At 35.5% G+C, this 57,671-nt stretch carries 55 protein-coding genes (2 of these 55 cut by a window edge); 15 read left to right on the top strand and 40 right to left on the bottom strand.

All coding sequences use genetic code 11. The features are described from left to right. On the bottom strand, nucleotides 1–229 hold the beginning of the coding sequence (locus tag NST49_RS04820; RefSeq protein ID WP_341047334.1) for a PTS mannitol transporter subunit IICB. 1,238 nt of this gene lie to the left of the window's left edge; the window shows 229 of its 1,467 coding nt (coding positions 1–229); the start codon lies at nucleotides 227–229; the stop codon falls past the left edge of the window. 191 nt (nucleotides 230–420) lie between these two features. Further along, the gene (gene gnd / locus NST49_RS04815; RefSeq protein WP_023179149.1) at nucleotides 421–1,317 is read right to left on the bottom strand and encodes a phosphogluconate dehydrogenase (NAD(+)-dependent, decarboxylating); all 897 of its coding nucleotides are present in this window, start codon (nucleotides 1,315–1,317) and stop codon (nucleotides 421–423) included. 132 nt (nucleotides 1,318–1,449) lie between these two features. On the opposite strand from gnd, the gene NST49_RS04810 reads away from it, so the two are divergent. The 4 genes from NST49_RS04810 to NST49_RS04795 all read left to right on the top strand — a co-directional run bounded on the left by NST49_RS04810 (nucleotide 1,450) and on the right by NST49_RS04795 (nucleotide 5,482). Beyond that, nucleotides 1,450–2,298, top strand: coding sequence for a MurR/RpiR family transcriptional regulator (locus NST49_RS04810; protein WP_023179150.1), 849 nt, complete (start codon nucleotides 1,450–1,452; stop codon nucleotides 2,296–2,298). A gap of 99 nt (nucleotides 2,299–2,397) precedes the next feature. Next, nucleotides 2,398–3,318 carry a YsnF/AvaK domain-containing protein gene (locus tag NST49_RS04805; RefSeq protein ID WP_341047332.1) on the top strand — a complete coding sequence of 307 codons (921 nt, stop codon included), beginning with the start codon at nucleotides 2,398–2,400 and terminating at the stop codon, nucleotides 3,316–3,318. Nucleotides 3,319–3,428: 110 nt separating this feature from the next. Next, nucleotides 3,429–4,226 carry an SDR family NAD(P)-dependent oxidoreductase gene (locus tag NST49_RS04800; RefSeq protein WP_023179154.1) on the top strand — a complete coding sequence of 266 codons (798 nt, stop codon included), beginning with the start codon at nucleotides 3,429–3,431 and terminating at the stop codon, nucleotides 4,224–4,226. Nucleotides 4,227–4,249: 23 nt separating this feature from the next. After that, nucleotides 4,250–5,482, top strand: coding sequence for an NAD(P)/FAD-dependent oxidoreductase (locus NST49_RS04795; RefSeq protein ID WP_341047330.1), 1,233 nt, complete (start codon nucleotides 4,250–4,252; stop codon nucleotides 5,480–5,482). A 65-nt stretch (nucleotides 5,483–5,547) separates the two neighbouring features. Here NST49_RS04795 and NST49_RS04790 read toward each other — a convergent pair whose 3' ends face one another. Together NST49_RS04790 and NST49_RS04785 are read right to left on the bottom strand one after the other, a co-directional pair. Further along, a complete protein-coding gene (locus NST49_RS04790; RefSeq protein ID WP_187948521.1) occupies nucleotides 5,548–5,886 on the bottom strand; it encodes a thioredoxin family protein in 339 nt (112 codons plus the stop codon). Between the two features lie 86 nt (nucleotides 5,887–5,972). Continuing rightward, nucleotides 5,973–6,524: a GNAT family N-acetyltransferase gene (locus tag NST49_RS04785; RefSeq protein WP_341047328.1), complete on the bottom strand. Its 552-nt coding sequence runs from the start codon at nucleotides 6,522–6,524 to the stop codon at nucleotides 5,973–5,975. Between the two features lie 244 nt (nucleotides 6,525–6,768). On the opposite strand from NST49_RS04785, the gene NST49_RS04780 reads away from it, so the two are divergent. Further along, nucleotides 6,769–7,734, top strand: a complete 966-nt coding sequence (locus tag NST49_RS04780) for a glycosyltransferase (RefSeq protein ID WP_251165713.1) — start codon at nucleotides 6,769–6,771, stop codon at nucleotides 7,732–7,734. A gap of 235 nt (nucleotides 7,735–7,969) precedes the next feature. Further along, a complete protein-coding gene (locus NST49_RS04775; protein ID WP_341047326.1) occupies nucleotides 7,970–8,734 on the top strand; it encodes a 2-keto-4-pentenoate hydratase in 765 nt (254 codons plus the stop codon). Nucleotides 8,735–9,113: 379 nt separating this feature from the next. Here the strand turns inward: NST49_RS04775 and NST49_RS04770 are convergent, their stop codons facing one another. The 18 genes from NST49_RS04770 to NST49_RS04685 form a co-directional block, all read right to left on the bottom strand. Next, nucleotides 9,114–10,820, bottom strand: a complete 1,707-nt coding sequence (locus NST49_RS04770) for an IS1182 family transposase (protein WP_341047325.1) — start codon at nucleotides 10,818–10,820, stop codon at nucleotides 9,114–9,116. Nucleotides 10,821–10,985: 165 nt separating this feature from the next. After that, nucleotides 10,986–11,267 carry a YkvA family protein gene (locus tag NST49_RS04765; protein WP_301426680.1) on the bottom strand — a complete coding sequence of 94 codons (282 nt, stop codon included), beginning with the start codon at nucleotides 11,265–11,267 and terminating at the stop codon, nucleotides 10,986–10,988. A gap of 84 nt (nucleotides 11,268–11,351) precedes the next feature. After that, a complete protein-coding gene (locus tag NST49_RS04760; RefSeq protein WP_034537588.1) occupies nucleotides 11,352–12,671 on the bottom strand; it encodes an amidohydrolase in 1,320 nt (439 codons plus the stop codon). Beyond that, the gene (locus NST49_RS04755; protein ID WP_034537590.1) at nucleotides 12,668–14,374 is read right to left on the bottom strand and encodes an adenine deaminase C-terminal domain-containing protein; all 1,707 of its coding nucleotides are present in this window, start codon (nucleotides 14,372–14,374) and stop codon (nucleotides 12,668–12,670) included. Before NST49_RS04755 ends, NST49_RS04760 begins: the two co-directional genes overlap by 4 nt. 78 nt (nucleotides 14,375–14,452) lie before the next feature. Further along, nucleotides 14,453–15,499, bottom strand: coding sequence for an ABC transporter substrate-binding protein (locus NST49_RS04750; protein ID WP_034538691.1), 1,047 nt, complete (start codon nucleotides 15,497–15,499; stop codon nucleotides 14,453–14,455). Between the two features lie 29 nt (nucleotides 15,500–15,528). Further along, the gene (locus tag NST49_RS04745) at nucleotides 15,529–16,569 is read right to left on the bottom strand and encodes an ABC transporter ATP-binding protein (RefSeq protein WP_034537592.1); all 1,041 of its coding nucleotides are present in this window, start codon (nucleotides 16,567–16,569) and stop codon (nucleotides 15,529–15,531) included. 70 nt (nucleotides 16,570–16,639) lie between these two features. After that, nucleotides 16,640–17,419: an ABC transporter permease gene (locus tag NST49_RS04740; RefSeq protein ID WP_034537595.1), complete on the bottom strand. Its 780-nt coding sequence runs from the start codon at nucleotides 17,417–17,419 to the stop codon at nucleotides 16,640–16,642. Beyond that, nucleotides 17,412–18,245, bottom strand: a complete 834-nt coding sequence (locus tag NST49_RS04735; RefSeq protein WP_034537597.1) for an ABC transporter permease — start codon at nucleotides 18,243–18,245, stop codon at nucleotides 17,412–17,414. Before NST49_RS04735 ends, NST49_RS04740 begins: the two co-directional genes overlap by 8 nt. A gap of 535 nt (nucleotides 18,246–18,780) precedes the next feature. Further along, nucleotides 18,781–19,488, bottom strand: a complete 708-nt coding sequence (locus tag NST49_RS04730) for a VIT1/CCC1 transporter family protein (RefSeq protein ID WP_301426674.1) — start codon at nucleotides 19,486–19,488, stop codon at nucleotides 18,781–18,783. Nucleotides 19,489–19,568: 80 nt separating this feature from the next. Beyond that, nucleotides 19,569–19,853 carry a hypothetical protein gene (locus tag NST49_RS04725; RefSeq protein WP_301426673.1) on the bottom strand — a complete coding sequence of 95 codons (285 nt, stop codon included), beginning with the start codon at nucleotides 19,851–19,853 and terminating at the stop codon, nucleotides 19,569–19,571. 227 nt (nucleotides 19,854–20,080) lie between these two features. Beyond that, nucleotides 20,081–20,731 carry a uridine kinase family protein gene (locus tag NST49_RS04720; RefSeq protein WP_251165721.1) on the bottom strand — a complete coding sequence of 217 codons (651 nt, stop codon included), beginning with the start codon at nucleotides 20,729–20,731 and terminating at the stop codon, nucleotides 20,081–20,083. A 206-nt stretch (nucleotides 20,732–20,937) separates the two neighbouring features. Next, nucleotides 20,938–21,828 (bottom strand): SDR family oxidoreductase, encoded by an 891-nt coding sequence (locus NST49_RS04715; protein WP_341047321.1) that lies wholly within the window; start codon nucleotides 21,826–21,828, stop codon nucleotides 20,938–20,940. A gap of 185 nt (nucleotides 21,829–22,013) precedes the next feature. Then, on the bottom strand, nucleotides 22,014–22,436 hold the full coding sequence (locus NST49_RS04710) for a hypothetical protein (protein WP_023179173.1): 423 nt from the start codon (nucleotides 22,434–22,436) through the stop codon (nucleotides 22,014–22,016). A 151-nt stretch (nucleotides 22,437–22,587) separates the two neighbouring features. Then, on the bottom strand, nucleotides 22,588–23,091 hold the full coding sequence (locus tag NST49_RS04705; RefSeq protein WP_251165723.1) for a DUF3592 domain-containing protein: 504 nt from the start codon (nucleotides 23,089–23,091) through the stop codon (nucleotides 22,588–22,590). A gap of 109 nt (nucleotides 23,092–23,200) precedes the next feature. Beyond that, a complete protein-coding gene (locus NST49_RS04700) occupies nucleotides 23,201–23,383 on the bottom strand; it encodes a hypothetical protein (protein ID WP_238336916.1) in 183 nt (60 codons plus the stop codon). Nucleotides 23,384–23,569: 186 nt separating this feature from the next. Further along, nucleotides 23,570–24,538, bottom strand: coding sequence for an electron transfer flavoprotein subunit alpha/FixB family protein (locus NST49_RS04695; protein WP_251165724.1), 969 nt, complete (start codon nucleotides 24,536–24,538; stop codon nucleotides 23,570–23,572). Nucleotides 24,539–24,553: 15 nt separating this feature from the next. Next, nucleotides 24,554–25,348 (bottom strand): electron transfer flavoprotein subunit beta/FixA family protein, encoded by a 795-nt coding sequence (locus NST49_RS04690; RefSeq protein WP_187948528.1) that lies wholly within the window; start codon nucleotides 25,346–25,348, stop codon nucleotides 24,554–24,556. A 5-nt stretch (nucleotides 25,349–25,353) separates the two neighbouring features. After that, entirely contained in the window at nucleotides 25,354–26,484 is a 1,131-nt protein-coding gene (locus NST49_RS04685; protein ID WP_187948529.1) for an acyl-CoA dehydrogenase family protein, read from the bottom strand. A 201-nt stretch (nucleotides 26,485–26,685) separates the two neighbouring features. Between NST49_RS04685 and NST49_RS04680 the strand changes: the two genes are divergently transcribed. The 3 genes from NST49_RS04680 (at nucleotide 26,686) to NST49_RS04670 (ending at nucleotide 28,858) form a co-directional block, all read left to right on the top strand. Further along, nucleotides 26,686–27,390: a Crp/Fnr family transcriptional regulator gene (locus NST49_RS04680; protein ID WP_023179183.1), complete on the top strand. Its 705-nt coding sequence runs from the start codon at nucleotides 26,686–26,688 to the stop codon at nucleotides 27,388–27,390. 124 nt (nucleotides 27,391–27,514) lie between these two features. Continuing rightward, nucleotides 27,515–27,736: a heavy-metal-associated domain-containing protein gene (locus NST49_RS04675; protein ID WP_023179185.1), complete on the top strand. Its 222-nt coding sequence runs from the start codon at nucleotides 27,515–27,517 to the stop codon at nucleotides 27,734–27,736. Between the two features lie 417 nt (nucleotides 27,737–28,153). Next, nucleotides 28,154–28,858 (top strand): Crp/Fnr family transcriptional regulator, encoded by a 705-nt coding sequence (locus NST49_RS04670; protein ID WP_023179187.1) that lies wholly within the window; start codon nucleotides 28,154–28,156, stop codon nucleotides 28,856–28,858. Between the two features lie 176 nt (nucleotides 28,859–29,034). On the opposite strand, the gene NST49_RS04665 is transcribed toward NST49_RS04670, so the two are convergent. From NST49_RS04665 to NST49_RS04645, 5 genes are all read right to left on the bottom strand, one after another. Then, on the bottom strand, nucleotides 29,035–29,418 hold the full coding sequence (locus NST49_RS04665; RefSeq protein WP_023179189.1) for a VOC family protein: 384 nt from the start codon (nucleotides 29,416–29,418) through the stop codon (nucleotides 29,035–29,037). Continuing rightward, nucleotides 29,415–29,690, bottom strand: coding sequence for a hypothetical protein (locus tag NST49_RS04660; protein ID WP_023179191.1), 276 nt, complete (start codon nucleotides 29,688–29,690; stop codon nucleotides 29,415–29,417). The genes NST49_RS04665 and NST49_RS04660 overlap by 4 nt, the downstream gene beginning before the upstream one ends. A gap of 488 nt (nucleotides 29,691–30,178) precedes the next feature. Continuing rightward, entirely contained in the window at nucleotides 30,179–31,570 is a 1,392-nt protein-coding gene (locus NST49_RS04655; RefSeq protein WP_023179193.1) for an MFS transporter, read from the bottom strand. A gap of 6 nt (nucleotides 31,571–31,576) precedes the next feature. Further along, nucleotides 31,577–32,773, bottom strand: a complete 1,197-nt coding sequence (locus NST49_RS04650; RefSeq protein WP_034537615.1) for an amidohydrolase — start codon at nucleotides 32,771–32,773, stop codon at nucleotides 31,577–31,579. 254 nt (nucleotides 32,774–33,027) lie between these two features. Then, on the bottom strand, nucleotides 33,028–35,379 hold the full coding sequence (locus NST49_RS04645; RefSeq protein WP_034537617.1) for a helix-turn-helix domain-containing protein: 2,352 nt from the start codon (nucleotides 35,377–35,379) through the stop codon (nucleotides 33,028–33,030). A gap of 347 nt (nucleotides 35,380–35,726) precedes the next feature. Between NST49_RS04645 and NST49_RS04640 the strand changes: the two genes are divergently transcribed. Together NST49_RS04640 and NST49_RS04635 are read left to right on the top strand one after the other, a co-directional pair. Then, on the top strand, nucleotides 35,727–36,842 hold the full coding sequence (locus NST49_RS04640) for a YibE/F family protein (RefSeq protein ID WP_341047316.1): 1,116 nt from the start codon (nucleotides 35,727–35,729) through the stop codon (nucleotides 36,840–36,842). Then, the gene (locus NST49_RS04635; RefSeq protein ID WP_034537620.1) at nucleotides 36,839–37,624 is read left to right on the top strand and encodes a YibE/F family protein; all 786 of its coding nucleotides are present in this window, start codon (nucleotides 36,839–36,841) and stop codon (nucleotides 37,622–37,624) included. The genes NST49_RS04640 and NST49_RS04635 overlap by 4 nt, the downstream gene beginning before the upstream one ends. Nucleotides 37,625–37,843: 219 nt before the next feature. Here NST49_RS04635 and NST49_RS04630 read toward each other — a convergent pair whose 3' ends face one another. The 5 genes from NST49_RS04630 to NST49_RS04610 all read right to left on the bottom strand — a co-directional run bounded on the left by NST49_RS04630 (nucleotide 37,844) and on the right by NST49_RS04610 (nucleotide 44,318). After that, nucleotides 37,844–39,634 carry an ABC transporter ATP-binding protein gene (locus NST49_RS04630; protein ID WP_023179199.1) on the bottom strand — a complete coding sequence of 597 codons (1,791 nt, stop codon included), beginning with the start codon at nucleotides 39,632–39,634 and terminating at the stop codon, nucleotides 37,844–37,846. Then, nucleotides 39,635–41,389, bottom strand: a complete 1,755-nt coding sequence (locus tag NST49_RS04625) for an ABC transporter ATP-binding protein (protein ID WP_023179201.1) — start codon at nucleotides 41,387–41,389, stop codon at nucleotides 39,635–39,637. A gap of 77 nt (nucleotides 41,390–41,466) precedes the next feature. After that, the gene (locus tag NST49_RS04620) at nucleotides 41,467–43,131 is read right to left on the bottom strand and encodes an FAD-dependent oxidoreductase (RefSeq protein WP_341047315.1); all 1,665 of its coding nucleotides are present in this window, start codon (nucleotides 43,129–43,131) and stop codon (nucleotides 41,467–41,469) included. Nucleotide 43,132: 1 nt separating this feature from the next. After that, nucleotides 43,133–43,447, bottom strand: a complete 315-nt coding sequence (locus NST49_RS04615) for an ArsR/SmtB family transcription factor (protein WP_023179205.1) — start codon at nucleotides 43,445–43,447, stop codon at nucleotides 43,133–43,135. Between the two features lie 223 nt (nucleotides 43,448–43,670). Continuing rightward, nucleotides 43,671–44,318: an NADPH-dependent FMN reductase gene (locus NST49_RS04610; RefSeq protein ID WP_238336918.1), complete on the bottom strand. Its 648-nt coding sequence runs from the start codon at nucleotides 44,316–44,318 to the stop codon at nucleotides 43,671–43,673. Nucleotides 44,319–44,701: 383 nt separating this feature from the next. On the opposite strand from NST49_RS04610, the gene NST49_RS04605 reads away from it, so the two are divergent. From NST49_RS04605 to NST49_RS04595, 3 genes are read left to right on the top strand one after another with little or no spacing between them, the layout of a single operon-like run. After that, complete coding sequence (locus NST49_RS04605) at nucleotides 44,702–45,637, top strand: ring-cleaving dioxygenase (RefSeq protein WP_341047314.1); 936 nt, start codon at nucleotides 44,702–44,704, stop codon at nucleotides 45,635–45,637. Between the two features lie 29 nt (nucleotides 45,638–45,666). Next, on the top strand, nucleotides 45,667–46,659 hold the full coding sequence (locus NST49_RS04600) for a ring-cleaving dioxygenase (protein ID WP_023179210.1): 993 nt from the start codon (nucleotides 45,667–45,669) through the stop codon (nucleotides 46,657–46,659). 36 nt (nucleotides 46,660–46,695) lie between these two features. Then, nucleotides 46,696–47,301, top strand: a complete 606-nt coding sequence (locus tag NST49_RS04595) for an alpha/beta hydrolase (protein WP_023179212.1) — start codon at nucleotides 46,696–46,698, stop codon at nucleotides 47,299–47,301. 265 nt (nucleotides 47,302–47,566) lie between these two features. On the opposite strand, the gene NST49_RS04590 is transcribed toward NST49_RS04595, so the two are convergent. The 7 genes from NST49_RS04590 to NST49_RS04560 form a co-directional block, all read right to left on the bottom strand. Beyond that, on the bottom strand, nucleotides 47,567–49,699 hold the full coding sequence (locus NST49_RS04590; RefSeq protein ID WP_341047312.1) for a type IA DNA topoisomerase: 2,133 nt from the start codon (nucleotides 49,697–49,699) through the stop codon (nucleotides 47,567–47,569). A 193-nt stretch (nucleotides 49,700–49,892) separates the two neighbouring features. Further along, the gene (locus NST49_RS04585; RefSeq protein ID WP_251165731.1) at nucleotides 49,893–50,678 is read right to left on the bottom strand and encodes a hypothetical protein; all 786 of its coding nucleotides are present in this window, start codon (nucleotides 50,676–50,678) and stop codon (nucleotides 49,893–49,895) included. Between the two features lie 324 nt (nucleotides 50,679–51,002). After that, on the bottom strand, nucleotides 51,003–51,815 hold the full coding sequence (locus NST49_RS04580) for a glycerophosphodiester phosphodiesterase (protein WP_251165732.1): 813 nt from the start codon (nucleotides 51,813–51,815) through the stop codon (nucleotides 51,003–51,005). A gap of 29 nt (nucleotides 51,816–51,844) precedes the next feature. After that, on the bottom strand, nucleotides 51,845–52,954 hold the full coding sequence (locus NST49_RS04575) for an ABC transporter ATP-binding protein (protein ID WP_341047310.1): 1,110 nt from the start codon (nucleotides 52,952–52,954) through the stop codon (nucleotides 51,845–51,847). A 107-nt stretch (nucleotides 52,955–53,061) separates the two neighbouring features. Continuing rightward, the gene (locus tag NST49_RS04570; protein WP_341047308.1) at nucleotides 53,062–54,441 is read right to left on the bottom strand and encodes an ABC transporter substrate-binding protein; all 1,380 of its coding nucleotides are present in this window, start codon (nucleotides 54,439–54,441) and stop codon (nucleotides 53,062–53,064) included. A 44-nt stretch (nucleotides 54,442–54,485) separates the two neighbouring features. Then, nucleotides 54,486–55,382: a carbohydrate ABC transporter permease gene (locus NST49_RS04565; protein WP_341047306.1), complete on the bottom strand. Its 897-nt coding sequence runs from the start codon at nucleotides 55,380–55,382 to the stop codon at nucleotides 54,486–54,488. Further along, nucleotides 55,383–56,258, bottom strand: coding sequence for a carbohydrate ABC transporter permease (locus tag NST49_RS04560; protein ID WP_251165735.1), 876 nt, complete (start codon nucleotides 56,256–56,258; stop codon nucleotides 55,383–55,385). It lies immediately after the preceding gene. 334 nt (nucleotides 56,259–56,592) lie between these two features. Here NST49_RS04560 and NST49_RS04555 point away from each other — a divergent pair, with 334 nt between their 5' ends. Beyond that, the gene (locus NST49_RS04555; RefSeq protein ID WP_341047305.1) at nucleotides 56,593–57,462 is read left to right on the top strand and encodes a glycerophosphodiester phosphodiesterase; all 870 of its coding nucleotides are present in this window, start codon (nucleotides 56,593–56,595) and stop codon (nucleotides 57,460–57,462) included. Between the two features lie 57 nt (nucleotides 57,463–57,519). Here the strand turns inward: NST49_RS04555 and NST49_RS04550 are convergent, their stop codons facing one another. Beyond that, nucleotides 57,520–57,671, bottom strand: partial view of a MetQ/NlpA family ABC transporter substrate-binding protein gene (locus NST49_RS04550; protein ID WP_341047303.1) — the final stretch only. It continues 727 nt past the right edge of the window; only the last 152 of its 879 coding nucleotides appear in the window; its start codon lies off the right edge, out of view; its stop codon occupies nucleotides 57,520–57,522.

The raw sequence follows: 57,671 nt of genomic DNA, 5'->3' as shown, positions 1-57,671 counted from the left end.
ACCCGATTAACAATGGCAGTAAGTAAGTAATCATTGGTGTTACTAACTCAGCAAGTTTCTCATTTGGTAAATACCCGTTAGGAATAAATAATGCAGTAACTATTCCCCAAGCTATAAAGGCACCTATATTTGGGATAACCATATTACTTAAAAAAGTCCCTACTTTTTGTGCACCAACTTTAATAGACGTTTTCTCTTTTATTCTTTCTTTACTATTTACAGCTTCCATATTGGTTTCCTCCTTGAATTCCTTTATTTCTTTGATAGGATAATCTTACAATCGTTTGTTTCCGCTTACAACGACTATTGAATACAAACTTGTCAAAAGTAAATTGACAAGTTTTAAAAATAGGCTGTATGCTGTTAAATTAAAAAGAGACATTATTTCAAAATATGAAATAATGCCTCTTTTTTGCTATCTTATTTTTTTGTGACCTCATGGCCGCCAAATTCATTTCTAAGTGCTGCAACTACTTTTCCAGTAAAAGTATCTTCCTCTAAAGAACGGTACCGCATCATTAAAGAGAGTGCTATCACAGGCGTCGGAACTTTTGCATCCAAAGCTGCTTCTACCGTCCATTTCCCTTCACCCGAAGATTGCATAATTCCTTTTATTTCATCAAGGTGAGCGTCTTTTTGAAAGGCACTTTCTGCCAGTTCCATTAACCAGCTTCTAATGACTGAACCATTATTCCAAACTTTTGACACGTCGGCCAAATCATATTCAAATTCACTCTTTTCGACAACTTCAAAACCTTCAGCCATCGCTTGCATCATGCCATATTCTATCCCGTTGTGTACCATTTTCAAGTAATGGCCGCTACCAGATTTCCCAGTGTATAAATACCCGTCTTTTACACAGATCCCTTTCAAAATCGGTTCAATTATCGCAAATGCTTCTGAGTTGCCTCCAACCATTAAACAAGCACCTGCATTCGCGCCGCTCGTACCACCTGATGTTCCCATGTCTAAGAAATGGATACCTTTTGCTGCAGATACTTCGGCATGTCGAATAGAATCTTTGTAGTGTGAATTTCCTCCATCGATGATGATATCATTTGGTCCTAACAATTCATTGACTTCACTTAAAACATTTTCTAATGGATCTCCCGCTGGAACCATGATCCAAATAATTTTAGTTTGTTTAAGACTGGCAACCAGTTCTTTTAAATCATTTGCGGTTTTGATTCCATTTGCATCGGCATGTTTTCTTGCCGCTTCGAAACTATCATAACCTATCACATGATGACCATTCTTTTGTAAGTTTAAGGCTAAATTGTATCCCATTTTTCCTAAACCAATTAATCCAATTTCCAATTTCACCACTCCTTATGTATTTATGGTTTCAGTATATGAAATATTTTTTCTTTTTGCAACCATTAAAAAAAATATTTTTCTTTATCAAATGTATGATATACTGATTTAAACTCTTTTAAGTAGGTGAAAAATATGAAAACTCAAGATATTAACTTGAAAATCAAATCGATCTATCGCGATTTAAGCAGCAAAGAAAAAATGATTGCAGATTTTATTCTTTTACACCCCGAGGAAGTTATGCATGGAACCATCAGCAATATTTCAGATACCATCCAAGTTGCAGATGCTACTTTTTTCCGCTTTTGTAAGCGCTTAGGATACAATGGTTTTCAAGATTTCAAAATTGCTTTAGCTTCAGAAAAAGTAAATAGTTCTTTATCTATTCATGAAAACATTTCTAAAGAAGACAATGAACTACTGATGGCACAAAAAGTTTTTGACTCCAATGTCAAGTCGTTAAACGACACAAAAAAATTATTGGATGAACAAGAGCTGATCAAAGCTGTTCAGTTCTTAACTGCTGCTAAAATGGTCGGTTTCTTTGGCGTCGGCGGCTCTAGTATCATTGCAATGGATGCTTATCATAAATTTTTGCGTACCCCACTAAATTCTACGTATACACAAGATACTCATATACAAATGATGCAAGCTTCTCGATTAACTGAAAACGATTGCGCCATTATTATTTCCCATTCTGGTATCACCAAAGACACTATCCAATTAGCTGAAATCATCAAAGAAAAAAAAGCAAAAGTAATCGTCATTACGAGTTATTCACTTTCTCCTTTAGCAAAATTTGCAGATGCTTTATTGTTATCAACAGCTGAAGAAACGGACTATCGTTCTGAAGCTTTAACTTCTCGTATCACACAACTAAGTTTGATCGACGCTTTGTTTGTTAGCGTAATGTTCAAAACAGGTGATTTTGCCACACATTCACTTGATGAAGTCCGTAAAGTAATTTCTCAGACAAAATTATAATAATCGTTTTTCAAGCCCTTTCTTTTGCTTTCAGCTCATTTTCTTTTATATAATGACTACGAAACATACAATATAAATCTTAGGGAGGAATAGAATATTATGAGTAAATTTGTAAAAGGAAGTTACCTCACGTTAGAAGAAGCAAGAGTCGCTATTGATGAAGTTGTTGCAGATGGTTACGATAAGAACTTAATCACACTCGTCACAAACAGAGAAACTGCTGATACTTTACCTAATGATTTAGATGTAGGTGTCTCAACTGAACATGCAGATAAGAATAACGGAGACGACGAATCATTCATGGACAAAGTAAAAAATGTTTTTACAATGAGTGATGATGAGGCTGAGAACGCAAATGTTGATACAACAGATGAAGGCTATGAAGCAGACGAATCAGTCTTGAGCAGCTATAAAGATGATATCAAAAATGGCTCTATTGTAGTATTGGTAGATGATTTTGCTGAAGAAACTGGAGCTGAAGATTTTGATAACAGCACTCCATTAGGAACAATGGACTCCGCGGACGCTACTGTTCCTCCTGTTGATTCAATCGATACGACTGATACATTAGATACGATCGATACAACCGATTATTCAACAGTAGATCCCACACTAACAGATAATGAAGAAAAGCTTCAACTTAAAGAAGAACGATTAGATGTTGGCACTACTGAAGTTCAAACGGGCGAAGTGAATGTAAGCAAGACAGTCAATGAAGAAAATCAAACCATTGATGTACCCGTTAAACATGAAGAAGTGACCATTGAAAGACATCCTGTAACAGATGAAGCTCCTACTGACGGCTCACTTGATCTAGAAGCTGAAACAATCAATATACCTGTTACGGAAGAACAAATTGACGTGAATAAACGTGCAGTCGTTACAGATGAAGTAACGATTAATAAAGAAACAAAAGAAGAAGTTAAAGAAGTTTCAGATACTGTTCGTAAAGAAGACCTAGATGTTCAAACACATGGAGATGTTACTGTCGAAGGAGAAGACGACAACAAACCCCTTTAGACTAAGTTAATTTCTTATTCAGAGCGAATAACAGAAAGCATCAATATGGAAATTTCCTTATTGATGCTTTTTTTATTCAGTTAAATTAACATACATTAGGAGGAGCCATTATGGAATTAGGTATTACAGGAAAAATAGCCTTAGTTACCGGAGCTGACTCGGGTATCGGTTGGGAAACTGCTCGTGTTCTTTTAGAAGAAGGAGCTACGGTTATTCTTACCGATAAAGAACCAGATCAATTAACTCAAGCAGCAGAAAAACTTGGACAGCCGGACAAAGTCTTCCATTACCCAGCAGACATCACAAGTATAGATGACTTGAAAAAGCTTCATCAAAAAATTGCTCAAGAAGTCGGGAAAATCGATATTTTAGTTCAATCAGCTGGTATTACTGGAGCTCAAGGACTCTTTCATGAGTTAGATGATGAAGGATGGATAAATACGATGGAAGTAGACTTACTAGGACCTGTACGCTTAGTATCTGAATTTCTGCCTGACTTAAGAACTGGTGGCTGGGGCAGACTTATCTTTTTAGCCTCTGAAGATGCGGTCCAACCTTATGATGATGAAATCCCATACTGTTGTGCGAAAGCTGGAATTCTTGCGTTGTCAAAAGGTCTTTCTCGGACATACGCCAGAGAAGGATTGTTGGTTAATTCCGTTTCTCCTGCTTTTATCGAAACACCGATGACCGACACTATGATGGAAAAAAGATCTGAAGAATTATCTGTTTCAAAAGATGAAGCTATCCAATCATTTTTAGATAAAAAAAGACCTTACCTTGAATTGAAACGCCGCGGTCAAACTGAAGAAGTAGCCGCTGTTATTGCCTTTCTTTGCTCAGACAAAGCTTCTTTTATAAATGGTGCAAATTACCGCGTAGACGCTGGCTCAGTAGCGTCGATATAACCTTAAGAATGGAGGAATACAAAATGGTAGATTATACAAGTGAAAAACTGAATCCTCAAGATACAGCTAGAGCCTACGACTATCTGATCATAGGTGGCGGGATGGTGGCAGACACTGCTGCTCGAGGCATACGAGAAAGAGATTTATTTGGCAGCATCGGAATTCTTTCTGCCGATAGCGATGAGCCCTATACTCGACCTGCTTTGACAAAAAAATTATGGACGGACAGTACGTTTACTCAAGACCAAGTAGCCCTTAATACAACAAAAGAGCTAAAAGGAGTTACCCTTAAATTGAATACCACTGTAACTGCTATCGAACGAGAAAATCATCGTGTTCAATTAAAAGATGGTACTTCTATTCGGTATAAAAAATTGCTCCTTGCTACCGGTGGAGAACCTACAAAAATTGACGGTCCAGATGATGAACATGTGATTGTGTTTAGAGAATGGTCTGATTACAGACGTTTGCGTAATTTCTCAGGAAACAATCAGCATGTCATTGTCGTCGGCGGCGGTTATATTGGAGCAGAACTAGCGGCTGGTTTGATACAAAACAATACTAAAGTGACACTTATTTATCCGGATAAAGTTTTAGGAAGCAGCCAGTTTCCTGCTGAACTCGCTAAGGAATATGAAGATTCTTTCCGAGAAGCTGGCGTGAATCTTTTAAATAATAAACGCGCAGAGTCTTATACAAAAGAAGATGGCAAGTTAAGTCTTCAACTTGACGACGGATCTACAGTACAAGGTGATACTATCGTCATTGGGTTAGGAGTAACGCCTCGTGTTTCATTAGCCGAACAAAGCGGTCTTAAAGTCGATGATGGCGTTTATGTTGATGAACAGTTGCGAACAACCGATCCTGACATTTGGGCTGCTGGTGATATTGCTTTTTATCCCGATAAAATTCTAGGCAGAACGCGTATCGAACACGTTGATCATGCCCGAAAATCTGGTAAAGCAGCGGGTAAAGCAATGGCTGAATCAGGTGAAGCTTACACGTATACGCCTTATTTTTATTCTGTCATTTTTTCTATTTCTTGGAAAGCAATTGGTACGTTAGACCCTTCATTAAATACAATAATAGATGCAGTAGATGGCGGAAAAGTGGTTTACTACTTAGAAGATGATCTTCCTGTAGGTATTTTAACTTGGAATGTCGAACCAGATTTGGATAGTGTTCGTGCTATTCTTAGTGATCCGCCAACTAATCCTCAATCTTTAAAAGGAATGATCCGTTCTAAAGAAAAATAATCTTTTAAATTAAAATAGCATCATTTTTCAGCTGATTTATTAGAGCTGAAAAATGGTGCTATTTTTTATCTACTTGTAAAATTTCCAACAACTTGCTTGAACTTCCCATGCAGCTCATCCATAACAACAAATCGTGCTTCACGGATAACTTCTTTGCCTTCAGCAAATAACAATAAAGCTGGAACAGTAAATACTGTGAATTGGCTGGCAACTTCAGGAATATCATCTGCACTAACTTGTATAGGCTTAATGGATGGAAATTCTTTTAACATCTCTTGCACTTGCGGCTGAATAACATGGCAGATACCACAACTTTTTCTTGAAATATAAACAAAAGCAAGGTCATTTTGTTCTATAAAGCGTAAAATTTCATCCATAGAAACAGCTTGAGGAAATGTATTCATTTTGCATTCTTCTTTCTATTGATTAATCAACTATTTAGCCGATTATTTTTTTACCTAAACTTAGTTAGATAGTTAAAACCCTTTACTTAAGAAAAATAATCTTGTTTTAAGATGGAATAATAGACATCATCCACATCACGTTTTTTGTGGATTCTATTTTTTCTTAATGTCCCTTCATACGTCATACCGAGACGTTCCATTACTTTCCCTGAAGCTGGATTTTCTATATCATAACAAGCATAAATTCGTTCTAATCCCATTTTTTCAAAACCCAACGCAATTATTAATTTTCCTGCTTCCGTTATATACCCATTTTTCCAATAATTTTTATTTAATGTGTATCCAATCTCTGCACTATTGGTGCCACTTTTTAATCTTAAATCAATCGTGCCAATCATTTTTCCAGTTTCTTTCAATTCAATTGCATACTTTCCCAGTGGTTCTTTCATAAAATAATTCGCAATGTTTTTTTTCGTTTCTTCCAAATTAGTATGTTTTTCGAAAACAAATCGAACAGTTTCATCGTCAGAAGCATATTCGTACATATCTTCTGCATCTTTTAAGGTCATTGGCCGAAGCAGTATCCGCTCTCCTTCTACCTGATTGTAATAGCTTAATTGATAGATTTTTTCTTCCATATAGTCCCCCACTTTGTTTTAGAGTTGTGTTCTTAATTTAGCAGTATGACAGTATTTCGTCAACCCAAAAGAGTTTTGAGCTGCTTTAACTATATGTCAAAAGAATGGTATTCTGTTCTCCTCTTCTTCTAAATATTGACAAAGAAGGATAATACCATAAACTTAACATAAGAACATCGTTAAGTTTGTGATTTGAATGAATCTTTCTCAGGTTTTAAAATTATCGTGGTTGGGAGGGAATGTCATGATTTCAGTTATTGTAACAGTCCAAAATATTGAAAAATTGTTACCCAAATGCCTGCACAACATCAAAGGCCAGACTTATCGTAATTTACAAGTTATTTTAATCGATAATGGGTCTAGCGATAAAAGCGGCGAAATTTGCGATAAGTTTGCAAAACTTGATGCAAGATTCCATGTCATTCACATAGAAAGAAGCAACTTATCTGTCGCAAGAAATATTGGTCTTTCATATGCACAGGGAGAGTATGTCTGTTTTGTTAACTCTGTCGATTGGATTGATGCAGAAATGTTGGAATACCTTATCACTATTAATGCCAAATTTAATGCAGATACAATTACGTGTAGATATTATGAAGATACTATAGAAGAGCTACTCATTGTTTCAGATCCTATTGAAACACAATTCATGTCAAAAAACGAGGCTATCCAACTTTGTCTAGCTCAAACAAGAATACACGGCTTCTTATGCAACAAACTTTTCAAATTAAAAATCTTTAATTCCAATCCTGCTATACGTTTTGATGAGGAAGTTGATCATTATGAAGATCTGCTAGTCGCAATGCACTGCTTTTTTAAAAGTAAAAAAATCCTTTACAACCCGCCTCCTCATTATCATTATTATCTTAGTCAACATTTACCAGTAAATGTTCTTCAAAACAAAGAAAAATTAACGGGATTAAAAGCAATAGAAAAAGCCATTGATTTATTGTCGCAAGACTCTTCCATTGATACGCGTGTACTTAAGGATTATTATATTCGTTTGACTCTTTCTTCATTATTCCTTTTAGCTACACCAGAAAATATGAATGATCTATTAATTATTAATCTGAAACAAAATTTATACCACTATGATTTAACTGAGCATAAAGATAAAGACTTGAAGAAATGTTGTATGATCACACGCAGAAATATCGGCTTAGGCAAAATTTATTGGGATATGTTTTATAAGAAGCATCTAGTAGAATGACACAATTTTCGTCAGTTAACATAAGCCTATTAATAGAAGAACAAAGAACTTAGTTATGCATTGCTCTTTTTTCAATAATATAAATATGCCTTTGGTCATAGCCAAATAGACTTTTTAATTCCTACTATAATTAGTTTATTTATCAAAAACATCGTTTAAGTTAGTCTTTTTTTCTATAAATGATATAATGATAATCAGATTAAAAAAAGATAACAAAATGATGGGAGATTAAACTATGACACATTCAAAATTCATAAACCATAAACTCTATCCTTCATATAGAGATATTCAGCCTTTAGAGAAAGATACCTTTCCTAAGGATATCAGTTTAGAAGAAGCCTACACTATGCAGCATTCTTTTACTGCCGTAAAAGAAAAAAATGGTGAAAAACTTCAAGGATACAAAATCAGTATGACAAGTCCAGAAACCCAAGCTCTATTTGGCGCCTCGGAACCTTTATATGGTCAGTTAACGAATAAACGTGTCCGAGATAGACTTTCATTATCAAAAGATACTGCTAATGCCTTGATAGAGTTAGAATTAATTTTTATTATTAAGGAAGAATTAACTGCTGAAGACTCACTTGAAGATATTCTTCAAAAAACTAAAGTAGCACCAGGATTAGAAATACCAGATTCTCGCTTCTTAGACTGGTTTCCCAAAATGCCAAAAGAGCAGGTCTGTGCAGATGGAGCTGTAGGTGGATACGTTAGCTATGGTGAAGCAAAAGATGCTACATATGAAGATTTAGATAATATACAAGGAAAATTGGTATACAATGGCCAAATCTTAGCTCAAGACTCCTCAAAAACAGTTATGGGGCATCCAGTTAAAGCCATGGAATGGCTGCTAAAAAAATTAGGTGAGCATGGTTTGTCTCTTCAACCCGGTATGTTTGTGTCTTCTGGTACTTTTGTTATGCCTAAAGAATTAGCTGCAGGTACTTATAAAGGGGAATTCGACTATTTTGGAACAGTAATCCTAACGATTACCGAATAAACATTTGCAATTTGTCAATTATAGAAAAAGGATAAACTATTAAGGTATGATTCCGAATGTAATTTGGGTCATGCCTTTTAAATTAGCCTAAATTTTAATAATAATAGATTAATTAAATTGATTACAAAATTTTTTCTAGAGGAATAAGAGTTGCTTGTAGCCATATCTAAGGGTTCAATGTGAATCACAGTTTGTCAGCTCTTCAGCGGTTACGTCTTATTTAATGCTTCAAAGGAAGCACTGGAAACAGAATAATGCCAAGTGTACCTGCTGTTTGTAAACTGCTAAAGCAACAACAGTCCCAGCAACTAAGATTTAGACAGTCTCATGGCTCTTTGCAACTAGAAGAAATTTTATTTTGTTGTAGTAACACCAATTATCAAACATTATATATAAAAAATGAGTGGGGCTGGGAAAAAACTAGCCTCAAATAAAAAAATCGTAATGAAATAATCAAAATTCTGATTGTTTCATTGCGATTTTTATTTTTGACTGATTTTTTGTAAAAAGCATCCGCTTTTCTTCTAGCCTCAAGGGCTAGTTTTGTAAGATTCATGCTCATAAGCATGATCCCGATGTCATTGTGAACGGCTTGCTTGCCTCTGACATGGGTTCTGCGCATGCCAAATACACCTTTCATACGACCAAAAACAGTTTCTACGTCAACTTTTCGTTGTGCGTAGATGGCTTTGCCACGATCGCTTTCAAGGTTCTCTTTTGCATGCTGCTTGAAGTATTCCCAGTTATAGTTGACCGCTGTCTGGCGTTGGGCACCTTTGGGTGTCTTGGCTAGTTGCTTGCGTGTCTCGTCCAGTTGTTCCACATCAGCCTTGTATACTTTAAATTGTCTGCGGAAACCATTCTTATCATTTTGCGTACTATAATGTGAGAAACTAAAACGGACGTCGTCTAAATCCGTATAAGCATCTTCAATCTCGTCATAATCCCAGTTGGCGCGGTGTTTAGGATTCGAGCGATAGGCGTTACTGTTCTCTTTATGATACATGCCGTATGGGATGAGCGGTACTTTCTGAAAGGTATCCATAACCGCCTCGTAATTTTCTTCACTGCCATAACCGGCGTCTGCGACGATGTATTTAAATAAGTCTAACGTTTGAATGGATTCTAAAAAAGGGATAAACGTGCGTGTATCCGTCGGATTGGAAAAAATATCATAGGCAATGACAAACTGATTGCTCGATGCAACTTGAAGATTATAACCCGGTTTTAACTCACGGTTCTTCATCGGATCTTCTTTCATGCACATGAACGTTGCGTCTGTATCTGTTTTTGAGAAACTGTTGCGGCCTTCAAATGTGGCGTTTGCTTCTTCATAGCGTTGCTTACGCGGCAAGAAATCTTTTTCGCATTTATTCCGATGTTTCTTGAGGATGCGACGACGTCGCTTCTGTTCCGAACCACCTTTGGGAATCACTTTTTCTTCTGTAATCGCAGCTTCAACGACCACAAGTTCTTTGTCCAGGGAAACGATTATTTCTTCAATGCCTTCCGACGTTTTTAATGTCTCTTCCGATAAAGCGAGGTTTACTTTTGCCTGGATGAGTTCATCATACAATTCCGAAACGTTGGCATTGAGTTTTGCTTCATAGCGTTCGATTGCTTTCTTCCAAGTGAAACTATAAATATTTGCATCGGCTTGTATCTTTGTACCATCGATATAGAGCGCGTCTTCGTGAATCAAGCCGTTGTCACTTAAGAGTGTTGTGAAAAGAATGAATGCATACTTGATGAGTTTTGATGCGTGCTCGCTTGAACGGAAGTTATTGATTGTCTTGTAGCTAACAGAAGTATCACCCGTTAACCACTTCATAGGAATGGATTCTTCATTCATCCGTTCCATTTTGCGTCCAGAAAAGGTTGTGCGACTATAGGCAAACAAACACATCTTTAAAAGCATGGCGGGATGAAAGGCAGGGCGTCCCGTATGAGACGTCTCTTCAAGAAGAAATTCCGAAGGAATAGAATCGACAAAACGGCTAATGAGGCGGGCTTCATGATCATTCGGGATTGTAAAATCCAATTGTAGTGTTAAGGCCGTTTCCATTGTGTTATAATTTTGATACATGGTGAGTCACTCCTTTGGTTTTTGGTCGTACTTAAATTATAAGGTATTTGGCTCACTGTGTCTTTTAAAACGATAAAAATCCCCAACTCTTCCAAAATGAAAGAGTTGGGGATTTTCTTTATTCAGAGACTGAGTTTTTTCCCAGCCCCTCCTTTTTGGTTAATTTTAGGCTTTTTCAGCTTCTTTTCGTAATTGTCCAGACGATGCATCCGTATCGTCAGAAAGTAATTTATTAGCAACGAGTAATAGAATTGGAAGGATCACATCATCCGCATATCCAACTACAGGAATAAAATCGGGCACAAAATCGATAGGACTAATAATATAAAGAATGATCCCTGCTACCATTAGCTTCTTTTTCCCGCTTGTTTTTGTGTTAAATAGAGAAAGGATCAGTGATTTCACTTGCGACATTGGGGTCTTAGTTTGCTTTGTTTTCATTTTCATCTTTGTATGACCTCCATTTAATTTGACTACTGTTAGTATAGTCCCTTTGCTGTTAAAATGTATCGGTCTAAAGCATGATTTTTCTTAAGCCAACTCTTTCGCTTTTTTTGAAAAATGAGCCATTTCAATTGTTAGATTCGAACGTAAATCCATTAAATCATAGTTAACTAATTGCTTATCTCGAACAATTGTTGTTCCATTAATAAAGACATCTTGGACATTCGAAGCATTAGCAGAATAAACCAAAGCTGCATACGGATCAAAAATTGGAAACATATTTACAGATTTCGTTTCAACCAGCACGATATCAGCTTTTTTCCCAACTTCTAAAGAACCAATTTCATTCGCCATATTCAATACTTTCGCTCCTTCAATAGTCGCCATTGCCAAAATCTCTTTAGCAGGAAAAGCAGTTCTATCATGTAAAGCTGTCTTATGAAAGTTGGCAACGAGTTTCATTTGCGTGAATAAGTCCAGTGTATTGCCACTACTTGGCCCATCTGTTCCTAAACTTACAGGGATAGCTAAGTTGAGCATATCTTTTATTGGAGCGACTCCTTTAGCAGATTTAGTATTCGCACCAATACAATGAGCAACCCCTACTCCTTCTTGTTTTAAAATCTGTAGATCATGGTCAGATACATGAATACAGTGAGCGGCAATAAATCGAGTACTTAACACTCCAATTGATTGTAAGAATTCAATTGGGGTAGCATTGTATTTTTCACTAAAATAGTTCATTTCATAATCCATTTCTGCTACATGCATGGTCATTGGAATATTATATTTTTCCGATAATGCAGCTGCCTTTTTTAGTGCTTGCGAATGATTCGTATTTGGTGCATGAGGCGCAATAGCTGGTGTAATTAACTCATGATCAAGCCATTTGGGAATAAATTCCTCTGCATATCCAATCCCGCCATGGCTTTTTGGTGCATCACAAGTTGGAAAATCGACAACTGTTTCCCCTAGAATAGCGCGTGACTTCATTTCATCCGTAGCTTGTGCTAGAGCATCTTCAAAATAATACATATCGGCAAATGTTGTTATACCAGCCATTTGCATTTCAGCAATAGCGTATTTTCCACTATGATACGCCAATTCTTTCGTCATACAAGCCTTTTCAAGAGGAAATAAAAAGCGTCGCAATCGATCTGGATAATCATCTCCTAGTGATCGAAAAGGGACCATTCCTATGTGAGTATGAGTATTGACCATTCCAGGAATGGCAATCGTTTGGTGAGCATCAATAACCTCATCAAAATCAGTCTCTTGCTTTGAGAAATGGACATACGATCCAATTTCCAAAATTTCATCATCTTCTATTATAATGTATCCATCAGAGTACTCTGTTCGTTTGGCATCCATTGTTAAAATATGACTATTTTTAATTAGTGTTCTCATTTTACTATCTCCATTAATGGAATAGACTGTTGACTTCGGACATCAAACATTCCTTTATCCGTAATTTTAATAGCAGGAGAAACAGGTAGAGACAGTGTTGAAAAAGACATGATCTCATTTGAATTTCGGTAACCTAAATCAATCATTCCTTGCCGTACTTCACTTAACTGTTTTCCAACGACTTGGATCGGTGCATCACTGATGATTCCTCCAATCAAAAGCGGACAGCAGCTTACTACTTGTTCATTCTGAACCGTTAAATAACCCCCTTGGATTGCCACTAATTGATTTTGGGCCACTATTAAGTCTGCAACTGTGGTTCCCATCACCATTAAATTATGATGATCATGTGCCCATGTTGTCCCTACTGCACCTTTTTCAGTTAATGCATTTTCAACAAGACCAAATGCTTTATTGCCAGATTTTCCGTAGCGCTCCATTACTACGATTAAAGCTAATCCACTGGACTCCCAATCCAAGTACCCATTTTTTATCGGGAGTTCTCGCTGGACACATTTCGTAAATGTCCCCACTTCAGTTATCCGAATGACATTACAAATGGCAGTTTTCCCCTCAGCTCGAATGTTAAAATCAGTCTGTTCAGCTTTCTTACATTGAACAGACGTATAAAAGGAAGCAGGAAATAGTGGTTTTTTATCTGGATACGCTATCTCATTTCCCTTTACATAAACCTTTTTCCCAGATTTATAAACAGCTGATGTTTCCATTTTTGCTGGATCTTCCAATAGAATGAAATCAGCTTTAAATCCCGATACGATTGCCCCTCTATCTTGAAAACCCATTCTTCTAGCAGGAGTGTAAGTACTCATATAAATGGCTTGTTCAATAGGAATACCTGCTTTAATAGCCAGTTGGACATTCGCATTCAAGTGTCCCTTTAATAAATCGTCTGCCATAATATCGTCTGTTACAATGGCACAATAGTCATAAAATTGATTTTGAGCGATGACCGCCATATTCTCTTTGGTTAGCGATTTTCGTTGCAGTTCAATAAACATTCCATTGCTGATTTTCTCATAGATTGATTCTGGACTTTGGTGAGTATGATCAGCAGTAATGCCTTGATACATGAATTTAGCTAGGTCTAAGCCTGATACTAGTGGAACATGTCCCTCAATCGGCATAAATGGTCTCTTTTGCTGAACAATTTGTAAAATTTGACGTATCAAAGAATCTGAATCATTTACGATACCATCAAAATTCATTGCTTCTCCAAGAGCAATTACTTTAGGGTGATTCAGTAGTTGTTGAACTTCTTCTACTCCTACGAATCCGCCAGTCGTTTCTAGCGCTGGAATGGTGGAAGGAACAGAAGACGGTATCGCATAAAAAATATCCATTTCGGTTTCTTGGTCCATAAAAGCATGCATACCATCTAACCCAAATACGTTAACCATTTCATGAGCATCTGCAACTACTGTTGTAACTCCGTGAGATAAACCTGCCTTTGAAAATATAGCAGGAGGAATCATAGAACTTTCAATATGCATATGGATATCAATCAATCCTGGGATCATGTAATTTCCTTTAGCATCAATAGTAATATCAGATTTCAAATCTGTTGATGCTTCTATTCCTATCGAAAAGAACTTTCCATTAAGAATGGCCACATCTTTCCATTCAAATTTTTTTAAAAAGCTATTAAACACTTGCACGTTCGTAACAATCGTATCTACTTTCATGTACATTCACCTTTCTACTATAAAAAATAACCTCTTAATAGAGAAGAGGTTATTTTTTCAACTATTTTATTTTATTCTCTATTGATTCAGGGTTCTATTCCAAGTGTTGATCCAGTCATCCATTTGTGTATTTACAAATTCAAAATCAACTGGTTTTGTTAACTCAGCAATCTCTCCATATGTTTTATTTTCAGCTACTTCTCCACTTAATTCAACCTTTTTATTTGTTGGAGCTTCATTTAATGAAGCAGCAGTAATGGTTTGCAATTCTTCACTCAGTCTCCAGTTCACAAAATTATACGCCATTTCTTTATCTTCTGACTTAGCATTAATGTTTACAGTGTTAAAGTTTGCATAGGTTCCAGAAGCCGGAACAACATATTGAACAACTGGATGAGCCTCCGAAATCATCGGAATCGCAAAATCTCCCACAACTGCAGCAACGATTTCACCTGATTGGAACATATTCGCTAAGTCTGACGATTTAGCATAGGTTTTAACGATGTTAGGAGAAAGTTCCTCTAACCCCTCAAAAGCAGCTTTTCCATTATCAGTTGTAATGTTTACACCTTTATACTCACTCGCTACATACATCATAGAAGGTCCAAAAGTTGTCGCAATATCTGGAATAGAAATTTTTCCTTTCAATGAAGGGTCCCATAAATCAGAAAATTCATCGATCTTCATACCAGCAGCTTCTTCATCATAAATAATACCAATACTGTTAACTGTATAAGCTGCTCCAGAGCCACTTTCGCTTAAAGCTTTTGCACTATCGATCAAATCAGCAAGATTTGGAATTTTTTCTGTATCGATTTCTTCAAACAGTCCTTCAGTTGCTCCTTGAGAAGAATTTGATTGAGGCAAATCAATAATATCAACAGTTGAATTAGGGTTATTTTCAAACTTCGTATACCGTTCAGAACTCGTTCCTGTTTCCACTACAATGTCTACTCCATACTCTTCTTCAAATGGTGCAAATATATCTTCTTGCATAACATCTTCACTCAACCCAAACGTAGAAATAACTAATTCCTTATTTTCTCCGCTTGCTTCTTGCCCACATGCCATTAACACTGTTGCACTCATTACTGTCAAACTTGCTAAAATTGCTTTCTTTTTTATCACTTAAAAATCCCCCTTTTTAACATTGGTTAAACTAAAATCAATTTTTCTTTTGGAATAACAACAAGAACTTTATCTCCAACTTGGTACCCTTGTACCTGCACATCATTAACTAACAATTTTCCAATAGCCGTTTCTACCTCATATTGATAACTCTTACCTAAAAATGTACGAACTTTTATTGTACCTGTTAAACTGTTGGGCAATACTTCTTCACTATATGCAGAAAGTAAAATATCGTCAGGTCGAATCGTACCTGTTACCTGTTGTTTATCTGTCGGATGCATTGTTTCAATCAACGTTCCATTCAATGTGGTGTAAGAATGAGTATCTTTTCTGGTTAACACAAAGAAATTTTCGAATCCAATGAAGCGTGCAACAAACTCGGTTTTAGGATTCTTATAGATTTCTTCTGGAGAATCATATTGTTCAATGACTCCATTGTTCATAACGGCTACTTTATCTGAAATCGAAAAACATTCTTCTTGATCATGAGTGACAAATACCGTTGTGATCCCTAATCTGCGTTGGATACGTTTAATTTCAATACGCATACTGATGCGTAATTTAGCATCTAAATTACTTAACGGCTCATCTAGCAACAACAATTGAGGTTCAATCACTAACGCTCGAGCAAGCGCTACACGTTGGCGCTGTCCCCCAGAGAGTTGTTTTGGATAACGCTCAGCATAGTCAGATAAATCGGTAGCTGCTAAAATAGCCTGCACTTTTTTTTCAATAACTTCTTTTTTTTCTTTTCTTAACTTCAATCCAAATCCGACATTTTCTTTAACGGTCAAGTGCGGAAATAAAGCATAACTTTGAAAAACCATTCCAAAATTCCGTTTATGTACAGGAACTTTTGTTAAATTGGCATCACCTACAGTAAAGGTACCATCATTTGGTTCAATCAGACCTGCGATAACCCGTAAAGTAGTCGTTTTACCACAACCAGATGGCCCTAATAATGAGATTAATTCTCCTTTTTCCATAGAAAGATTAAGGTCTTTCAATATATTATTTTTTCCGTCATAACTAACACGGATATTTTCTAAATCAACAAACGACATAATGGTAGATGATCCTCCTTAGTGGTGTGTAACGAGATAGTTGTAAAGTGTCTGGATGATAATTAAGATGTTAGACTACTTTTGCTAATCCAAGCGTTTTTTCAATTAAAAACATTAAGATGATTGTTCCAATCATTAAAAGGACTGATAAAGCAGAAACGACTGGATCATAATTGTATTCAATATAATTCATCAACGTGGTAGGTAAAGTTGAAATTCCCGGACCAGATAAAAATTGTGAGACGGGTATATTATTAAATGAGTTAATAAAGGCCAGCATAAACGCTGCAAATATACTAGAAGAAATATTTGGCAAAACAATACTGGCAAATGCTTTCACCTTAGTACTGCCTAAAGTCCATGCCACTTCTTCTATCGAAAAGTCTAATTGTTCCAGACTAGAACCTACTACACGAATAATGTAAGGTAAACTAATTAAAAAATGTCCCAGTAACAATCCTTGGAATAAAGGTACTTGCAGACGGATAACAATAAATTGAAACAGCGAATACCCTACTACAACACCTGGGATGATGGTTGGTGATAAGAAAAAACTTTTGATCCAACTTTTACCTTTTACCCCATGTCTAGTTAACGCATAAGCAGCTGGAATCCCAACAACTAATGCTAGTAAAGTTGCCAGTAATGAGACTTCAAGACTTAATAAAAAGCTGTCCATAAAGGATTGGTTTTCAAAAACCTTAGTAAACCAACCAAATGTAAATCCAGTGATAGGGAATTGAATAGTCGATTTTTCTCCAAAAGCAGTTATGGTTATGATAATTAGAGGAATAAATAAGAATGCAAACACAACTCCCGCAAAAATGGATAACCCTCTTTGTTTACGCATCTTGTTCACCTCGCTTGTCAATTCTATGGGCAATCAAGTTAAAACCTTTCATTACAATCAAGGTCGTCACGATCATAATCAATGCAATGACACTAGCCTCTTTCCAATTGCCTAAATTCATTGCGTTTTGATAAAGAAACGTTGACAACATCATATTTCGATTTCCCCCAAGCAATTGAGGAGTCGTATACGCAGTCAGTGTACCCGTAAAGACTAAAATACTGCCTACGATAATTCCAGGGATGCTCAAAGGTAAAATGACTTTAGTAAACGCATTTACCCGACTAGCTCCAAGTGTTTCTGCTGCTTCCATAATTTCTGGATTAATATTTTCCATTACTCCTACCAAGGTGATAATTAAGATCGGTAAAAATAAATAGGTCGAACCAATGATAATTGAAAATTCAGTATACAATAAGATTAATGGCTCAGAAATGACGCCTATGCTAGTCAGAACTTTATTGATCACACCATTTTGTCCTAGTAAATTGATCCAAGCAAAACTTCGAATAACAGAATTCGTTAACATCGGAAATAATGTGAGTGCCATTAATAATCCTCGCCATTTTGGAGATGTTCCGGCTATATAGTAAGCTGTAGGAACACCTAAAATAATACAAATGACAGTTACAATCAGTGAAATGCGAATGGTACGGCTAAAAATTCCTACGTTATATGGATCTTTAAAAAATGAAATATAGGAATCAAATGAGAGCGTCCCATTAAAAAAAGTTGGCCAAATGACTGACACTAGTGGTATTAATAAAAAGAAAATCAATAAGATGAATCCCGGTGCTAGTATTAGATACGGGATTTTTTTCGACATAAGATAAATCCTCCTTAAAAAATAAAAGATACAAGAATTAGTAAAAAGAAATCTCACACTTTTTCATTATTTCTTAACATTAATGTTTCTACACAAATCAGTATAACTGTTAAAAAAAGAATGAACAATATATTTAGCGAATAAGAATACATTTAAAATAATTAATGTTCGTCTTTTTACGTACGATTTTTGTATTACTAGGATTTATCTCATTATTTCCTTCTTATTTAAATTAAAATAAAATGAGATAAATCAAAAAAAATAAGAGAGTGAGACAAAAAGCGTTTAGACCCGAATCTTCTACCTCGCATACCGTATCCCTAAGCAGCTAAAGCTGCAAGGGCTAAGGCAACTGGAACGAATAAGCGCAGTATGGTCATCGACCATCGAGCATTGTTCGCGAAGTGGACGTCGGGTCTGTTTTGGAGCACGTTTTAGAATGAATATTCGTATAAAAATAGGAGGCCAGGACTTTTGTCCCGGCCTCCTATTAACATCTATACTATTTTTTTGTAAAATTTAATGCTCTTCTTAATCAAATTCCTCCTAAAACAACACCTACGATATAAGCAACAAAAGCCGCCAAACCACCAACTACTAACATTTCAAAACCAGATTTCAGCCAATTTGATTGAGTAACTCTGGACTTTACGGCTCCAAGAATGAAGAGTGTTACTCCGGTAAGCAAAGAAGCAATTAAAAAAGTATTTTGCAACAATCCAGGTATATATATGGATAACACATAAATTAACAGTGGAACTACACCAAAAATACTAAAAGATAAAAATGTTGCTACTGCATTTTTTATTGGAGAATCTTCTGTAAGGTCAGTTCCATAGTTCTCTTTCATTATTTGATTTACAAAAGGTTCTTCATATTTTGCAAGAGTATTTACTAGTACTTCAGCATCTGGTTGAGTAATCCCTTGATTTATAAATGAACGAATCATTTTGTTCACTTCATTTTCCTGATGATTCCTGATATCAGATTGTTTTTTTAAATGTAGCGTTTTTTCATATTCGTTTTGTGATTTTGTAGAAAGGTAATCTCCTACTGCCATTGAGAAACCATCTGCCAACAAATTTGAAAAACCTAAAATTAAAACTACTTTAAAGGATAACTCGCCACCAACACTTCCTGCTACTACAGCAAAGGTTGTTATGATTCCATCTAATCCTCCATAAACGATACTTTTTATATATTTCCCTTTACCATTATGAACTATTTTTTCCGGTTTATTCATTTTCATTCCTCCTTATGTTCAGTCAGCAAAAAAAAATTTGAAGGAATACACTAATTTTTTCATTTTTAAGTCCCTTTTATTTAATTCCCCATGCTAAAAGTGATAAGTTCTATTACCCACGTCGTTAAAATTAGAAGTAGTAAACTAACCGAGAAAAGAAAGATTCCAAATAATAGATAATTATTTTTCTTTTGGATCACACTATCTTTAATAGAAAAAGCTACTATAAACAGACCTATACAACTTATTCCTATAGATCCAATCCTCTCTAAATCAGTAATGGTTGAGAAAAATAAATCATGCACCAGTAAGAAAAATTGTATGCACAAGAAAACTATTTTAGATTTTTCCAATCTTTTACTCATATCATTCCTCCTTCAACCGAATTACACCACACTCCATGTGAATATAATAACAATATATAATGCTCATTACAATACTTATTTAATAATACAATCATACTCTATTTCCCCATTTTTGAAGCAATTTCGTTCATTAAGTTCAATATGCAACAACATTATTATCACATAGATAGGGGGAAACAAGTAATTTCAACTGTTTACCTCTTTACTTCTTAATAAGCTTCATTCTGTCATTCTGGACTAGCTAACAAATTCTTTTCTACCCATATCTCTTCATCGGAATTTTTTATAATCATATCAAATGTTTTTCTGTATGGATGCATAAATAGTTCATATTGGATCCGACGTTGCTTATGAGACTGACGTAAAGCATTTATATCCGTACCTCTTTCCAAAACATCTCTTCCAACTCTTCTCATTAACTCTGTTTCATCATCTGTATAAAAGTAAATTTTCAAATCAATTAATTCAGGATCAACAAACGCCACACTCATTCCTTCTATAATGGTAACTTTTTTAGGAGAAATTAGTTCACTCTTGCTATAAAAAGTGTCTATCGTGTAAAAATCTAGCCCAGATTTGACCATGCGAATGTCTCTTTCTAAGGACACTATATGATGAGCATCTGGATGGCAAGCAGTCATTTTTGAATGATAATCTTTATTTCTATAACGATATTGAATCATAGTGTATTGTCGTAACTGTGACGTGATCATATAGGGATCTGTGTTAATATACGCTACTTCATTTAATCCTATCAAATGTGCAAGCTTAGTAGAAAAAGTAGTTTTCCCTGCAGCACCATGTCCTGAAATTCCAATAATCACCGGTTTATCTGACTTATTTATCCAATTTATGACTTCTTCAAGTAGCTTATTCATTTTCCACCCTTTTCTATCTATCTCTTCTTAGCGTTAATCGTTTATTTATAAGTTATACACAGCAACTTTATTTTACCATTATTGAAAACGGTTTTCCCCAGATTTTTTAATTCATTCTAAAGAAATACCTACAACTACACAAAAATAAAAAAAGCAGTACGGTCATTTAAATGAACTCATACTGCTTTAAAGTTAATTGAATATAGTTAAGCTAATTCAGTACCACCAGTTACACCATAAATTTGTGCAGTCACATAGCTTGATTTTGTAGAAGCTAAGAAAACATAGATATCAGAAAGTTCTACTGGTTGACCTGCTCGTTGTAACGGAGTATCTTGCCCAAAGGTTGGAATAGCTTCACTTGGCTGTCCGCCAGAAATTTGTAACGGCGTCCATATTGGTCCCGGAGCTACAACATTTACACGGATGCCTTTTGGTGCTAATTGTTTTGCTAGACCACGGCTAAATCCATTAATGGCAAACTTAGTTGATGCATAGTCTAAAAGATTTGCGCTTGGGTTGTACCCTTGAACAGAAGATGTCGTAATAATCGAAGAACCCTCTGGAAGATAAGGTAAAGCAGCTTTTATTACCCAAAAAAGCGAAAATACATTTATTTCAAAGGTTTGTTTTAATTGTTCTGTCGTAAGATCTAGAATATCTTCCACAGCTTGCTGTTTTCCAGCAATTAAGGCTAGTATATCTAATCCACCAAGTTCTTTATGTGCTTGATCAACGAGTTGTTTACAAAAGGCTTCATCACTTAGATCACCAGGAATAAGAACAACTTTTTGGCCTGCTGCTTCAATCAGCTGTTTAACTTCTTGAGCATCTGTTTCTTCTTCCGGAAGATAATTCAATGCTATATCGGCACCTTCACGTGCATAAGCAATAGCTGCAGCTCGTCCTATACCAGAATCTCCGCCTGTCACCAAAGCTTTTTTTCCAACTAGTTGTTCATTTCCTTTATAAGATTCTTCACCACAGTCTGGACGTGGATCCATTTTATTTTGTAAGGCAGGAGGTTCTTGATACTGCTTTGGAAAGTTTCCTGTAAAAAATTGATTTAATGGATTTTCTGAATTTGCATGTGTCATTTATCTCTCTCCTCATAAATTTAATAATGAATATGTTCATCTTAAAGTTTCCCTAGACCAAGTTCAAATCATATGCCTCTAATTTCTACTCTGGCTTGAACTAATGAATATACAAAACAGCCATGCAAAAGAACTGCATAGCTGTGTCTATAATGTTTTTTCTGAAAATTAATTTTTAGTGTAATTTATAGTGGCTTACTGTTATACCAGTCAGTTGAATCAAGAAAAGCTAAGTTATTTTTTTGCCATTTTATACCTGCTATCACTTTATTTGACTTGAACGTCAATTTCTTTTCACCCTTAACCTTCACGACTATTTTGTATTGTATCAGTCCTTTTTTCACTTTAAGGTATTCTATATCTTCATAAGGAATCTGAATATGTTTGCCTGAAAACTGACCCATCATTGTCAGCCCAACTAAACTAATTTCTTCTGAAGAAAAAAATAGTAAGTAGTATTGCATATCTATAAAAGATGCTAACGCTCCATAAGTAAAACTAGACATGATTCCTGGTTCTGTATACCCATAAACAAAATTTTGAGACACTGGAATATCTAGTGGTTCCATATAAGTTTCGATATTCTCTATTTTCATTGCTTCATTCACTATCACCAACTCCTTTTTATTATCTTATCTAAATCAGCTAGAAAAGGAAAAGAATATCCTCTTTCCTAATAGTACTAAATTACAAGAAACCATATTTTAGTTGCTATGTAACTAGATCAGTATAAGCATCTTATTCATTGGAACTAAAAATTTATAGAACAAGATATAAAAAAACCCCCATAATAATAAAATAAATAGCACCATAAAAGAATATTTGGGACACGATACTTTTCACAAAACGCTGCACATAATTCTCTTCTGGATTTTCCGGATTATAGTACACATCAAGAACAGACCCACGGGGAATCTCTTTTTCTAAAGGATTAAAAGAAATACGTGGATTGCGTTTCACACGCAATGTTGGTGCAAACTTATCTCCAATAACTTCTGCTTCTCCATAAAACGTAGCGGCCTTAACCATAATTCCTCGATAAACTAATTTTCCTTTATAACTTGTTCCATCAACCTCAAATTCAACTAAGGGATAAAACAAACCATTCCCACGTGCTTCATAACCATAAACCGTACCTGACGTTTTACTCGTACAGTTAACAAGCTTCTTATTATTGCGTTTCTTTAATAAGAACGCTACCAACATAAAAATTAGGACAAAGACAAACAAACCTAAAGAAAGCCAAAATTTCAATACTACCATCCTATCACCTCCTTACTACCAGTATAACAAAAGAAATAGCACTAAAGAGAAAGTGATCGCTAAAAAAACCTATACCGAAATACACTTCATCGGTATAGGTCTACTATTATTATTTTCCTAAACCACCAAGGCCACCAGCAGTTTTTTTAGCTTCACTCATTAATTCTTTTTTCTCATTTTCATCAATATCGCCATCGTCGTGAGCTTGTTTAACATCCTTCACCAATTGGCCTGCTTTTTCTTTGTCCACGTTTTTGAGTTTTTGTTTCAGTTCATCAAATTTCTGACTCATCTTAACATCTCCTCTTTCATCCATTTGTAGTACAAGTTAAGGATAAGAAAAACAGACATAAACTTCAAGAAATGTGATTTATACTTGAACGTAAAAGAAAGCAGCATCTTGAAAATCAGATGCTACTCTTCTTCCTCTTATAAAGTTATTTCTTATTGTTTGAATTTTCTTATCTAGAGTAAAGACCTATTGAATAACCTTTAAAAATCCTTCTAAGAAATCAGCTGAATTTCCAACATAACTAAAATCTGAATATTTAAAGATAGGTGCTTCTGGATCTTTGTTAACAGAAATCACTAGTTCTGCGTTTTCTATCCCAGTTGTATATTGTACAGCTCCATGAATACCCAAATTAATCAATATTTTAGGCGCAATCGTATTCCCAGATTGTCCAATTTGATCATCTCCACTAAATTTAGGGTGATCTGTCAAAGGACGAGTTACTCCGATTTTTGCACCTAGTTTACGGGCAAGTTCTTCTGCTAAAGAAAGTTCTTTAGCATCTATAGAACCTCGTCCTAGTGCAATGACTCGATCAGCATTAGCGATACTGTCACTTTTAGAAATTAAAGGGGTTTCTTCTATAATTTTCACGCGTTTTGCTTCTTTAAAGATCAAATCACTTACTTCTGTTACAGTAACTGTTTTGCTGCTGTTTTTCTTAGCTTCAAAGGTATTTGGTCGGACAGAAGCCATTTGAGGTCGGTGGTTAGGACTGATAATTTCACACATGATATTATCTCCATATGATGGTTTTGTTTGAACCAACAAGTCACTGTCAAATGATAAGTTTAAACAGTCTGAAGTCAAACCAGTATTTAACTTCGCTTGCAATCGAGGTGCGATCGAACGACCTACAACTGTTGCACCAAAAAGAATGCTATTCGGTTGGCGACGTTCTGCTAATTCTGCCATTAAGCTGGCAACTTCAGAATCCATCGCATTTTCCAAACGATTATCCCTTACAACAACGATTTCATCAGGACCATATTCTTTGATAGCTTCTTCCAGTTTTTGGTCTGCTGATTCAAATAAAATCACAACAACCTTTTTATCGCCTGCAATTTCATTTGCTTTAGTTATTAATTGATAGGTAACCGGCTGGATGATTCCTACATGTTTTTCTGCATATACCCAAATTTCTTGGCTAGTCATTTTTCTCAACCTCTCTTAAAGTAAATTAGTGGCTCTCATTTGTATTAACAATTCACGAACGGCCTCATCAGCTGTTCCTGTAAGGAACGTTGTTGCTTTCGCTTCTTTTTCCGGTGCCCATACACTACGTACAACTGTAGGAGAGCCTTTTAATCCAATTCTATCAGCATCAACAGGCAAGCTGTTTTCATCCCAAATGCGAATCGTTTTTTTATAACTTTGTTGAATGTTACGAGGCGTTGGATAACGTGGTTCATTCATTTCGCTACGAACGGTTACCACTGCTGGCAATTGGAATTCAATTTTTTGCTGCATATTTTCTAATAAGCGAGTTGCAGTCATAGTGTTATTAGTATGACTATGTAACTCACTGACAAATGTGATTTGTGGCCAGTCTAAAAATTCAGATACGATTGGACCAACTTGACTAGTGTCCGCATCTACAGATTGACGACCAAATAAGACTAAGTCTACATTTCCTAATTCCTTGATGGCTTGTGCTAAAACATAGCCTGTTGCTAAAGTATCTGCTCCACCAAATTGGCGAGAACTTAAAAGTACCGCATCATCACATCCCATGGCTAAGCCTTGACGCAAAGTCATTTCAAAATCTGGGGGTCCCATAGATAGAAGCGTAATTTCGCCTCCCCATTCTTCTTTTAAGCGAAGAGCTGCCTCTATGGCATTCTTATCATAAGGATTCATAACCCCAGCTTCTCCAGAACGAACAAGGTTTTTAGTAACCGGGTCAATTTTTAAATTATTAGAAACAGGTACTTGTTTAATACATACTACAATTTTTAAGCTCATTAGACTTACTCCTCTCTCTCATTCACAACTTCTTTAGCTATTTCAATCATCATTTTTTCTAGTGATCCTTCGGCAAGTTGCAATGCCCGAGCATCACGAATTAAATGTTCCACAGGATACTCACGACTATATCCATACCCGCCTAACACTTGTAGAGCATGATCAGCTGCAATAACTGAAGCACGACTCCCATACGATTTCGCCATGGTAGATACTTTAGCGTAAGATTTACCTTCTGTTTTCAACTTAGCTGCCTCTTGATAAAGTAGCTGTGTGTTCTCTTTTGCGATAGCAATTTCAGTGATTTTCGTTTGGATAGAATGTAATTGAACAATAGGTGTATCAATTGCATCACGTTTTTTAGCATAATCAACAGCAATAGTCAACGCATGTTCTGTGATACCAGCTGCGATCGCTCCCATCGAAATACGAGCATCGTAGTGGGCATTATCTCCTATTTCTACACCTTGTCCTATTTTTCCTAACAGGTGATCTTCAGTAACCATTACGTTCTCTAAGAAAATTTCTCCTACAGGCGTACCAGTCATACCAATGAATTCTTCTCTCTTACCATGTTTAAATCCAGGCATATCTTCATCAACAAGGAAACAAGACAATTCGTTTGGCGCTGTTTTTAAGAGTACACAGTACACTTCTGCTAAACCGCCATTGGTAATCATTGTTTTATTTCCATTTAAAACCCATTTATCTCCTTCTTTAACAGCACTAGCTGTAAATCCCATTACATTAGATCCGCCTTGTGGTTCTGTTGAGGAGAATCCAAAGACACGGTGGTTTGCTTGCGGCAAATACTTTTCTTTTAATTCAGGTGTTGCATATTTCATTACTTGATCAACGGTTTTATAATGCCCTTCTAAAGTAAAAGCCACACTCGCATTCCGAACAGCAAAATCATATACCGTTTGAGAACTAGCGATAGCATCGAATCCGGCTCCGCCATATTCTTCCGGTATGGTCAACCCTAAAAAGCCTGTGTTCACCATATTGCTCCATAATTCTGAAGGGTACTCTCTGTGTTTGTCAATCCACATATCAAACGGTTTTACTTCTTTATCAGCAAAATCTGTAACCATTTGATGTAGCATTACTTGAGGTTGGGTCAATTTTATACTCATTATTTTCATTCTCCTTTTGTTCAATTATGCACAAGAATTTAAACACTTTTTTAACACGTTAATTATAACGTAATATTTTTTTGATAGACTTGATTTAAATCAAGTACAATCACCCTAAAAAAATTAATGAAGTCTTTTATATTTAGTAGAAAACTGGTAAACTAAAAACGAATTGTGAGAAATTATTGAGGAGATTACAAGATGAATAAAAGATATTTTAAATCTGATCATCATACTTATGAATGTCAAAAAACAGAACATACATGCATAGATTCTATCCCATTATTTCAATCATTATCAGCTGAGCAAAAAGAAAAAATCCATTCATTAATACAACACAAACACTACTCTCGCGGAGAAACGATCTATCGGCCTGGAGAAACTGCAGATTCCCTTTACGTATTAAAGAGTGGAAAAATACGCGTATACCGATTATCAGATTCTGGAAAAGAACAATTGATTCGAATCGTGACTCAAGGAGAGTTTACTGGAGAATTAGCTTTGTTTAAAAAGGGTATTTACGAAGCGTTTACAGAAGCGCTAACAGACTGTTCAATTTGTGCCATTAAACATGCAGATTTTCGTGAATTACTTTTACAATACCCCATGATGGCTGTTGAAATGTTAGCTACCATTTCTAATAGATTGGGAATTTCTGAGCAACAGACAGCTTGGGCTACTACTGAGACCGTAAGAGACAGATTATTACACTTTTTGATCAGTTTAGTTGATTCAAAGGAAATTGAACCAATTATTGAATTAAAGATGGCTAAAAAAGATTTAGCATCTTATTTAGGAACAACATCTGAATCCTTAAGTCGAGAATTCGCTCGATTAGAAAAAGAAGGGCTCATTGAAGAAATTGCTTATGGAAAGATCAAATTACTACATTTTTCCTCCTACTAATTAACCCTTATTTAAAAAACAGAAAATCATTCCTTCAGTTACTTCTAAAAAAGTTGATAAAGATCAATTATTTGATCGTTGATTCTATTTATACTATAGATATTAACTGATAGGAGGAAAAATCATGAAAAAAGCCGTATATCAATTAGAACCATTAACTTGTCCATCTTGTATTAAGAAAATTGAAACCACTTTAACTAAGACAGAAGGAATTGACTCCGTAAAGGTACTATTCAATTCCAGTAAAGTAAGAACACAATTCGATGAATCTAAAATCGAAGCCAGTACTATTCAAGACACAATCCAAAAATTAGGTTACCCAGTATTATCTTCTAAATTCGCTTAGTAAGTTAAATCATATAGCATACTAAAAACATAAAAAAAGATCGCGATTTTTAAGTCGGGATCTTTTTTATATATAGGGTATTCTTATTTAAAGCAATTTATTTATTCTTAATTTCAATTATTTTTTTATCGACTTCTCAAATGCAAGATATCCTTATAAAGAACCGTAAAAAAACAGTTAATAGCTAATCGCCTATATTATATAATGAGGAAATTGCTACGGTTTTGTAAATGTTTAATTAGAATAAAAACAAAAATCTATCTACAAAAGCCTATTACAGCAATAGAATGGCAACGCTGAAGCGAAATAACCATAATCTTCTGCAACTTAACTCGAACAATACATCTGAAGTTGTTATACTTAACTCAACAAACATAAACGTTACAACTAAGAAAATTCTTTAATGGAGGGAAGAAAATGTCTAAAGACGCTATATATCCTAAAAATGTTGTTCCATCACATACATCCTGTGTTTCTTTAGTTCCTATTTTTAATCACTTAGAAAAGGAGCAGCTAGACGAAATAAAGGTAACCACTCAATCTGTTTCATACAAAAAACAGGAACTTATTTATCATGCTGGAGATGAATCGACTTCTCTTTATATTATTCACAAAGGAAAAGTTCGTATATATAGATTATCGGAATCTGGAAAAGAGCAATTAGTTAGAATTTTAAATCCTGGTGATTTTACAGGTGAAATGGCCTTGTTTTCTGAATCTACACATGAGACTTATGCAGAAGCCATGATAGATACAAAAATTTGTCGGATCGATCGTTCAGATTTACAAGACTTTCTATTGAAATATCCCTCTATTTCTCTAAAAATTTTGGCTGAATTTTCTAATCGCCTTGAAGCATCTGAAAAACAATCTTCACGCTTTGCAACAGAAAAAGTTGAAGCACGTATCGCCTTATTTTTAGTCGACATACTCAATGAAGAATTACCTAAAACAACTGAGGTCACTTTACCCATGAGTAAAAAAGACTTGGCTTCTTATTTAGGAACGACTCCTGAGACCATCAGCCGTAAATTCAATGAATTAGAAGATAAAGGTTTAATCAAACAACTGACACACAAACAAATTAAAATCATCGATTTAGATGGATTATTATTAGTTTAAGATAAAACCGTTTTATGAAATAGCCTAATTTTCAGTATTTCTTATATCGGTATAAATTTCTGTTTATATATGGATATCAAAAAGAGGCCAGATTATTATCTGACCTCTTTTTTCATGTTTGATTACTTAAGCTAATCTGTTACTCAAAAAAGTACAGTCTAGTTTCCTTATATGTTTTAAATCGTAATTTCTATCCAATTTCCTTCAGGATCGGCTACAACACTTTCATAGTACCCGTCTCCTGTCCAACGAGGTTGACCAATAACCGTATGCCCATCATCTGAAATAGCCTTGGTTAAAGCATTGACTGCTGGTTCGTTGCCCACGCTAATAGCTAGATGTGCCCAACCTAATGGTGTTTCTTCTGGTCGATAAGTAATAGTAGGTTGTTGCATCAATTCTAATCGTACTTCTGATTCAGAAAAAGTTAAAAAGTAACTGGCAAAACCTCGATTAGTGTTTTCATAACGTTCTCCAGATTGAGCTTTAAAATAAGTTTCATAAAATTGGCGCATTCGTTCAATATCTTTGGTCCATAATGCTACATGTGCTATTTTCATTTAGAGGCCTCTTCCTTGATTGTAGTATTTTGTTCATTTGCGATTTCTGTCCAGTAAGCAGCGTATTTATCTTCCCAGAAAGCTTTGTCTTCTTGAGTGATGTCTCGAATAACCCGACAAGGGTTTCCAACGGCTATCGTATTATTTTTCTCATAATCGACTCGTAAAGTCGGCTCAATGTAGATATCGCCTGCTTCATCTTCAAACGAAGTTCCTCCTACTTTATTTTTACTAATAAAAAACACGTTTTTAAATACGCTTTCATTTAACATTACACATTGCGCCGTTATCTATGTAATATAGTAATCTCCTTATTTCGTCTATATTTTTAAACCAAATAATTAATTCCTTTAGAAAAATAAAGTAAAAGTACAACTAACACTATCTTAGCATGAATAATTAAGGAATAAAAGATACTAAAACACGCCTTGAAGTATCCTAATATAACCCTTTATCGTTTACATAACGGATTCAATTACCTAACACTAGTGATCGACCAAAAGAATCTTTTAACACACAACTCAAAATCATTATCAAAGGATTAACAACAAATCGTGCATTAGTTGGAATTATTATAGCTACCATTCAAACTCCTGATATACTTTTCTTCATCTATCGTCTGTCCATTAGGTGAAAAACAAGTTCACGAAAATACTGCTACACTTGCTGAAAGACACGAAAAAGCAGGTGGTAATCAAAAAAAGACCTGCAGACACACCTTCAAGTGAATCTTCTGCAGACCTATTTTCATAGTAAAAATTTAAATTGTATGTGGTAAAGCTTCTTCTGCTTCACGTGGAGCTGTCAGGATTACAGAAATTACAGCAATCACGACAAACAATACGTTAACCAATAATCCAGTCATACCAGCTAATTCAAAAGAATCATTTGCTGCTAATACTGAGTAAACACTAGATGAGATAGCGACACCAATAGCTCCACCTAAAGAACTAGCCATTTTGTATACACCAGATGCTACACCAACTTTACTTGCAGGTGCTGCAGAAATAGCTGTATCTGTAGAAGGTGTTGCATAAAAACCAAGTCCTAAACCATATAAAGCAAAACCCACAAATACAAGAACTGAATAAAAAGTACCTGGTATAAAGGTTAGAGACATTAGAAGAATCCCAACACCGGCAATGCTTGTACCAAGTAACATTGGTTTACGAGCACCATGTTTTTGTAATGCTTTTTCACCTAAACGAATAGATGACAATACACAAACTAGGTAACCAATTGTTAATAAACCTGATTGGAATGAAGAATATCCTCTACCCATTTGAACATACGTATTTGCAACAAACATCGTACCTGCAGATGCGTTTAATAAGAAGTTTGATAATGTTGCACCACTATATGCTTTATTTTTGAATAATGAAAAATCTATTAAGCTATTTGAATGTTTTGTTTCAACTTTGAGGAAAATAACAGTTGAAAGAATAAATACTACGATAAGGGCAATTGATACTGGGCTTATCCATCCAAGAGAAGAACCATTTGTAATATATAAATTGAACGTTAACATCATGATAACAAAACTAAATAATCCACCTAAATCGAAAGCTTTTTTCTCAGTAGAAACAACTTTACTTTCAGGTGTACCATTGATTAATAAATAACCAGCAATAGCAAAGATAATTGAAAAGATAAAAATATATCTCCATCCTAAGTAAGTGGCAATCACTCCACCGAATAATGAACAGATCCCTGAACCGCCCCAAGATCCAATAGACCAATAGCTAAGAGCACGTTGACGATCAGCTCCATCAAAATAAGTTTTCATAAGTGATAGTGTTGCGGGCATAATCGTTGCTGCTGAAAAACCTTGGATCACACGACCAATAATCAACAATACTGAACCTTGTGCAAATATTAAACATAAAGAACCGATAACACTTAAAACCAATCCAATTTTTGTCAGTTTCACACGGCCAAATTTATCAGCCATTGCCCCTGAACCTACCATAAACATACCTGAGAATAATGCTGTCAAACTAATAGCTATATTTAAAACACTGGATGAAATTCCTAGATCAGCTTGTACAGCTGGTCCAATATTTAACATCGTTTGTGCGAATAACCAGAATGTAATAACCCCAAACACAATACCAACAATTAATCTATTTGTACCCTTATAATTTGTTTCCATTTTCCTTTATTCTCCTTTTACTAGATAATCTACTACAATTGAACCCATTGCTTTTGCAGCAACAATTAAACTTGATTCACTAATTTTAAACTTAGGATGATGATGTGGATAAGCTTCGCCTTCTTCAGGAGCTGCACCCACATAAAAAAACATACTTGGACGTTCTTTTGCATAGTAAGCAAAATCTTCTGAAGGTGGTTGTGCATCACATAATTCAATTCCTTTTAGTTCAGGAATCGTTGTTTGTTTCAAATGACTGATTGTTTCTTCTGTCAACTCAGGGTCGTTATATAAAACAGGATAATCATTTTCATATTCCAACTCATACGTAACATCAAACATCGCTGCAATACCATCTAGTTTAGCGCGAATCTCTTTTTCAATAATCGTACGAACTTCTTCAGACATTGAACGCACATCACCGTCTAAGAGAACAGCGTCTTTGATAACATTGAATGATCCACGGCCATCAAAGTTTCCAATCGTAATAGACCCAACATCAAATGGATTTAAACGACGACTCACGATGGATTGAATAGCAACAACGAAATAACTAGCTGCTACGATAGCATCATTTGCTTTATGTGGAGAAGATCCATGTCCGCCCACACCTTGGATCTTGACATGAAAATTTGCACGTCCAGTTTGGATGTTTTCAGGACGGTAAAATAATTTACCTGTTTCCATTTGAGACATTACATGAATACCAAAAACATTATCAACGCCATCTAATGCGTGGTCTTCAATCATTTTTATTGCTCCACCTGGAGGTACTTCTTCAGCATGTTGATGTAAAACAACGATTTTTCCTGCTAATGAATCTTTTATTTCAATTAAAGATTCAGCTAAGATCAACATATATGCCGTATGTCCGTCATGCCCACAAGCATGCATCACACCTGGATTTTTAGATTTGAATTGGACATCTGCTTCTTCTTCGATTGGTAACGCGTCAAAATCAGCCCGAATGGCTACTGTTTTTCCCGGTTTACCAGAATCAATCGTTACTACTATGCCTCGTCCACCTACATTTATACGTACATTACAGTCTTTATCTTTATAAAAATCAGCAATATAGGCTGCCGTTTTTTCTTCTTGAAAAGATAATTCGGGATTTTCATGCAAATAGCGTCGTATTTCAATCATACGGTCTTGTTTTGCATTCATTTTTTCAAAAAGTACACTTTTTATAGATTCATTCATTTTTTTCTCCTCCTCATTTATCTTTCAGAGCGATTGAATTTGTTCTTTCGTTCTTTACTTTACTCTTCTATTCTAGTTCTGATTCAGAAAAATAGTAGGTCAAAACTTTACCCAAAAGGATTCTTTTTTGCCTTCGTCCTTTTCAGAGAATCCAAATGAAGTAAAGAAAAAGGTTCTTTTTTTACCTTTTTACTTATTTACGCAAAATAAAAGCTCTTATTCTACTGATCATCAGCAAGAATAAAAGCTTTTATTTATAAGTCAGATTCAATTTTTTTCAATTCGATAAAATGAATTGAATTGATATCCATATAGGCATAAAAAGACCATTTCTTTTCAATGATTTCATCATTTATTTCTACATCTGGAGTTGCAGTAGAAATAATGTATTTCATTACCTCTTGATTAATTCCATGCTTGCTGTTTATTTTTCTTAGATTGTCGTATAGTGCCCCATTTTTACGATCAAATTTAAACCGAGTAATTTGGTATTCACTTGGCTCTAGGCTATCAATAGTCACTTGTAATTCTTTACTATGTTGACGTAAGAACAATTCGTCAACTGAATAACGAGGATTAAAATTGCGTTCATGGAAAACAGCAATTTGATAACCGTCTTCATTTTTAGTCATGAGGTGATTCTCTCCCATAGATACGATTGTTCCATATAACCGCTCTTTAAAAAACATCGCATAATAAACCGGTCGTTTCCCATTGAAATAGTGGAAAAGTTCAAGTCCATCCGAAACAATATCTGTACTTTTATGGATTCGCTCATGAATTTCGTTGTTGATCCAAAAACCTAATCCTTGAACTTCTCGGCTTAATTCAATAACCGTATTAAAAATCAATGCTGCTCGGAAAAATGTTCCATTGATATACCGTGAGTCTCCGGTCAATGTATTCCACATATCAAGATATAAGGGCTTTTTGATTCCTTTTTTTTGAAGAAACTGTTTTAATTTTTTTGTTTTATTCATGTGATAATTTTGAGATTTAATAAAATTTTGGTCACTTGTATCCTCGAAATTGATTTCTGTATTTCGATTGGCATCAAAGCTGATAAAGTCAATCTGATGTGCTCGGTTCAATAACCACGTATGACTAGTTTCTATCGTTTCCTTTTCTTCATTAAAAGGTAAAAATACTCCTACTTGGCTATTCGCGGCTCTTTTTTTCACTATTCTTTGTAATGTCTCATATATATTTTCTAACAAGGATGAATCTAGCTTCGTTTCTTTAGGCGCATAAAATAAGATATGCCATCTTTGAACAAATTCTTTTCCAAACACTTGAATGGTATGATTTAGAAACGCCCTTAGCTTAGAAAAATAATCTTTAACATAAAGTATTTCATTTACATTGATGCGCAAGAATACACTAAAACCAAGATCTTTAATAGTTCGTAAAGCTAGATCAGAATTGGCGTAAATGGAAATTGTTGAAATGGTTTCATCTGTATTTACTTCTGGTAAGATCGTCGATCCGCTTATTAAATTTCGAATACCTATAAAATCTATTTTCATAGAGCTATCTGTCATCAAAACTTGTTCTTTTATATTCTCATTCAAAATATCTTTCAGCTCACCGATAAATACAATGTGCTTTTCATGTTCAAGTGTACTTTTTGATTGTTCTGTTGGTGAAATAGTTAATTTTTCACTGGTGAAATTATTGCCTAAAAGAGATTGATTCATTTCTTTATCACAATATTTTGTTAATTTAACTAGTACTTCAGGTGAGTCTAGAATACTAAATGTTCCACTATTTTGTTTAGTCATTTGCCTGTTTGGAATACCTTTTGTTTTGTGTTCTTTACGATAACTAGCAGGCGTTTGATTGTAAGTTGTTTTAAAAGCTAGAGCAAATTGTTTGGCTGTGGTAAACCCATTACGAGAAGCAATTTGAAAAATGGACTCTGATGAATGAACCAAATCCTCTTTACTATGCTTAAGGCGAACGCTAGTTAAATACTTAGAAAAGTTAACTCCAACAAATTGTTTGAAGTACCGTGAGAAATAAGAAGGTGATAAAAATTCTTTATTTGCCATATCTGTCAAAGACAAAGGTTCTCCGTAATTGTGTTCAATATAATTTAAAATACGCGTTATTCTTTCATCTTCTAATTCAATTTGTTCTTGATAAGGAATACTTTTTTTGAAAAATCGAATAATCATTAACAATACTTGGTAAAGATCACTTTGGACACTCACAGAACTGTCTTCACCTTTTTGTAAATGAGCAATCACCATTTTGGCTAATAGACGCCGTAATTGAGATAGAACTTCCTCGCGCCCATTATCAACTTTTTTAGAAAAGCATTCAAAAATATAATGATAGTAGGCTTCATATTGCATTTTGAAAAAGTGATTCGTAATAGATAAAGAAACAAGAATATTAGTTGAGTCTCCGGAAATACTGTAGATGGTATTTCGATTAATAATCAAGATATCACTTTCTTGCAATAGATACTTTTTGCCATCCATAGAAACAGTGAGACTTCCTTCAACCACAAATAAAAGTATCGTACCTGCGAATTGTCTAGATGACATAGATTGAATACTTTGAATGGTAATCTCAAAATCAGTTATAAATTTTTGCTCCATGCTATTCTCCTTTTCTGCAGATTAATCATATAGGATAACCCTTGAAAATTTTCTATAAATTATCCTAAAAACTTTTCTTAGTGTAACCTTTATTCTGCCACTTATTTTTTACAAACAGTCAATTTCATTTTTTTATAATATTAGATTAATTAGTGAGTATCAGATGCATTGCTATTATATGGGTCATTCCATCCGAAATCAAATACGTTTCATTTTTTAGTTTAGCTTATATGACAAAATCGACAATTTTTGTTCCTTACATACCCCGGAGATTAATTCTGGAGTACAAAAAATGTGGTATAGTAAAAGTGTTGTTTTTTAATTAGTTGTACCATGGAGGTATTTATTTGAACATTAATAGAAAGAAAAAAACACTTTTCCTCTATAGCTTTGTTTTATTCTGTGTCGTAATATCTTTATTATTTACACAAAATAATTTCCGATTTTACAAGCAACCGATAGTAGAAATTGTTACAGAAACACTTACTGGAAAAGAAAACTTTAACGATTCAACGTCTAACGACGAGTTATTCCATCAAACTTTAGTTGGGAAAATTAAGAATGGAGAGCAAAAAGATCAACTAATCTCATTAGAAAATACCTACTCCACATCTGGAGCATTTGATCATCAATATCAAGTTGGGGATGAATTATTTGTTTCCATTAAAAAGAACAGTGATAGTTCTCAGTTAACCGGAACTGTTGATGGTCCAAAACGAGATAAATATGTTGTATACGCAGCATGGTTATTTGTACTGACTGTTTTACTTGTTGGGAAAAAGAGCGGCTTATTTTCGTTAATCAGTTTAATAGTCAATATACTTGTATTATACCTCGCATTGAACAGTTATATCCATTCAGAACAAGCCAGTCTATTGCTTATCTCCAGTGGATTAGTTGTTTTTTTCACGGTAACTTCTTTATTATTGGTTAGTGGAAAGAATGAGAAAACAGTTGCTGCTATCTTAGCAACTATAATTGGCACTTTTTCCGCTCTTCTCATAGCCTATATTGTAATGATGCTGACAGCAGAAAAAGGGCTGAGGTATGAGGAAATGGCATTTATAACAAGATCGCCACAAAAAGTATTCTTAGCTAGTATCTTAGTGGGTTCTTTAGGTGCTGTAATGGATATTGCTATTACAATAACCTCTTCACTTTATGAACTATATGATAAGGACAATAATATTTCACTAAAAAGCCTAAAAGAATCAGGGAATGAAATAGGTAAAGATATTATGGGAACAATGACGAATGTGTTATTTTTTGCCTATGTTAGTGGAGGTATTCCAATGATTCTGCTTTATTTAAAAAATGGTTCTACATGGGGATACACTTTATCAATGAATTTATCCTTAGAATTAACGAGGGCTCTTGTTGGAAGCATTGGGATCGTGTTGACTATTCCAATCAGCATCCACACTGCCATTTATTTCATTCATAAAAGGAGAAATAACAAATGAATGTATTAGTTTGTTTATCAATTATTCTATTTGTACTAATGAAGTCCATTAGCGGGGAAAAAGGGACAAAATCATTTATCGCTCTTTTTTTAAACTTTGGTGTAATCCTTTTGACTATCCTTTTAATGGCTAGAGAAGTGAGTGATCCTATTTTTTTAACCTTGATTGCTTGTCTGATCATTAGCTGCATCAATTTATTTTATATAAATGCGATCAATCTTAAATCAATCATCGCCTTTGGTGCTACAATCATCACCTTGCTTTTTTTAGTAGTAATTATTTTTATCATCGTTGGAAAAGCTAACATACAAGGATTTGGAATAGAAGAAATAGAAGAATTAAGTTTTTTTAACTTTTATGTAGGAATAGATTTCCTTAAGATTGCTATTTCTACAATCATTATGGGATCCATAGGGGCCATTACAGATACCGCTATTTCTATTTCTTCTGCAATGAATGAGCTATGGAAACATAATCCTAATTTAAGTCGATCCACTCTTTTTAAATCTGGTATGAATGTTGGGAAAGATATTTTAGGTACAACAACAAATACGTTGTACTTTGCCTTTATCGGCGGCTATCTAGCCTTAATCATATGGTTTAATGATTTATCCTACTCATTTGGTGAAGTGATCAATTCCAAAGTATTTAGTTCGGAAGTCATTTCCATTTTTTGTATTGGAACAGGTGCTATTCTGATCATACCCATTACCGCTGGGCTTACAGCATATTTCTTTACCAGACCTAAAGTTGAAGTTTCAGTAAATAAGAAAATCAGATAAAAGAAAATGAAAGTTCGCTCCAACTTAAAGGGTTCACTTCACTGTCTCTCTTACGTATAGCGTCGTTTCACGGAAGAGTGTTTCAAATCCGCTCTATTTTTCCATTAAAGGAGCGCTAGATTTGCTTTTTGGAGCACGTTTTAGAATAAACATTCATATATAAAGAAAGGGCTGAGATTTTTTATCTCAGCCCTTTCTTTTAATAATTCATTCTACTTTTTATAAATCTCCAGTTTTTTCTTGATACGTTTGCAATTGGTACATATCATAGTAAGTACCTTCTTTACTGATCAACTCATCATGGGTACCTTGTTCCACGATTTCTCCATCATTTAAAACTAAGATTTGATCTGCATCTTTAATCGTCGATAATCGGTGAGCAATAATCAATGATGTTCGGTTTTTGCGCATGTTAGATAAGCCTTTTTGAATTTTCTCTTCTGTTTCTGTATCTATATTAGCTGTTGCTTCATCAAGAATCAAAATTTTAGGCGAGCGCAGAATGGTTCTGGCAAAACTGATCAATTGCTTTTCGCCTGAAGATAAACTTGCCCCGCGTTCAATGACTTTAGACCCATAACCATTTTCCATAGTTGAGATAAAATCATCTGCATAGACAAACTCAGCTGCCTTCTTAACGTCTTCTTTTGAATATTTATCACTGTACATATGGATATTGTCTGCGATCGTACCGTAAAACAAGAAGCTATCTTGTAAAACAAGTCCCATTTTAGTGCGAAGTTCTTCTACGGGCATGTCTTTCAAGGAGTGGCCGTCAATACTAATTTCACCGTCGTGGTAATCATAGAAACGCATGAGTACATTAATGATCGAACTTTTCCCTGATCCAGTTTGGCCGACTAAAGCCACTGTTTCACCTGGCTTCACTTCAAAATTTATGTTACGCAAGACTTGTTTCTTTCCATCATAAGAAAAATTTAAATTGCTTACTTTGATATGTCCTTCAGTAATTTCAGCATGACTTCTGGCATCTGTTTCTGGAGCCAATTCCTTACTTTGAAGCAATTCTTGGACCCGGTGTCCAGAAACGATCCCATCTTGTAAAGAACTTAAACTGTTCATCATTTGACTGATTGGCTGGAAGAATGAGCGAGAATAAGCCGTAAAAGCATAAACTAAACCAATATCGACTGCACTTTGGTTCCAATCTTGGTAACCAAATATAAGCAGTACGATCACCAAAGCAAGTGATTCAATCACATTGATTGCCGGTGCTAGTAATAATGCATTCATACTGTACATGGAACGACGAGTAGCTACATACTCTTGATTGACCTCATCGAACTCTTTTATCAAGCGCTTCTCTTGATTGTATTTCTGGATGATACTCATCCCGCTGATTGATTCACTCAAATTTGCATTCAACTGACTCAATACTTTTCGCATGCGGCTGTACACAAGTGTACTCTTTTTCCGATAGATCCCTGCGATCCAAACAATGATCGGTGTGAACAGAATAAATACCAATGCCATTCGCCAATTTAACGCAAACATGGCAACAGCAATCGAAAGGACATTAAACAACCCCGTAGAGATCGTTAAAAATACGGTCCAAAAATCTTTGATGGTCTCTGTATCATTTGTCACTCTGGAAACCACTGTACCAGCTGGTGTTTGATCAAAATACCGCATTCCAAGTGAAGTGACCTTTTCATACAGTTGGTTTCGTATATTTCCCACGGTTCTTTCTGAAGCTGTATTGAACAGAAAATCTTTTACATAGGCAAATACTGCCTTCAAAATCGTCAGCACCCCATAAAAAGTGACGACTCTGATGGTGATGTCCATGGTTGCAGTTCCATTTGCTAAATAAGTGTCGATATACCGCTGTATAATGATTGGCAAATACGCAGCGACTGCTGAACCTAGCGCTAAAAATAAAAATGAAAAGGCAAAGAGGAATTTATATGGTTTTGCAAAACGAAAGAGGCTGAGTAAAATAGACCAAGATTCTTTATTGGAGAAAGCCGTTTGTTTTTGGTTATCCAACTATACTCCCTCCTTGTCTAATTTTTTTTCGAGTTGTTGTTTATGGTACATGTCGTTATACCAACCTTTTGTTCCTATTAATTGTTGATGAGATCCGCGTTCGCTGATGCTTCCATTTTCCATTACAATAATTTCATCTGCATGCATGATCGAACTGATACGATGTGCAGAAATAATAGTTGTCTTGTGGCTTCGTTCTTGCTTCAATGAATTTAAAATAGCTTCTTCTGTATGAGCATCTACGGCTGATAAAGAATCATCTAAGATCAAGCATTCTGGCTCCACAGCTAAAGCTCGAGCAATCGCAATACGTTGTTTTTGTCCACCAGACAAAGAAACACCACGTTCGCCAACTTGGGTATCATATCCTTCTGGAAATTGCAGAATATCTTCATGAATATTTGCTGTTTTGGCATACTGCTCTACTTCTTCTTGAGTCAATGTTGGATTTCCAAAGCGGATATTTTCTCGAATCGTTGTGGAAAACAAAAAGTTTTCTTGCGGAACAATAGCAATGCCCTTTTTTAACGACTCTAATGCATATTCTTTTATATTGATGTCATTGTATGAGATTTTCCCTTCATACTGATCGTATTCACGCATCAATAATTTATAAATCGTGCTTTTACCAGAACCTGTTCTTCCAACGATTCCCAACATGTTCCCTTTTTCTAAATGAAAATTAATATTCGTTAAGGCTGGATGTATGTCGTCAGGATACGTAAAGGAGTTTAACTCAAATGCAATATCGCCATCTAAAGCTTCGCGATAAGGATTTTCTATCTCTACAATAGATGGATCATAATTTAATAAAACTTCTACTCTGTCATAAGCTGCACTTCCGCGTTCCAACGTATTGATCAGTCCACCTACAGCTAACAACGGCCATTGCATCATGCCGATGTAACTGATAAACGCTACTAAATCTCCAATAGAGATCCGTCCATTTTGAACAAAATTTCCACCAACTAACAAGGCGATTACATACGTTAATCCCATGACGATCTCAATGCTTGGATTTAAAGCGGCTTTTAATTTGTATACTCTTTGATTTTTATCTACAACTTGTTGTGTTTCTTCTTTAAAAGCAGAAAAATCTTCTTTTTCTTCACCAAGTGTTTTTAGGACTTTCATACCTGTTACACTTTCCTGAACATGATCATTCATGGAAGAAAAAGCTTGCAATGCTCCACTATAACGCGCATGAATCATTTTCCCTAAATAAGTTGACACAATGATCAAAATTGGCAAAGGCAAAATAGATACCAGTGTCAGTTTCCAGTCAATGAAAAAGAACATTGAAAAGAGCGTTACACCACCTAAGGATAAAGCATCTGTTAAAGTCAGTACACCATCTGCTGCAACAAACCGAATAGCAGCCAAGTCATTTGTTGCATGAGCCATCAAATCTCCTGTACGATATTTATGATAGAACTCGGAGTCCATTCGTGTAAAAAATGAGAATAACCGATTGCGCAAAATGGATTCGATCAATGTCGAGTTTCCAAACAAAGCCATTCTCCATCCGTACCGCAATGCGTACATGACAAGGGAAAACAAGAGAATCAACCCCACCCAAAAAAGCAAGATCTTCCAACTCAATGTTCCAGCTATAAAATGATCGATAATCGTTCCAATGATCTTTGGATTCAAAACCTGTAAAATAGCACAAATAATTAAAGCAGCTACACCAAAAGAGTAACTTTTCCAGCGCAGTTTGAAAAACCAGCCGTATTTTTTAAAAGTAGTAAACATTATTTCGTTCCTTTCCTTTTCGTGTTTGGTCATAAAAAGAACAAATAGAATAGAAAACTTCTATTTGTCTTCAATAATCATTTTTTTGAATCTATCATCTTGAGATAACTTTGGTAGTTTTTATTCCCACCGGATAAGTTATAAACGTTTTTAAATCCATAGTTGAGCAACACATTTTGAGCAGCATTTCCCGTGACCCCTTTATTGCAATAAGTGACCGTCACAAGAGATTCATCTAATTCTTTGCTTCTTTCTCTTAATTCAGCTAAAGGAATGTGGAAAGCTCCTTCAATATGTTCTTTTTCAAAATCTTTTTTTGAACGTGTGTCAATAATTTGCAAAACTTCTCCATTCAATTGACGACTCACCAAATCAGCTGGCGTTAACAAGGGGTTTCGTTTCAATGCATTATCCAGCGCCATTCCAGTATAGAGGACAGGGTCTTTCGTTGTAGCAAATGGCGGGGCATAAGCCAGATCAAGATGAAAGAGATCTTCTGCTTTGGCTTTAAACGTAATCGCCGTGGCAATCACATCTATTCGCTTATCGACTCCATTTTGGCCGATTGCTTGTGCTCCTAAAATACGTCCAGTATGTTTATCAACCAACGATTTGATCGTCAATTCTTTTCCACCTAGATATTCAGCATGATCCGGTTTGATACTGTATAAAACTTCAACTTCATAACCGGCAATTTTGGCCTCTTTTTCTGTTAAACCTGTTTGGCCAACATGCAAATCAAAAATTCTGAAGATTCCTGTTCCTAGTACACCTCTATGTTCCAGATTTCCGCCAGTCATCACATCTCCAGCAATTCGACCCATTTTATTAGCCGTTGAACCTAATGGACGATAAATCGGTTTTCCAGTAATAACTGAAAAGCTTTCTGCAACATCTCCAACAGCATATACATTTGAAAGATTCGTTTGCATTTTTTTATTTACAGCAATCGCTCCTGATGTCCCAATTTCCACGCCAATTTTCTTAGCTAGTTCAGTATTTGGGCGTACACCTGCAGATAAGATGACAATATCAGGTTCAATCGTAACGTCATTTGTCGTGATAACTCTCTCTACTGAAGTTTCTCCTTCAATCGTTTTTACAGTATCACTCAGGATAAGATGGACTCCTTTTTCACGCAACTGCTCCTCCACTCGAAAAGCCATATCTGCATCCATCGGCGGCATGATTTGATCTTCTAGTTGAACGATTGTTACGTCTAATCCTTTATTCACGAGTTGTTCTGTCATCTCTAAACCAATAAATCCGGCACCAATAATTAACGCTTTTTTAGGCTGCGCAACTGTAAAGTTTCCAATATCTCGAGCATCTTGAATCGTGCGAACTTGGAATACATTGTCATAGTATTTTTGGTTGAATGGAGGCGGAGTAAAAGGAGAAGCCCCAGTTGCAAAGACTAAAACATCATAGTCGTTTGCTTTCTTTTCTCCAGAAACAAGATCTGTAACTTCTATTTGTTTAGCAGCTGCATCGATCTTTGTTACTTTATGTTCTGTAAAGACAGAAACATTGTATCTTTTTTTAAACCATTCTGCATTTCTAGGCGTTAAGTCACTCAAGTTTTCGACTTCTCCACCAATTTGGTAAGGAATGCCACATACGGAATAAGAAATATCTTTTCCCTGATCGTAAACGACGATTTCAGCTTCCTCAGTATTCCGTCTAGCTTTAGCTGCTACAGATGTACCAGCAGCAACTGATCCAATCACAATAATTTTCATCTTACTCTTCTCCTTTTTTTGCTTCTTCCAAAATGAGATCTGCAGTTGACGAAGTTAGGTGAATAGTATCGGTGATCAATTGATTCATACGCTCTTCATTTAAAGAATAATGATGCCATGTTCCAATTTTTTCGACTGTTACCAAATCTGCAGTTAAAAGTACTTTTATATGATGAGATAATGTTGGTTGGGTAAAATCAAACTGCTCTAAAATATCGCAAGCACATAGTCTTCCGCAAGAAAGCATATCTATTATTTGTACGCGCTTAGGATCAGATAAAGCTTTCATTACTTTTGCATAAGAGTCGTAATCCACACCTAAACCTCCCTGTCCCTTATTCTATTCCTTTACTAATATAGATGATTTTCTATCTATGTGCAACTTTAACTAAATTAGCACTTAGTAAAAGCAAAAGATCCCCTCATAGAAAGTACTGCATAGCTTCATTCAATAAAAGAATATACAGTCTCTTTTCATACAAAAAAACTAGCCTATATCAGATGATTTCTGATATAGGCTAGTTTTTTTACTTTCATTCTTATCTAATTGTATTTAAAGCTTTAGTCCATAACAACAAGTCATCAAACATGCCTTGTGCATTTACTTTATTGTACTCATTTGGTTTGAAAACACTCATGTTTTCAAAGTCCGTCATTAATGAGAAGTTTGTTGTTGTGTGCACTGATGCCACACTCAATTCTCCTAAGATCACACGCATATTTTCGTGAGCACGTGCGCCACCTAAACTGCCGTATCCAACTAATGCTGCTGCTTTGTTCGCTACTTCTACTTTTAAGAAGTCGGTCGCATTTTTCAATGCTCCCCCTACTGCATGGTTGTATTCTGGAGTGATAAACACATATCCGTCAAATGAAGCCATTTTTTCAGACCATGCTTGAATAGCTGCGCCAGCTGTTGCTTGACGTTCTTCAGAAAGTTTAGCACCTAACAATGGCAAGTCGTAATCTGCTAAAGCAACCATTTCATACTCGACACCTTCGTCATTTCTGTTTACTGCAAATTCGTGGATCCATTCTGTTACTGCTGCTGAATTTCTTCCTTCACGTACGCTTCCTGAGATAATACCGATTTTCATATTGTTCGTCCCCTTTTCTTCTCGTGTTGTTTGTTCTGTTTTTCCGAATAAAGTTTCGCTCATTCGAGTAAATACCGATTTGTTAGCCAATGCGTGCCCTCCATTACTGATTCATTAATTGAAGGTCACCCATCAATCAACACTTACATTTTGTAAGTACATGTATTAGTATGCCACAGACTAAAATTTATTTCAAGTCTAATTATTATTAATTAAAGGTTTTTACAAAAAATAAGTAAAAAAAATCAATTTTTTGCACCTTTCCTTCTATATAAGGCTAAATAAGATGACATCCAAAAAAATAACTAAATCATTTATGTGGGAACAATTGATTTGACAAAACAAATTAAACGTATTACAATTACCTCGAATTAGTAATATATTAATTAGTAGCTTTTAAAATAAATCTATTTTTAATTACTATCCTTTATCGAACAGTTAGAAAATAATTTAGTCTCAAAGGAGAGATCTACATGAAAAAAACAGCAGGCATTCACCATATTACTGCGATTATCGGACACCCTCAGGAAAATATTGATTTTTATGCCGGAATTTTGGGCTTACGATTGGTCAAAAAAACCGTTAACTTTGATGATCCTGGCACTTACCATTTATATTTTGGAGATGATGGTGGTAAACCAGGGACAATCATTACGTTCTTTCCATGGGCTGGAGCTGCACAAGGAAAAATCGGCGGCGGACAAGTTGGGGTAACGACTTTCGCCATCCCAGTTGGTACACTTTCTTATTGGGAAAATAGATTAACTAAATTTGCAGTCAACTATGAAAAAACAAGTCGTTTCGGCGAGACCTACTTACAATTTAAAGATTTTCATGGTTTGCAACTGGAATTGGTTGAACGTGCAGAAGGCCAGTCAAACAATTGGAATTTTGGAGATGTAACACCAGAAGTAGCGATTAAAGGATTCGGCGGAGCCGTCTTGTATTCAACAGATCCTGCTTCAACAATTGAAACTTTACAAGAAACAATGGGACTGGAAAAAGTATCTGAAGAAGCAGGTCTTGTTCGATTTCAAGCTTATGGGGATATCGGGAATATTATTGACGTCAAACAAAGTACTGTTGCACCTGGACAAATGGGTGTTGGAACAGTTCACCATATTGCTTGGCGGGCAAAAGATGATGCAGATCATATAGACTGGCAAGATCATGTCTACAATAAAGGCTATGGGGTAACAGAAATAAAAGACCGCAACTATTTTAACGCTGTTTATTTTAGAGAATACGGCGATATTCTTTTTGAAATTGCAACGGATACTCCTGGATTTGTCCATGACGAATCTTATGAGACAATGGGACGAACACTAAAACTACCACCACAATACGAAAATGCACGAGATCAACTTATGAATACACTTATTCCAATTGAAGTAAAAGAATTGGATTAAAACAAATCAACTAATTGGAGGAATACAAAATGAACACATTTGCTGGAATTCACCATGTAACAGCTATAACAAGTAGTGCAGAAAAAATTTATGACTTTTATACAAATATATTAGGGATTCGCTTAGTTAAAAAAACGATCAATCAAGATGATATCCACACGTATCACTTATTCTTTGCTGATGAAAGCGGCAATCCAGGAACCGATATGACGTTTTTTGACTTTCCTAATATCCCAAAAGGGTCAAAAGGAACAGACGACATTTCAAGAACTTCTTTTCGTGTACCTAATGATGCAGCGTTAGATTACTGGATCAAGCGTTTTACTAAGTATGCTGTTAAGCATCAAGATATCAAAGAGCTGTTTGGCGTGAAAATTTTACAATTTGAAGATTTTGATGAACAACAATACCAACTGATTTCCGATGAAAATGACACTGGAGTCGCTTCTGGAAAACCTTGGCATAAAGGTCCTGTTCCTGATGAATTTGCGATTACCGGATTAGGCCCTATTTTCTTTAGAGTCTCAAACTTTAAGTATATGAAAGAAGTCCTTGAAAAAGTGCTATTCTTCAAAGAAATTGCATCAGATGGACAGTATCATCAATTTGAAGTCGGTGATTTTGGCGGAAATGGCGCACAAATCATTGTCGAACCTAATACGATATTACCGCGCGGAAGACAAGGTTACGGCAGTGTCCACCATGTGGCTTTCCGTACAAAAAATCGTGAAGAACTTGACTTCTGGACTGAGCGTATGCAAAGTTTCGGGTTACCCAACTCAGGCTATGTAGACCGTTTCTACTTTGAATCAACGTATACAAATATCTATCCAGGGATTTTATTTGAATTAGCGACTGATGAACCTGGATTTATCGATGATGAAGAATCCATTGAGACTTTAGGCGAAACACTCGCTTTACCACCAGCATTTAGAAATGATCGTGAACGGATTGAATCTTTGGTACGCCCAATTAACACTGTGCGTAGTACAAAAGTATTTGAAAAAGAGTTTTTAGACTGAATTGCCATAAATAGAAAGACCTAAAGGAGGAATAATATGAAACATTTATTTATTAAAGGGAATGATCAAACAAAACCCACTTTGCTCTTATTGCATGGAACAGGAGGAACTGAACGTGACCTTCTTCCTCTTGCAACAGAAATTGACCCAAACGCTAATGTTTTGAGTGTTCGGGGAAACGTACTAGAAAATGGGATGCCGCGGTATTTCCGTCGTTTAGCTGAAGGAATTTTTGACGAAGAAGATTTAATTTTTCGCACAAAAGAATTGAATGTATTTTTGGATGAGGCTGCTGAGAGGTATGAATTTAACCGTAAAAACATCTTAGCTATAGGCTATTCAAATGGCGCAAATATTGCTGCTAGTCTATTATTTCATTATGGCGACTCTCTAACTGGGGCAATTCTGCATCATCCAATGGTGCCTAGAAGAGGGATTACTTTACCCGATTTGAGCGACAAAGCTATCTTTATTAGTGCTGGAACAAACGACCCAATCTGCCCCTCAAAAGAATCAGAAGAATTGTATGCTTTATTGGAAAATGCCCATGCTAAAGTTGATATTCATTGGGAAAGTCATCAACATCAATTAACCTATAGTGAAGTTGATGCTGCAGCTAAATGGTATCAAACGGCTTATTAAGCAATTACGCTTACAGTCAAACGAATAAGGCTTCTGCTACTTCTTTTCATATCGTTTGGAGACGCACAAAAGACCACAGTAAAAAATAATGTATAAAAGCACCCCAAAAGTTATAATGCTAACTTTTGGGGTGCTTTTTAGTACAGCTAATGAATATTTTGAATCACCGCACTATTTTCCCATGGACTTCCAAAGGATTTTTAAAACAAAATACATTCAATTACACAAATGAGGTTGAACCATTTACCTAACTTGTTCTATCACCTTAGTCCTTTTCCACCTTTTCATAAGGTTTAAAGAGCAACTTAGATTCCTCATTCAATATAAGAGCTGCTGAGAATGTTTGTCCTGTTTTTTTCTTAAAGCCTTTTAGTAATTGAGTCTCTTTTGTCAGCAATAATTTTTTGATCGTCGCTTCAGATAAAGTTTTTCCGACATACCTTTTTGGCAATGTAAATGTACAACCATTGCTGTACCCGCTACAGCCATAAAATTTACCTTTATCGATTATCATTTGCTCACAAATGGGACACTTTCCAACTGTTTTATGCGTATGGTTCATACTTTTTATAGTAGGAGACCAGTCGCTATTTTCAATAATTTTTCCACTTGAATCTAACGTATGGTGAATAAATTTTTGAATAGTGGCTAAGAAAGCTTCCTGGGTGCCTTCTTCCTTTTTGATTTTCTTTAAATAAGTCTCCCACTTAGCTGTCATTTCAGGGCTGCTCAACAAGGTGTTTTCTACCGCTTGACACAGTATCTTCCCCTTTGGAGTAACAGTCACATTGTTCTTTTGGACATCTATATAGTGTTGTTTTTTTAGTGTTTCAAGAACATTAGCTCTTGTTGCTTCTGTTCCAATGCCTTCTGTCGCTTTTAAGATTTCTTTTTCTTCTACATTTTCCAAGTCTTTGCCACATGTTTTCATTGCAGTGATCAATGTACCTTCTGTATATAACTTTGGCGGAGAAGTAAATCCTTCAGAAGTTTTTAAAGCCGTTTCGACCGTTTCATTTTTTTGTAATAAAGGAAGTTCATCATCCTCTACTTTATCTATTTTTTTATTTGCTGGGTACTCTAGTTTCCGCCACCCCTGGTCTAACACGATTCTTCCTTTACTTGTAAAAGGCAGTCCTTTGATTTCAACTGTAACCCTTGTTTCATCGTATTTATAGTCTGTTTCGAACATAGCCATCGTCCGTTTTAAAATAGTGAAATAAATTTCTCTTTGAATAGATGGCAGCTTCTCTAATGCTTTTTGTGTAGGCACTTTTTTAGTTGGAATGATCGCATAATGCTCCTGGACTTTTGACCCGTCTACATAACGTTTCCGTTTGCTTCTATTCGGCTTCTCGATCGTATAATTTAAAACGCCTTGATAACTTTCTATTCTTTCTGACAAATACTGAAACTCTGAATCGGTAATATGCCGGCAATCGCTTCGCGGGTAACTAACCAGTTTCGCTTCATAAAGTGACTGAACGTGTTTCAATGTATCCGAAGGGCTTACTTTGTATTTTTTATTTATCAAACTTTGCAAGTCACTTAAAGAAAACAGAAATGGTGAAGGCTGTGACACTCTCTTTGTATCGATTGCCGAAATCACTCCTGGATTGTTAGCCAGCAACTGGTGTTTCTTGATCAACTCTTGCAGTTCTTTTTTCGTTGGAAATTTTTTAGCGTACTTCGCTTTAAATATCCCATTTTCAGCTTTTACAGTAGCATGCAATTCAAAGAAAGGTTCAGGAACGAACTTTTCGATTTCTTTTTGACGCGTATAAATCATGTATAAAGTTGGTGTTTGAACGCGTCCTACACTAAATACCCCTTCGTTGATTCCTTTTTTCTGCAATGAAAGAGTGTACATGCGAGATAAATTAATACCTACCAACCAATCGCTTATCTGTCTCGTTTGAGCTTCAATAAAGGAGGGGTAAAATTCTCTTCCTTCCCTTAATTGAGAAAAGCCTTTTTGTATCTCATCCGATTCAAGTGAATTGATCCATAAGCGTTTGATTTCTTTATTGTTGGCCTTTGCTTGATTGATAATTGATCGAGCGATATTTTCCCCTTCGCGATCGCTATCGGTAGCAATTACGATTTGATCTGCTTCTTTTAACAATTTTTTTACAATATTAAATTGCTTGGCTTTTCCTTGCCCTACTTTAAATTTAAATGTTTCGGGAATAATAGGCAGTGTTTTCATGCTCCATTTTTTCCACTCATCTTTATACTCCTCTGGGGAAGATAACTCAATCAAATGTCCAAAACCCCAAGTAATCACATCATTAGATGGATTTAAAACAATGTACCCATCTTTTTTGGAAAATTTCCCAAAAGATTCAGCGTACGCTTGTGCTTGGGAAGGTTTTTCTGCTAAAATAACCCGTTTCATTTTTTCACTTCACTTTACCTTCTAATTTTTTTGCTTCAATTACTTTTCAAACTACAGCCCATTCTACTAGTTATTTTACCATCATGTCCTTTTATTTTTCTAGTGTAGTTCTTTTTCGCCAATAAGCAAAGCACTTTTCTTTCATGAAAGAGAAGTGCTTTGCTTATTGGATTATAAACTTTTTCATTATTGCCTACACCGGATATCGAATATGTTCCTTTTGCTTTTCAATACCTGATTTAAGATTGTTTTTTGCTTTTTCTAAATTTAATTCTACCATTTTTTCTGGGTCATCCACTTCAATAAGAGCTAAATTTCGGAGACCTTCTTCCATTTTAGTTCTATTATCAGTTACTTTTGTAACAAATGTGCGTTGATCTTTTGACAATGATTTCCACTCTTTCGTTGTTTCTAGATAGCCAGAATAGGAACGCAATACACTATTTTGAGTTAACAAAATCGACAAGGTTTCATATTGATAAAGATTAACCCAGTTTGCCGTCTCAATCGTATAGTCAATATCACTTTGTGTTAATCGTTCTCTTAACAATAAATTATCATAAAAACTTTGATACTCATTGACCAACTGGTTAAATTTCTGTTGAACTCCCCATAATTGTTGGAATGCTTTATGTCCTTCTGCTACAGAATTTTCTGTTGAATTTACCGATATAGCTAACGGTCCCGTATAATAAGCGGTATCTATCTTTAAATGATCTCCACCAATACTGAATATATTATTGCTGGTGTCTGCCATAAGCGATAATGAAGATTGGGCACTATAGGCTTCTTCTTTAACCTCTTCGCCTATAGTGGTTAAATAGGCTGTGGCTTTTGGATTATTTCCTACTGTAAACCCCGCCATATAATAGGGCTTTCCGTTCACTTCCCAAAAAATAGGATTAACGAATACGCCTTCATACCACTTACTGAGTTTCTTTGCTTTCTTGATCAACAACTTTTCTGTTTTCTTATCCATTTTTCCTCCTAATAGTGACAATCGCATTATAGTTATATACTACGCAAAGTATTTTATATAAAGTTTTATTGCATCAATATAAAGTATATAGAGTTATTTCTGTGTCCGCAAATGAAAGCCTTTAAAGCGAATGATTAAAAAATTCATTAACTCGATTCAGTAAAGTAAATCGATAAAAAGCCGTATCAGAAACCTTTATTAAGATTTTCTGATACGGCCTTTTATTTGCTAAAGTTATATTACTCAACATATCTTATTTTTTGTGGGGATAACTATCGCTTTTTCTTCCGCACTTATACACAACTCTTGTGCTTTAAAAATATGTTATTGGGTCATTGCTTTTTCTTTATTCATCACACTTTTCAAACGATCAGGATAATTAGTGATAATGGAGTTCACATTTTCTGTCAATAATTGTTGCATATCTGATTCTTCATTGACAGTCCATATATTTATACCTAGACCTCTATCCGTTATTTGCTTCGCGGTGTCGGAGCTAAAGCTGCGATAATTCGGGTGCAAATATTCAACCCCTAGAGCTTCAGCATAATCGATCAGTCTTGAGGGAACATTCAGCGTAAGCTGTTCAATCAATAAATCTGGAATGAATTCTTTTGCTTGTTCCAGAGTTTGATAATCAATTGTCAAGAATCCACATTTTAATTCAGGAGCCAAAGTTTTAACTCGCACAATTGTTTGATAATTGAAAGAAGACAACACAATTTTTTCTGCCATATCGTATTGATTGATAAGCTGAATAACTTTTTGTTCAATACCTTCATACTCATCTTCATAGGTTTTTAATTCAATATTTGTTACGAATCTTTTGTTTTGCACCCATTCAAAATATTCTTCTAAAGTTGGAATAGTTTGCTGACCGAATTGAGTAAAAGTAGCAGCTGCATTTAAAAACCGTATTTCTTTGAGGGATAAGTCAGAAATTTTACCTGATCCATTGGTCGTTCGGTCTACTGCAGAATCGTGAATAATCACTGGTATCCCATCTTTAGACAGTTGTACATCCAATTCTACTCCATCGGCTCCATATTCATATGCCTTTTCAAAAGACAACATCGTATTTTCAGGGTATTTTCCGCTGAATCCACGATGAGCTAAGATTAATGGTTTATTTTGCATAAAGCTACTTTCATCCTCTCTTTTTCTGGTTAGACATAGCGATTTAACAACGTTTGTTCCGTTTCTGCATCAAATAAATGAATATTATCCATATCAACTTGCAAATGAACCGTGTCCCCATATTCGATTATATAACTAGGGTCAATACGGACATTAAGTGCAGCTTCTTCGATACTAAAGTAGATATGTGTGTCGCTTCCCATCATTTCAGTGTTTTCAACTAGTGCATGAAGTGTGTTGTCGTCAGTTGCATGGGCTACTTTAAAGACTTCAGGCCGTATGCCCACAAAAACTTTATCCCCACTTTCAAGTGGTCGTCTTAATCGATTTACCACAGACTGTCCAATGGCCATCTTTTTTCCATCCATTTGTATCGCGATTTCGTCTGCTGTCCTTTCAATGGTAGTTTCGAAAAGATTCATTTTTGGACTTCCGATAAATTCAGCAACAAATTTTGTTTCTGGAAATGCATATAAGTTTGTCGGTGTATCCACTTGCTCGATAGCGCCATCTCGCATCACAACGATCCGGTCTCCCATTGTCATTGCTTCCGTTTGATCATGCGTCACATAAATAAATGTTGTTTGCAATTTACGGTGCAATTTCACAATTTCTGTTCGCATGGCTACTCGTAATTTGGCATCTAGATTAGATAAGGGTTCATCCAGTAGAAACACTTGTGGTTTACGTACCATTGCCCTTCCTAGAGCGACCCGCTGCCTTTGTCCGCCAGATAAATCAGCCGATTTCCGGTCGAGATACTCTTCAAGTTCGAGGACTTTAGCTGCGCCGCGAACCAGATCATCAATTTCTGCTTTTCTCTTTTTTTTCATTTTTAAAGAGAAAGCAATATTATCATAGATGGTCATATGCGGATATAAGGCATAATTTTGAAATACCATGGCGATATCACGATCTTTTGGCGGTATATGATTGACTAGCTTATCTCCAAAGTACAATCCGCCACCAGTTATCTCTTCCAGTCCGGCAATCATTCTTAAGGTGGTTGATTTCCCACAACCAGATGGTCCAACAAAGACAATAAATTCTTTATCTTTAATTTCTAAATTAATACCCTTTACGGCTAATACGTCCTTATCGTATTTCTTTTCCACTTGTCTCAATAGTACCTCAGACATATTGAACCTCCTCATTTGTCAGTAAAAACAATGCTTTTTTAACTGTAATTGATAATTAAACAAAGAGATACCGCTGTCGCGAAAACTCTTTGTTCAGAACTACTCCTTTATTCTGCTTCATTTACTAAGTTATAGTTTTCTATTGCAGTATTAATTTGTTCTTCCATTGCTGTTGCAGCTTCTTCCGGTGTAACTGCCCCATTCAGCATATTTTCAATTTCTTTTTCAACGATTTGTCTAGCTTCAGGATAAACACTTAAAAATGCACCTTGTGATTCTGGATTAGAATCATGTAATTGATCAATCGCTGTTTGGAATTGTGGGAATCCTGCAATATTATTTTTGAACACTTCTTCTTCATGTGCCGCAGTTGTAATCGGGAAATAACCAGTTGCTTTGTTCCATTCAGCTTGCACTTCTGGTGAAATCATGTATTTAGTAAACTCCCAAACAGCTTGCGCCTTTTCCGGATCTTCATTGTCTAAAGCCCAAAGTGATGCGCCTCCAATAGAAACGCCGCCTTCGTCTGTTTCAGAAATAGCCGGAAGATAAGCCGTACCAACTTCAAATTCTCCGGCAACTTCATTCAAAATGGTTTTCAGGCTGGCTGTTGACCCGATCGTCATCGCAGATTGTCCTGCAACAAATTCTGGTTGTCCGCCTTGACGCCCTACATTAGGAGCAGCACCAGATTCATATAATTCATTCCATTCTGTTAAGATATTCACCATAGCCTCATTGTTGACGAATTCAACTTCTGTCGCTGCAGTATCACGTCCATTGCCGTTATTAACAAATTCTAATCCTTGTTTTGAGGTAAATTGTTCGATGAACCAACCATAAATTTGTAATGAAATAGCCATGTCAGCTCCACCATCAGTTGTTAGAGCTTCTTGCATCTCTCCAATTTCTGCTAACGTTTCAGGAGCATTTTCAATCCCGGCATTCTCGAACATATCTTTGTTGTAATAAACAACCGGTGTTGAGGAGTTGAATGGCATTGAATAAAGGCTATCATCTACGGTGTAATAAGCCGCAATATTCGGTTCAATTTGAGAAAGATCATATCCTTCATTATCAACAAATTCTTGCATCGGAATAATGAAATCCGAGTCCATCATATACCTCGAGCCGATTTCATAGATCTGTACTAAATCTGCCCCCATATTGCCTAATGAAGCACTTTTTAATTTTGTGATCGTGTCATCATATGTTCCTTGAAATTCAGATGTTACGGTAATGCTCTTATCATTTTCTTCATTAAAATCTGCTACGATTTCTTCAAGAGCAACACCTGCTTCTCCACCCATCGCATGCCAGAAAGTAATCGATTGGCCTTCACCAGTAGCAGTTGTTGAGACCGTTGACTCATCCGTTGTTTTTGCTGTTTCTTCTGAATCAGCAGTTGAAGTTCCTCCGCAAGCTGCTAATATTAGTGCGGTTGTTGCTGTTAAAGCTAATAAACCCATAAATGATTTCTTTTTCATTTCTTTTAATCTCCCCTAAATCTGATTTTTTTATTCTTTATTTTTTACCCTTTAACTGAACCTGAAAACATTCCTTTAACCAATGACTTTTGACCAAAAATGAATATAACTAATGATGGAATCAAACAAATAACGACACCAGCCAACATGAGTACAATGGATTGAGAATCAACACTGTTCATCATACTGACTCCGATTTGAACCGTTCGATAACTGTCTGATCCTGATACAAGCAGCGGCCACATATACATATTCCAAGCATTGATGAAACCATTTACTGCTACTGCACCAATTGCCGGCTTCGTCAACGGCAACAAAATTCGGAAGATAAAACCGATATTGCTGCAGCCATCAATCTTAGCTGATTCATATAATGACATTGGGAAACTTTTGTAAAATTGCCTGAATAAAAAGATAGTTGTAGCCGAAGTTAAATATGGAATAATTAAAACCTTGTAACTATCCAGCCAACCCCAATTGCTTACTTGGAGATAATTTGAAATAATGGTGGCTTCACCAGGCACCATCATATTTGCCATAACTAAGGCAAATAGAATTTCTCCCCCTTTTATCTTTAAAAAGTGGAAAGAAAAAGCTGCTAATGCACCCGAAACCAATTGTCCCGCTGTTATCACTATCGCTACTACAAAAGAATTGAAAATATATTGACCTAGTGGAGCAATAACAAAAACATCTTTGTAATTGGAAAATTTTAGTGCATCAGGGAAAAAGTTTAGTTCAGATGTATAGATTTCACTTGGCGCTTTGAGTGACATACTGACCGCATACAACAGCGGAAACAGTACAACCACAACAACCATCAGATTGGCACCAAATAAAATTGTTTTTTTTATTTTTTTAGTTCGTTTGTGTTTCCTCAGTAAGGACTCCTGTTCTTCATCCAATGTAAATGAGTTGTTTTCTTGAACATTCGTGGCCATTTAAGCATTCCTCCTTTGAATTCTGAACATAATGACGGTCAGAACGCTGATGATAAGGAAAAGCATTACCGATTCAGCAGATGCCAGCCCAAATCTGAAATTAGAAAAGGCGTTTCGATAGATATCATGCACAATAACGTTCGTTGACTCTCCTGGACCGCCTGCCGTCAATATTTTAATTTGTCCAAACGACTGGAACGCACCAATAATATTGATCACTACTGTGTAAAATAATATGGGCTTCAAACTTGGAATGGTAATATGGAAAAACTGGTTGATGCTATTTGCCCCATCCACCGATGCACTTTCATAAAGAGACTCATCGATAGCTGACAATCCCGCACTGAAGTACAGGAAATTTATGCCACTGTTCAGCCAGCCGGTTAAGACAGCTACACTAAAGAGTGCCCATTTTGGATCGGCTAACCAGCTAATGTCTGTACCCAATAACTGATTCACAATTCCGATATTCTGATTCAGCATAGTTTTGAAAACCATGGCGATTCCGCTTGATGCAATAGCCATTGGCATAGCGTAAACGGTAGAAAAGAAACGAATACCTGGAAAGGTTCGATTACATAACATAGCAGTCAAAAAACCGAATCCCATACCTAAAACCAATACAATTCCAACAAATTGAACTGTTACAAGTATGCTGTTCAAGAATGAAGCAGAGGTTAATAGATCCGTATAATTTTTAAACCCGACAAAAACTTTTTCTATTCCTCGATTGTCCGTTAAGAATAAACTTCTGTAAATAGTCCTAAAAAAAGGCCAATACGTAAAGACAATAAAAATAAGAAAGGCTGGAACAAGATATACGTAAGGCTCGATATGTATCCTTTTTTTCTTGCTGATTGCTTGATTTGCTGCCATTAGACTCCTCCTAATGAATGACTCATACACATTCGTACTTTCATAACAAATTTCTAACGAAAGGTGATTTTTTGTTTCAGCTTTGCACTTATCGGCAAACCTCCTTGGCTTCTTTTATTCTTTGTTACATATTCTATGCTAGCATCCACATGTTAATTTTCAGTAATTCAATAGATAAGTTTCAGAAAATTTCATGTGAATTTTTTTTGCTTTCATTAATTATTTGTAATAAGTTGATTGAGTTTGTAATTTTCCTGTTATTTATTTACAATACAGCATTCATTCAAGTACTGATTTGGTAGACTTAAGTTATATTAAAAAAGGAGTTAAAAACATGAAGAAACGAGTTGCCATAAATTCACTAATTATTATTTTCCTACTTATTGCAGGGCTTGCTTATCTAGACACCAAATCTTTTAGTTCTGCGAAAAAAATAACTCTTCCTGAAGAATTCATGGTTATTGGTCATCGTGGTGCTAGCGGTTATGCCCCAGAACATACTATTGAAGCTTACCACCAGGCTAAAGAATTGGGTGCTGATTATATCGAACTAGACCTTCAATTAACAAAAGATGGGGTCTTAATAGCTATGCATGATGATGCACTTGACCGTACAACAAACGGAACAGGCTTAGTTAGCGACTATACTTTGGAACAGTTAAAAGAATTGGATGCAGGGTCTTGGTTCAATCAAAAGAACCCTAAAAAAGCTAAAGAAAATTATGCAGGATTACAGATTCCAACATTAGAAGAAATCTTTCAAGAATTTGGCAATACTGTAAACTACTACATTGAAACCAAATCTCCTTCAGAAAATAAAGGAATGGAACAAGAATTATTTTCTCTATTGACTAAATATGATTTATTGGAAGATGTTGCAACTCATCAGCAAGTCATCATTCAATCATTCAGCGAAGAAAGTTTGCACTTGATCTACGATTTAAATAAGGATATCCCTCTTATTCAGTTGTATAATTTTGATAACTCAGCTGTTCTTTCAAATGATCAGCTTGATGATGTCTCTAAGTATGCGGTAGGAATTGGTGTTAACTATGCCTCCTTGACAAGTAACTTTGGAGATCAGATCCGTCATACCTCATTGCTGCTCCATCCGTATACCGTAAATACTGCTAAAGAAATTGCATCAGCTATTGAAATGGGAGCAACAGGTGTTTTTACCGATTACATTAAGGAAACAAGGTAATCCGCAAAAAATACAGCAGGCTATCAATTAATGATAGCCTGCTGTATTTTTTATTGATTATTCTTCTAAATAAGAAATGTCTTTTTGGACTGGGACTTTTGTACCGTCAAATTGTTCCTCAATATACTCTTGGACTTCTTCATCATGATACAGTTCTCCTAATTTCAGTATATCTTCATTATCAGCATTCTCTTTTTGGGTAACTAGAA

The organism is Carnobacterium sp. FSL W8-0810 (assembly GCF_038007125.1).
Lineage (GTDB): Bacteria > Bacillota > Bacilli > Lactobacillales > Carnobacteriaceae > Carnobacterium_B > Carnobacterium_B inhibens.
The sequence above is the reverse complement of the archived record's forward strand: the minus strand, read 5'-3'. Positions and strand labels throughout refer to the sequence as shown.

Bases quoted from the DNA above. Each gene is read 5' to 3' on its own strand.
- NST49_RS04655 (WP_023179193.1), bottom strand. From the start codon at position 31,570: ATGGAAACAAATTATAAGGGTACAAATAGATTAATTGTTGGTATTGTG.
- NST49_RS04625 (WP_023179201.1), bottom strand. From the start codon at position 41,389: ATGTTTACTACTTTTAAAAAATACGGCTGGTTTTTCAAACTGCGCTGG.
- NST49_RS04730 (WP_301426674.1), bottom strand. From the start codon at position 19,488: ATGAATAAACCGGAAAAAATAGTTCATAATGGTAAAGGGAAATATATA.
- NST49_RS04745 (WP_034537592.1), bottom strand. From the start codon at position 16,569: ATGTCGTTTGTTGATTTAGAAAATATCCGTGTTAGTTATGACGGAAAA.
- NST49_RS04810 (WP_023179150.1), top strand. From the start codon at position 1,450: ATGAAAACTCAAGATATTAACTTGAAAATCAAATCGATCTATCGCGAT.
- NST49_RS04600 (WP_023179210.1), top strand. From the start codon at position 45,667: ATGAACACATTTGCTGGAATTCACCATGTAACAGCTATAACAAGTAGT.
- NST49_RS04590 (WP_341047312.1), bottom strand. From the start codon at position 49,699: ATGAAACGGGTTATTTTAGCAGAAAAACCTTCCCAAGCACAAGCGTAC.
- NST49_RS04800 (WP_023179154.1), top strand. From the start codon at position 3,429: ATGGAATTAGGTATTACAGGAAAAATAGCCTTAGTTACCGGAGCTGAC.
- NST49_RS04645 (WP_034537617.1), bottom strand. From the start codon at position 35,379: ATGGAGCAAAAATTTATAACTGATTTTGAGATTACCATTCAAAGTATT.
- NST49_RS04715 (WP_341047321.1), bottom strand. From the start codon at position 21,828: ATGACACATGCAAATTCAGAAAATCCATTAAATCAATTTTTTACAGGA.
- NST49_RS04725 (WP_301426673.1), bottom strand. From the start codon at position 19,853: ATGAGTAAAAGATTGGAAAAATCTAAAATAGTTTTCTTGTGCATACAA.
- NST49_RS04735 (WP_034537597.1), bottom strand. From the start codon at position 18,245: ATGTCGAAAAAAATCCCGTATCTAATACTAGCACCGGGATTCATCTTA.
- NST49_RS04665 (WP_023179189.1), bottom strand. From the start codon at position 29,418: ATGAAAATAGCACATGTAGCATTATGGACCAAAGATATTGAACGAATG.
- NST49_RS04805 (WP_341047332.1), top strand. From the start codon at position 2,398: ATGAGTAAATTTGTAAAAGGAAGTTACCTCACGTTAGAAGAAGCAAGA.
- NST49_RS04790 (WP_187948521.1), bottom strand. From the start codon at position 5,886: ATGAATACATTTCCTCAAGCTGTTTCTATGGATGAAATTTTACGCTTT.
- NST49_RS04695 (WP_251165724.1), bottom strand. From the start codon at position 24,538: ATGACTAGCCAAGAAATTTGGGTATATGCAGAAAAACATGTAGGAATC.
- NST49_RS04575 (WP_341047310.1), bottom strand. From the start codon at position 52,954: ATGTCTGAGGTACTATTGAGACAAGTGGAAAAGAAATACGATAAGGAC.
- NST49_RS04795 (WP_341047330.1), top strand. From the start codon at position 4,250: ATGGTAGATTATACAAGTGAAAAACTGAATCCTCAAGATACAGCTAGA.
- NST49_RS04560 (WP_251165735.1), bottom strand. From the start codon at position 56,258: ATGGCAGCAAATCAAGCAATCAGCAAGAAAAAAAGGATACATATCGAG.
- NST49_RS04755 (WP_034537590.1), bottom strand. From the start codon at position 14,374: ATGAAAGTAGATACGATTGTTACGAACGTGCAAGTGTTTAATAGCTTT.
- NST49_RS04780 (WP_251165713.1), top strand. From the start codon at position 6,769: ATGATTTCAGTTATTGTAACAGTCCAAAATATTGAAAAATTGTTACCC.
- NST49_RS04620 (WP_341047315.1), bottom strand. From the start codon at position 43,131: ATGAAAATTATTGTGATTGGATCAGTTGCTGCTGGTACATCTGTAGCA.
- NST49_RS04775 (WP_341047326.1), top strand. From the start codon at position 7,970: ATGACACATTCAAAATTCATAAACCATAAACTCTATCCTTCATATAGA.
- NST49_RS04670 (WP_023179187.1), top strand. From the start codon at position 28,154: ATGTCTAAAGACGCTATATATCCTAAAAATGTTGTTCCATCACATACA.
- NST49_RS04770 (WP_341047325.1), bottom strand. From the start codon at position 10,820: ATGTATCAAAATTATAACACAATGGAAACGGCCTTAACACTACAATTG.
- NST49_RS04650 (WP_034537615.1), bottom strand. From the start codon at position 32,773: ATGAATGAATCTATAAAAAGTGTACTTTTTGAAAAAATGAATGCAAAA.
- NST49_RS04660 (WP_023179191.1), bottom strand. From the start codon at position 29,690: ATGTTAAATGAAAGCGTATTTAAAAACGTGTTTTTTATTAGTAAAAAT.
- NST49_RS04740 (WP_034537595.1), bottom strand. From the start codon at position 17,419: ATGCGTAAACAAAGAGGGTTATCCATTTTTGCGGGAGTTGTGTTTGCA.
- NST49_RS04690 (WP_187948528.1), bottom strand. From the start codon at position 25,348: ATGAGCTTAAAAATTGTAGTATGTATTAAACAAGTACCTGTTTCTAAT.
- NST49_RS04555 (WP_341047305.1), top strand. From the start codon at position 56,593: ATGAAGAAACGAGTTGCCATAAATTCACTAATTATTATTTTCCTACTT.
- NST49_RS04570 (WP_341047308.1), bottom strand. From the start codon at position 54,441: ATGAAAAAGAAATCATTTATGGGTTTATTAGCTTTAACAGCAACAACC.
- NST49_RS04635 (WP_034537620.1), top strand. From the start codon at position 36,839: ATGAATGTATTAGTTTGTTTATCAATTATTCTATTTGTACTAATGAAG.
- NST49_RS04585 (WP_251165731.1), bottom strand. From the start codon at position 50,678: ATGGATAAGAAAACAGAAAAGTTGTTGATCAAGAAAGCAAAGAAACTC.
- NST49_RS04675 (WP_023179185.1), top strand. From the start codon at position 27,515: ATGAAAAAAGCCGTATATCAATTAGAACCATTAACTTGTCCATCTTGT.
- NST49_RS04720 (WP_251165721.1), bottom strand. From the start codon at position 20,731: ATGAATAAGCTACTTGAAGAAGTCATAAATTGGATAAATAAGTCAGAT.
- NST49_RS04595 (WP_023179212.1), top strand. From the start codon at position 46,696: ATGAAACATTTATTTATTAAAGGGAATGATCAAACAAAACCCACTTTG.
- NST49_RS04605 (WP_341047314.1), top strand. From the start codon at position 44,702: ATGAAAAAAACAGCAGGCATTCACCATATTACTGCGATTATCGGACAC.
- NST49_RS04765 (WP_301426680.1), bottom strand. From the start codon at position 11,267: ATGAAAATGAAAACAAAGCAAACTAAGACCCCAATGTCGCAAGTGAAA.
- NST49_RS04705 (WP_251165723.1), bottom strand. From the start codon at position 23,091: ATGGTAGTATTGAAATTTTGGCTTTCTTTAGGTTTGTTTGTCTTTGTC.
- NST49_RS04700 (WP_238336916.1), bottom strand. From the start codon at position 23,383: ATGAGTCAGAAATTTGATGAACTGAAACAAAAACTCAAAAACGTGGAC.
- NST49_RS04685 (WP_187948529.1), bottom strand. From the start codon at position 26,484: ATGAGTATAAAATTGACCCAACCTCAAGTAATGCTACATCAAATGGTT.
- NST49_RS04580 (WP_251165732.1), bottom strand. From the start codon at position 51,815: ATGCAAAATAAACCATTAATCTTAGCTCATCGTGGATTCAGCGGAAAA.
- NST49_RS04785 (WP_341047328.1), bottom strand. From the start codon at position 6,524: ATGGAAGAAAAAATCTATCAATTAAGCTATTACAATCAGGTAGAAGGA.
- NST49_RS04565 (WP_341047306.1), bottom strand. From the start codon at position 55,382: ATGGCCACGAATGTTCAAGAAAACAACTCATTTACATTGGATGAAGAA.
- NST49_RS04760 (WP_034537588.1), bottom strand. From the start codon at position 12,671: ATGAGAACACTAATTAAAAATAGTCATATTTTAACAATGGATGCCAAA.
- NST49_RS04680 (WP_023179183.1), top strand. From the start codon at position 26,686: ATGAATAAAAGATATTTTAAATCTGATCATCATACTTATGAATGTCAA.